The sequence below is a fragment of the Hyalangium versicolor genome, assembly GCF_020103695.1.
Lineage (GTDB): Bacteria > Myxococcota > Myxococcia > Myxococcales > Myxococcaceae > Hyalangium > Hyalangium versicolor.
Genome location: NZ_JAHXBF010000032.1, coordinates 1 through 57,671, shown reverse-complemented (window position 1 = coordinate 57,671; position 57,671 = coordinate 1). Strand labels below are relative to the sequence as shown.

Sequence of the window (57,671 nt, the reverse complement as noted above, 5' to 3'; positions counted from 1 at the left end):
AAGCGTCCCGCCTCCAGCGCCGAGAGCAACCCCAGGAAACGCTCGAAGATGGCGGGATCTCTCAGGGACTCGAACGTAGCTCGCTGCAGATCGAACCGGGTTGCGGTCCAGGTCTGCTTCACGCCCGTCTTGGGATCCGTGAACTCCACCTTCCGCGGCTGGCGCTCCAGCTCATCCAGCAAGGCCCGCAGCCGAGCCCTCAGTCCCGGGCCCGCCTTGTCCTGGGTGCGAAGCAACGCATCCCAGCGGTCCAGCAAGGCCTCCGCCTGCGCGGGCCGCTTCCAGGTGTCATCCGGTCCTTCCACTCCCGCCAGGATGGCGTGGTCCACCCTGTCCGCGTGGCGCCTCAGGTACGCCAGTCCCAGGTGCGTCCCATAGCTGATGCCCCAGAGGTTCAGCCGAGGCACCCCCAACGCCTCGCGGAGGGACTCGAGATCCTCGGCGCTCTCCACCGTGGTGTAGCTGCCGAGATCCACACCCGCCGCCGCCCATTCCCTGGCAGCCTCGGTAACGGCCTCCTTCACCTTCGCGGACAACACCGCCTCATCCACCGGCTGGTCCAGCGGCAAGCTCCAGGAGTGGCTCAGTTTGGAGTGGGGGTTGGACAACCCCGTGCCTCGCTGGTCCAGGGCGATGACATCCGCCACCTCTCGAAGCGCCAGGAAGAGATCATACCGGACCCCTTTCGCCGCCTCGATGCCCGACCCGCCCGGCCCGCCCGCCAGGTACACGATGGGAGCCCCCGGCTTGGGGTTCGTGCTCTTGAATCGGACGAAACGCAGGGTCAACGACGGGCCCTCGGGCTGAGCGTGCCGCGCGGGGACTCGGAAGCTGCCCAGCTCGGCCTCCACGGTCCGGCCATCCTTGGCTCGAAAGGTGTGGGGCTCCAGCTGAAGTTCCGACGCATGCGCCAGGAACAAGGGCGTGATCAGAGTGAAGAACAACAAGGCTCGCATGAGGCTCCTCCCGTGAGTGCTCTTCCAAACTAGGAGCCGCCAGAGCCCCGCGCGGGCCGAGATCGCCCAACGTCTCCTGGCGTCGCTCAAATGCGAGGCGGGGATCGCCGGACTGCGTATGCTGGCGGGTGTCATGCCTCGCTGGATGCTCATCGGGTGCCTGGGGGTCTTCCTCTCGGCCCAGACACCGGTCCCCTCCATCGAGGAGGGCTTCCTCGAGCTCCACGCGGAGGATCTCTCCACCGAGCAGGCCCTGGCCCCTGGAGGAGATGGCTGGCACATCGTGCCCAGGAACCGGGTGGCCGAGGGCCCCGGGCCGTTCTGGCTCCGCACCCGCGTTCCCGTCCTGCCTCGAGAGCCAGGGGCTCCCACACCTGCCCTGGCCCTCTCCCTGCTGGGCTCGTGGGAGGCGTGGTGGGATGGCACGCCCCTGGGACGCAACGGCCGCGTGGGCCGGACGCCAGAGGAGGAACTCCCAGGCCATGTGGATGTCCTGCTCCCGCTCGCACCCGAGCAAGCCACCCCCGGGTTTCACCTGCTGGTGATCCGAGCCTCGGCACATCATCGAGGCTTCCAACCGTTCGGCGCGCTCCACCGCCTCCAGGTAGGCGAAGCCTCCCAGCTCGCCCGAGCCCGGCTGCTCTGGCTCGTACCAGCCCTGAGCATGCTGGGGGCATTGGTGCTGATGGGGCTGCACCACCTGGTGCGGTACTTCCTGGAGCGGCGCAGCCGCGTCACCCTGCTGCTGGGGCTGCTCTGCCTGGCCGCCTCGGCGCAACTGCTCTTCGAGGCGTGGCGAGGGCTCGCCAGCTATCCCTATCCCCTGCACATCGTCCGGCTCTGGCTGTTGTCCGGGTCCACGTTCGCGGTGGCCATCCTCCTTCCCATCACCCTGCACGCAGCCTTCCGTGAGCCGCGCCGAGCGCCCTGGTGGGGACTCCTGGCACTGTGTCTGCTCGGCATCGCGGCAGTCCCCAGCTTCGATGCCAGGAACGTGCTGGGCCTGGGCCTCTCCCTGGGCATCTCCCTCGTGCTCGTGCTGCGCGCGGGGCGGCGCAGAGAGCCTGGAGCCTGGGCGGCCCTGGGCGGTCTGGGCTTCGCGACGACGCTCTACCTCGTGAATCCTCCAGACTTTCCAGAGCGCGGCTTCTTCCTCGCCTTCGGAGGACTGCTGCTGTGCCTGGGGGGCGTGCACGCCTACCAGCTCCGCCGACAGCAGCAGCGATTGGAGGCAGCCACTCTCGCCTCGGAGCGCCTGCAGTTGGAGCTGCTCAAGCGCAGCATCCAGCCCCACTTCCTGATGAACACGCTGGGCGCCCTGAGCGAGTGGATCGAGACAGAGCCCGCCCAGGCCGTGCGCTTCATCGAGTCCCTCGGGGCGGTGTACCGGCATCTCCTGAGCGTGTCCGGAGAGAGAGTCATCCCGTTGGCTCGGGAGCTGGAGCTGTGCCGTGCCTACCTGGAGGTCATGGGCTACCGGTATGGCCTCGTCTTCACCCTGGAAGCTTCAGGTGTCGACGGTGGGGCGGCGGTGCCTCCGGCGGTGCTCCACACCCTGTTGGAGAATGCCTTCAGCCACAACCGCTACACGGCACCGGTCTCCTTTCATCTCCAGGAAGCACGCGAGGGAGACCGTCGACGCTATACCTTCCAGGCGCCGACGAGTTCGGGCGCAAAACCAGACCTGGGCGAGGGCACGGGCACCCGCTATCTCAAGGCGCGGCTGGAAGAGGCATTCCCTGGAGCCTGGCGCCTGGAGGATGGGCCCACGGAGGCAGGATGGACCACGATGCTGGAGGTTCCCGCATGAGGGTTCTCATCGTAGAGGATGAACCCGTGGCGGCGCGGCGGCTGGAGCGCCTCTGCCAGGAGTTGCTGGACCCGGGCTCGCCGCCGCCTCTCGTGCGCGCCAGTCTCGCGGAGGCACGCGAGGTCCTGGCCGAGCGCACCGTGGAGCTGGTGCTGCTGGACCTGAACCTCTCGGGGGAGGACGGCTTCCGGTTGCTGGAGGAAGCAGCGGCAGGCTCCTTCCACACCGTGGTGGTGTCAGCGAGCGCTGAGCAGGCCCTGCGTGCCTTCGAATTCGGAGTGCTGGACTTCGTGGCCAAGCCCTACACCCGGGAGCGCTTGGCCAAGGCCCTCACACGCGTGCAGGGCCGTGCCGCAGCGCCCTTGCGGATTCTGTCCGTACGCAAGCCCGGAGGCATCGTCCGAGTGCCCCTGGAGAGCGTGGCCTATATCCAGGGCGCAGGGGACTACGCGGAGCTGGTGCTCCGGGATGGGCGCACCGAGCTGAGTGAGAAGAGCCTCGAACGCCTGGAGGCACTGCTCCCCACAGACTTCGTGCGCATCCACCGCTCCTATCTGATCCCTCTCCAGGATGTGGTCCGCCTGGTGTCCCAGGAGGGCTCACGCACAGCGGTGGAGCTGAAGAATGGGTCTCAGCTCCCCGTGGGGCGAAGCCGCGTCAAGGCGCTCAAGGAGCTGCTCGATCGAGGCTGATCATCCGCTCACGCCTGCTTGAGCGACGCGATGTCGATCACGAAGCGGTAGCGCACATCGTTGCGCATCATGCGCTCGTAGGCCTCGTTGATCTTCTGGATGGGGATGATCTCGATGTCGGAGACGATCTTGTGCTTCGCGCAGAAGTCGAGCATCTCCTGCGTCTCGGCGATGCCTCCGATGTTCGAGCCCGCCAGGCGCTTGTTGCCGTTGATGAGCGCGAACGCCCCCACCGGCGTCGGCTCGGGCGGAGCACCGACCAACACCATCGTCCCCAGCGGACGTACCATCCCCAGGTACTTGTTGTAGTCGTGCTGCGCCGAGATGGTGTTGATGATCAGATCGAAGCGGTTGGCCAGCTTGCGGAACGTCGCGTCGTCCTTGGTGAGCGCGAAGCCCTGCGCTCCCAGGCGGCGCGCATCGGCTTCCTTCGAGGGGGACGTGCTCAGCATCGTCACCTCGGCCCCCATCGCCGCGGCGAACTTCACCGCCATGTGACCCAGGCCGCCCAGCCCCACCACGCCCACCCGGTCGCCCTTCTTGCAGTTGTACTGGCGCAGCGGCGAGTACGTGGTGATGCCCGCGCACAGCAGCGGCGCTGTACCGGCCGGATCGAGCCCCTCGGGGACCTTGAGCGCGAAATGCTCCGTCACCACGAGCTGGGTCGAGTAGCCGCCATAGGTCGGCGTCTTCCGGTCCATCTCCGTGCTGTTGTAGGTGAACGCTGCGCCCTTCTCGCAGAACATCTCCAGGTGCTGGCGGCACGTGCCACAGTCCCCGCACGAGTCCACCAGGCACCCGACGGCCGCCAGGTCGCCGACCTTGAACTTCGTCACCTGCGAGCCCACCTGCTTCACCCGTCCGACGATCTCGTGCCCCGGCACCATGGGGAAGCTCGCTCCACCCCACTCATCGCGGGCCTGGTGGATGTCCGAGTGGCAAACGCCGGCGTAAAGGACGTCGAAGAGCACGTCCTTCGGTCCCGGGTCGCGGCGATCGATCGTGAACGGGACCAGCGGCTTTCCGGCGGCGGGGGCGGCATAGGTCGAGGTCTTCAGCATCGTTTTCTCCTGTCAAAGGTTGGGTGGAGTGTGCGTCCCGCCCGCGTCTTGCGAAACAGATAGAATCTGGACGTGCTGTTTAGGAAATCTTCCCAATGGCCTTCACCCCCCTCAATGCCCTGAACCTGTTCCTCGTGGTGGCCCGCTGCCGCAGCTTCGCCGCCGCTGCCCAGGAGCTGGGAATCTCTTCCTCGGCCCTCAGCCAGTCCGTGCGGCAGCTCGAACAGCGGCTGGGCGTGGTGCTCCTCTCACGAACCACTCGGAGCGTGGCGCTCACGGAGGCAGGCAGGCGCCTGTTCGAACAGGCAGGACCCGGCGTCAACCAGGCACTCGAAGCACTGAAGGCCACATCCTCCAGGAAGGGGGAGGTCACGGGAAGGATCCGCCTGACCGTCCCCGAGATCGCCGCCCAGTACCTCGTCACGACCGTGGTCCCCGCTTTCGCCAGGCGCTTCCCCGAGGTGGAGGTGGAGGTCCAGGTCGAGAACCGGCTGATCGACATCGTTTCGGAAGGGTTCGATGCCGGTGTCCGCCTGGAGGAGTTCCTCGACCGGGACATGGTGCACATCCGACTGACCGAGGCGTTCCGGTTCATCGTGGTCGGTGCCCCCTCCTACCTGGAGCGGAAGGGCACACCGAAGAAGCCCAAGGATCTGCTCACGCATGACTGCATCTGCTACCGGTCCACCACGACCGGGACGCTGTACCCGTGGGAACTGGAGCAGGGGAAGAAGACCTGGCGCATCCCCACCCGAGGCGCGCTCACGAGCAACAACGACCGGGCGATCCTCGGCATGGCTGAATCCGGGCTCGGACTCGCGTACGTCTTCGAGCCCCTCGCGGCGCCGCAATTGAAACGTGGCAGCCTGCGCCTGGTCCTCGAGCCCTTCGCAGCGTCCGTGCCTGGGTTCTTCCTCTACTTCCCGAGCCGCACCCAGGTCTCCCCCGCCTTCCGGGCCTTCGTGGACACGGCCCGGGAGGTGATGCCCCAGAGGTCCCGTTAGCTGGCCTGGGGCACCTGGGCCGGCGTGGGTGGGCGCAGCGGCTCGGCCGGGATCTCCGGCGCCGCGACGTGCCGGATCAACGATTCGAGAGGCTTCGGATCCGCCACGCGCCGGGCCAGCTCCATCAGCACCATCTGGCTGCGCACCGGCGCCCCATCCTGGCCCACCGGCGCATAGGTGCCGTCCCGCTGCAGCCGCCGCGCCTTCACGTTGTCCTTGAGCGCCACCCCCAACACCTCGTCCAGCAAGCGCTGGCGCAGCGCCGGGTCCTCCACCGGGAACATCGTCTCGATGCGGCGCACGAAGTTGCGCGGCATCCAATCCGCGCTCGACATCCACACCTCGGCCTGAGGCCCCTCTCCGAAGGCGAACACCCGACTGTGCTCCAGGAAGCGATCCACCACGCTCGTCACCCGGATGTTCTCGCTCACCCCAGGCACTCCCGGCCGCAGGCAGCAGATGCCTCGCACCAGCAGGTCGATCTTCACCCCCGCCTGGCTCGCCGCGTACAGCGCCTTGATGACGCTGGGATCCACCAGCGAGTTCATCTTCGCAACGATGCGAGCCGCGTCTCCCTTCTTCGCCTTCTCCGTCTCGCGGAGGATCAGCCCCAGCACCTTCTCCTGCAGCCCCATGGGAGCCACCGCGAGCCGCTTCCACTGCGGCGCCGTGGAGTAGCCCGTCAGCATGTTGAAGAGCGCCGTCACGTCCTCGGCGAGCTCCTGCCGCACCGTGAACAGCGACAGGTCCGTGTACTGCCGCGCCGTCGTCGGGTTGTAGTTCCCCGTCCCCAGGTGCACGTAGCGGCGGATGCCGTTGCCCTCGCGGCGCACCACCAGCGCCACCTTGCAGTGCGTCTTCAGGCCGATGAGCCCGTAGACGACGTGCACCCCGCTCTCCTCCATCCTCCGCGCCCAGGCGATGTTGTTCGCCTCGTCCAGCCGCGCCTTGATCTCCACCAGCACCGCCACCTGCTTGCCGTTCTCCACCGCCCGCGTCAGCGCCCGGGCAATGGGACTGTCGCCGCTCGTGCGGTACAGCGTCTGCTTGATGGCCAGGACGTTCGGATCCTCCGCCGCCTCCTCCAGGAAGCGCACCACGGGATCGAACGACTCGTAGGGGTGATGCAGCAGGATGTCCCGCTTGGCGATCACGCTCATCACCGGCTCTTCTTCTCTCAGCACCGGAGGCACCGCCGGTACCAGCGGCTCCACCCGCAGCTCCGGCCGCGAGTCCAGGTCCGTCAGCATCATCAGATCCGACGGCTGCAACGGCCCCTGTAGGCGGTAGACGTCCGGCGAGCCCAGCTTCAGCGCCGCCGTCAGCGCCGTCTCCAACTCCGCGCTGGCCGCCGCGTCCAGCTCCAGCCGCACCGCGGCGCCTCGGTCCCTGCGCCGCAGCTCCTCCTGGATGGTGGAGAGCAGATCCGCGCTCTCCTCCTCGTCCACGTTCAAGTCCCAGTTGCGCGTGACGCGGAAGGACGCCGTCTGCTCCACCGCATAGCCTGGGAACAGCTCGCCAGCGCTCAGCGCGATGAGCTCCTCCAGCGGCAGCACCGCCAGCGTCGTCCCCTGGGGAGCAGGCAGCGGCACCAGGCGGCTCAGCACGCTGGGCACCTGCACCACCGCCAGGGACGTCTCGCGCACGTTGCGCTTGCGCTTGGGCCCCTCGCGCCGCAGCAGCACCGCCACGTTGAGCGACTTGTTGCGCAGGTGCGGGAACGGGTGTCCGGGGTCCACCGCCAGCGGCGTGAGCGCCGGGAACACGGACGAGGTGAAGTACGCCCTCGCCGCCGCCTTCTGCTCCGCCGTCAGCTTGTCCCGCGTCAGCACCGCCACCCCGTGCGAGGCCAGCTTCGGCAACAGCTCCTCGCGCCAGAGCCGGTACACCTCATCCACCATCGCGTGCACCCGCTCGCTGATGGCCGCCAGCTGGTCGGCTGGCAACATGCCGTCCGCCGCCGTCTCCGCCACGCCGCTGGCCAACTGCTGCTTCAGGCCCGCCACGCGAACCATGAAGAACTCATCCAGGTTCGAGGACGTGATGGCGAAGAACTTCAGCCGCTCGTAGATGGGGAGGCTCGCCTCTTTCACATCCGCGAGCACCCGCCAGTTGAATGCGATCCAGGACAACTCTCGGTTGATGAACAGCTGGGGGTCGTTGAGATCCACGGTCCGAGACTCTTGCACGTTACCCCCCACGTCACGTCACGGGGATGTCACAGTGCACCGACCCCCGGCATGTATTCCTTACCACCTACGTTGAATGCACAACCGCTACACTCCTGGCGCGCCTGAATATGTCCACTTCGACGACCCAGCCCGTTCTCGCCGCCATTGATGTGGGCACCAACGCCGTCCGGTTGGAACTCGCCCGGCCGGACCCCGACGGAGCACTCGAAACCCTTCACCAGGAGCGGGACCCCATCCGCCCCGGCGAGGGCGTCTTCGCCACCGGTGCCATGCCTCGGGAAACAGCGGACCGGCTCCTCTCCACGCTGCGCCGCTATGCCGCACTGTGTCGTCGCCACAAGGCCCGTGTGCGCGCCGTGGCCACCAGCGCGCTGCGCGAGGCGCGCAACAGCGCGGAGATCGTCCGCCGCGTGCAGGACGAGGCCGGGTTGGACCTGGAGGTGGTGAGCGGCAAGGAGGAGGCGCGCCTCATCTGCCTGGGCGTGCTGCACCGCAAGCCGCCCGGAGCCCGCTCGCTGCTGGTGGACATCGGCGGGGGCTCCACGGAGGTGGCCACCGCCACGGGCGAGAAGCCCGACAACCTGTGGAGCCTCGCTCTGGGCGCCGTGCGCCTCACCGAGGTGTTCAACGCCTCCAAGTCCGTGCCGCCCAAGCAATTGCGGCTCATGCGCAGCTTCGTGGCCGAGGTGCTGCGCAAGACGCTCCCCGCGAAGCTCTCGCGGATGCCTCGCTCGGCGCTGGGCTCATCGGGCACCATCAACACCGTGGTGTCCTTCGCCTCCGGCGACAGCGGAGGCAGCGCCTCCGTCCGCCAGCTCACCCACGCGGTGGAGCTCCTGGCGAGCATGCCCCCGGAGCGGCGGCGCAAGCGCTTCGATCCGCGCCGCGCGGACATCATCGTCTCCGGTGCCATCATCCTCGAAGGCGTGGCGAAGCACCTGGGCGTGGAGTCCGTCACCGCCGTCAACCGCGGCCTCCGGGACGGGCTGCTGGTGGACCTGCTCTACCGGCAGGACGAGTCTCGCGAGGACACCAGCCTGGCGGACGCGGCGCTCGCCATCGGCCGGCGCTTCTTCTTCGACGAGAAGCACTCGCTGCACGTCACCCGGCTGGCGCTCGAACTCTTCGATCAGCTCGCGGCGCTGCACCACCTGCCCCTGTCCACCCGGCCCTATCTGGAAGTGGCGTCACTGCTGCACGACATCGGCACCGCGGTGAACTACGAGCGCCACCACAAGCACACCTACTACCTCATCCACCATGCGGACCTCCCTGGCCTGGCGGACCGCGAGCGCGAGTTGGTGGCGCGCGTGGCCCGCTACCACCGTCGCAGCCCTCCGGACGTGAAGCACTCGGGGATGGTGGGCCTGCTCCCTTCCGAGGCACGCACGGTGCGCAAGCTCGCCACCCTGCTCCGAGTGGCCAATGCGCTGGACTGCAGCCACCAGCAGCTCATCAAGTCCCTCAAGGCCACACAGGGCCGGGACGGGGTGGCGCTACACCTGCAGGCCCGGCACCCACTGGACCTGGAGCTGTGGACGGTGGAGCGCGAGATGGGGCCCTTCCGGAGCGTCTTCGGCAAGCGGCTCTCCTTCCACACCAGCCGGTAGCGCCCGCCCACTCCCTCGCCCACCGGAGAGGGAGGCGGGTGGCTTTGCTCCACCTCTCGTGGATGGCCACGCTGCTAGGCGCGTGAACTCACCGTGCGGGTGGGTTCCGCACCACCACAGCGCCCCCCGGGGGAAGGAGTCGCGCGCGATGAAAGCCGTCGTTTTCCATGGAATCGGAGACATCCGGCTCGAGGACGTCGAGGAGCCGAGGATCGAGAAGCCCACGGACGCCATCGTGCGCCTGAGCGCCAGCGCCATCTGTGGCACGGACCTGCACATGGTGCGCGGGACGATGCCGGGAATGAGGCCAGGCACCATCCTCGGCCACGAGGGCGTGGGCTTCATCGAGGAGTTGGGCGAGGACGTCCGCAACTTCAACGTGGGCGATCGCGTCGTCATCTGCTCCACCATCGCCTGCGGCAGCTGCGTGTACTGCCGCGCGGGTTACTACTCTCAGTGCAACGAGGCCAACCCCAATGGCCCGACGGCCGGCACTGCCTTCTTCGGCGGCCCGGAGCTGACGGGGCCCTTCCATGGCATGCAGGCGGAGAAGGTGCGCGTGCCGTTCGCCCACGTGGGCATGGTGCGAGTCCCCGAGGGTGTCACGGATGAGCAGGCCATCCTGGTCTCGGACATCTTCCCCACCGGCTACTTCGGCGCGGAGCTGGCGGAGATCAAACCCGGGGACACCGTCGCCGTGTTCGGCGCGGGCCCGGTGGGCCAGTTCGCCATCGTGAGCGCCAAGCTGCTGGGCGCTGGCCGGGTGTTCGCCATCGACTGCCATGAGGACCGGCTGGACATGGCTCGGACCCAGGGCGCCGAGATCATCCACTTCGAGCAGGAGGATCCCATCGAGACGCTGCGCCGGCTGACGAATGGCATCGGTGTGGACCGGGCCATCGACGCGGTGGGTGTGGACGCCACGCACGCGCACCACGGGCCCGCGGCGAAGACGGCCAAGAAGGAGGCCGCCGAGTTCAAGCGCGAGCAGAAGGAGGTGGCGCCCAAGACGAACCCGGACGGCAACAACTGGGTGCCTGGAGACGGGCCATCGCAGGCGCTCCAGTGGGCGGTGCAGTCCCTGGCCAAGGCCGGCACGCTGTCCATCATCGGCGTCTACCCGCAGACGGCTCGCACCTTCCCCATCGGCGAGGCGATGAACAAGAACCTCACGCTGAAGATGGGCAACTGCGACCACCGCAAGTACGTCCCCAAGTTGCTGGAGCTGGTGCGCACCGGCGAGGTGGACCCCACGGCCATCCTCTCGCGCGTGGAGTCCATGACGAGCGCCATCGACGCCTACCGCAACTTCGACCTGCGCAAGCCGGGCTGGCTCAAGGTGGAGCTCGAGCCCCCCATGCTCACCTGAGCCCCTGAGCCTGGGCTCCAGGCCCCTGGCTCCAGAAATGGAGAGACCCGGCAATCCTGGGCGATTGCCGGGTCCTCATGCTGTTCGGGCGGCTGGGGGTGGGGCCCGCCCGAGCAACTTTTATCTATCGAGCGATTACCAGTTCGGGGCGTTCACCGTGTAGCCCGCCGCCGCGCCGTTATCGACCACGTTGGTGTCACCCTGGTCGTGCGGCACCGCGAACTTGCAGGTGGCCGTCTGGGCGGCGCCGGAGCTGTCAATCACCTTGAAGCGGATGCCGTACACGCGGCCGTTGCCCTTGCCCTCGCGCTCGGCGCGCAGCTTGAAGCTGCTGGGGCCGGTGATGACGATGTCGTCGTCCGTGTTGCCGTCGCCGTTGCCGTTCGAATCCTCCACCTCGTCGCTGTAGATGGAGAGGATCTTGCCCATGTCGTCGATGTCGCCGTCGTCACCGTGGCAGCCACCGCCCGTGCCGCAGTTGGTCGTCACCGCCGCGCAGTCGGACAGGGTGAAGGACTGGTAGTTGTGGTTCGGCGGCCAGATCTTCTGCACCGGCTTCACGGTCACCACGGTGTTGCAGGAGTCCTGCACCGTCACCGAGCGCGTCACCGAGGCGCTCAGGCCCGCGCCGTCCGCCACCGTGTAGCGCAGCGTGTAGGTGCCCACCACCGAGGTGTTCACGGAGCCCGTCTTCACGATGGCGCTGGTCAGCGTGCCGGAGCAGGAGTCCGTCGCCGTGGCGCCCGGATCCGTGAAGGTGCTGCCGCGGTTGACCGTCATCGTCGCCGCGCCCACCAGGGAGAGGGTCGGCGCCTTGGTGTCCGTGACGCTCACCGTGCGGGTGGCCGTGGCCGTGTTGCCCGAGGCGTCCGCCACGCTGTAGCTCTTCGTGTACGAGCCGCGAACCGCCGCGTTCACCGTGCCGCTGATGGCCACCTTGGAGCTCAGGTCACCCGTGCACACGTCGGTCGCCGTGGCGCCCGACTCCGTGTACGTGCCCACACCGCACTCCAGCGTCATCGAGGTGGTGCCCTTGAGGACGAGGCTCGGGGCCTTGGTGTCCGCCACCTGCACCGTGCGGGTGGCCGTGGCCGCGTTGCCCACCGCGTCCGCCACGCGGTAGGTGACGGGGTAGCTGCCCACCGCCGCCGTGTTCACCGTGCCGCTGGTGGCGATGGCCGCCGTCAGGGTGCCAGCGCACGCATCCACCGCCGTGGCGCCAGGGTTGACGAAGGTGTCCACGCCGCACTCCAGCTTCATCGTCGCCGTGCCGAGCAGCGCGAGGCTCGGGGCCAGGGTGTCGTTCACGTTCACCGTGCGCACCGTGGAGGCCGTGTTGCCCGAGGCGTCCGTCACGCTGTAGCTCTTCGTGTACGAGCCGCGAACCGCCGCGTTCACCGTGCCGCTGATGGCCACCTTCGAGCTCAGGTTGCCCGTGCACGCATCCGCCGCCGTGGCGCCCGACTCCGTGTACTGGCCCACGCCGCACTCCACCGCCACCGTGCTGGCACCGTTGAGGGCGATGCTCGGAGCCTTGGTGTCCGCCACCTGCACCGTGCGGGTGGCCGAAGCCGCGTTGCCCGCCGGATCCGCCACGCTGTAGCTCACCGGGTAGCTGCCCACCGCCGCCGTGTTCACCGTGCCGCTGGTGGCGATGGCGCTGGTCAGGTCACCCGCGCACAGGTCCGACGCCGTGGCGCCCGCGTTGGTGAAGCTGTCCACGCCGCACTCCAGCTTCACCGAGGCCGCGCCCACCAGGGAGAGGGTCGGCGCCTTCGTGTCGTTCACGTTCACCGTCCGGGTGGCCGAGACCGAGTGGCCCGCCCCGTCCGCCACGCTGTAGGTCAGCGCGTAGGCGCCGCGAGCCGCCGCATTCACCGTGCCGCTGGTGGCGATGGCGCTGGTCAGGTCGCCAGCGCACGCGTCGCTCGCCGTGGCGCCGGGGTTCGCGAAGCCACCCACACCGCACTCCAGGTTCATCGTCGCCTCACCCACCAGCGAGAGGCTGGGGGCCAGGGTGTCATTCACGCTCACCGTGCGGGTGGCCGAGACCGAGTGGCCCGCCCCGTCCGCCACGCTGTAGGTCAGCGCGTAGGCGCCGGGAGCCGCCGCGTTCACCGCGCCGCTGATGGCCACCCTCGAGCTCAGGTCACCGGCGCACACGTCGCTGGCCGTCGCACCCGCCTCCGTGTACTGGCCCACACCGCACTCCACCGCCAGCGCGCCCTCGCCCTTGAGCGCCAGGGCCGGAGCCAGGGTGTCCGCCACGCGCACCGTACGAGTCGCCGAGGCCACGTTGCCCGCGCCATCCGCCACGCTGTAGCTCACCGGGTAGAGGCCCACCGCGCCCACGTTCACCGCGCCGGAGATGGCCACGCGGCTGGTCAGGTCCCCCGCGCACTTGTCGCTCGCCAGGGCGCCCGCCTCGCTGTAGGCGCTCGCGCCGCACTCCAGCAGCTGGCTGGTCTCGCCCTTGAGCGAGAGGCTCGGAGCCAGCGTGTCCACCATCTTCACGGAGGTGGTGCACGAGGCCGAGTTCTCACCGTCGTGCGCGTACCACGTCACGTGCCGCTCGCTGCCCACCGAGAAGCCCTCGCTCTCCATGCTGTAGGACAGCTTGGGGGTGGTGCAGTTGTCCTCCGCCCGCGCCGGGGTCAGCTCCGCGCTGCCGACGCCGCACTCGAAGCTGCTCGCCGCCGGGCAGGTGATGCTCGGAGCCATGTCATCCACCACCCGCACCGAGCCGGTGCAGGAACCCGTCAGCCCCTGCGCGTCCGTGCACGTGAGCGACACCGTGGTGAGGCCCTGCTCAAAGGACGTCACGCTCTGCACGCAACCCACCATGTCCCCATCCGGATCGCTCGAGCCGTTGTCGATGGAGGCGCTCACGCCACCGCACGTCGGGCCCGCGCTCACCGTCATGTGCTTGCAGATGGCCAGCGGCGGGCGGTGCGACGGAGGAGGCGGCGGCAGGACGCGGCAGGACCTGGGGCAGGCGCCCGGGGCGGAGCCGTTGTTGGCGCCCTGGTCGCACGTCTCGCCCAGGTCCGCGTCCACCACGCCGTCACCGCACCAGTGGAACCGGCACGTCGACGAGCACTGCATGCCCGGCAGGCCGTTGCTCTCGTTGCCCCAGTCACACTCCTCGTTCATGTCCTGGTCATAGTTGCCGCAACCCTGCATCACCGTGCCGCGCGCCAGGATGTAGGGAGCGCCCATCGTGCCGTCACCAAACTCCTGCACGTTCTGGGACGAGGGGCTCGTGCCCGGCTCGTACGCCGCGATGGACCACGGGGCGAAGTCCCCCTGCGGGAAGCTGTCGAACTGCGTGCCCACCGAGCAGGGCCAGTTGGACATCGCCGCGTCGGTGAGGGTGGAGAGCGCCGGATCATCCGAGACGATGTGCGCGGTGTCGTGGCACCCGCCGCTCTGCACGGCGAAGTAGCCGAACGGCTCCAGCAACTCCACGTGCGTGTTCGGCGCGGCGTTCTTGTAGTAGCAGCTCAGCGAGGCATACAGGCCCGTCATGCCCGACAGGCTGGAGGCGAACCGGATGGCCTTCTGCGTCACCTCCGTCGCGCCGTTGTCCACCGGGGCCGTGCCCGCGATGAAGATGTTGCCGGTGATGGTCGGGCCCCAGATGTGGCGGTTGGCGACCGCGGCCGACACCACATCCAGGTTGGCGCACGACGCATCGCCCAGGATGATGACGCGATAGGAGGCGAAGTCCGCGGGCGTCATCGCCGCCCACTGCGCGTCGGTGGCCACCGTCACCGCCATGCCGTACTCGCGCACGGCCGCCGCCTCCACGCTGTCCTCACCGCCCGTCACCGTGCGGCCCAGGATGAGGGCCTTGTTCTGCGCCAGCGCGTCCTGCCGAGAGCCCACCGTGCTCTCCTGCTGGATCGGCGGGGCGTTTTCCTGCCCACACGCGATCAGGGTCATTGCAACCACCAGCAGCGACGATTTCCACAGACTTGCGCAGTTCATGCGACACCCCGGGCTGAGGAAGTTGGCAAGATGGGATTCCAGCCAACCGGGAAATTTCCTCTATTTATGGATGAAACAGGAATTCCCGTCAAGCGTCGCTGAACTTTTACAGCCCGGCAGTCATGAATAACCCGGTCTTTCGGCCGCCTGCCTGCTCATGCTCCTTTCTTTTCAATGGGTTGGCGTTACAAACACAAAATCATGGGTTTTCCCTGTGTGGAATCCGGGTTCACGGGGAGAGAATGAGCGAGGAATCCCCGAATTCATGGCCGAGGTATCCGAGTTTTTCCGCCATTTGGACGGCCTCGCGGAGCAGTGGGAGCGGCGCGAAGGCCTGGAGGAGCATGTAGTGGCTTGTGGTTGGATCATGAACGCCGGTGAGCAGGCCATCCACCACTCGCGGAACGAAACCCGGTCCCATGAGCAACTCGGTTACACCCTCGCCTGGGGTGAGAGTTCCGCCAGCCTGGAGCGCGCGTCCTTCGAGCGCCCGCACCACGGTGGTGCCCACGGCGACGATGCGGCCTCCCGCGGCGCGCGTGGCGAGGATGGCCTCCACCGTGGAGGCGGGGATGTCGAAGCGCTCCGGGCGTGGGAGCGCGGCATCCAGCGCGGCGTCGCCGGTGGAGGACAACCCGGCGGCATGGGTGAGCGAGGCGAAGCGCACGCCCCGGCGCCGCAAGTCGAGCAGCACCTTCCATGTCAGGGGCAATCCGGCGGAGGGGGCTTCGGCGGCCCAGGGGCGTGCCGCGTACGCGGTCTGGATGTGCCAGAGCGCGAGCGGCCCCGCGAGGTACGAGTACTGGACGGGACGGCCGGAGCGGTACAGCCCGGTCCAGAGCGCGGCGCCCTCGGCATCGAAGGCCACGCGGAGCAGACGCGCGGAGAGGGGCAGCACCTCCACCACTCGCGCCGTCAGCGAGCCCAGCACGAGCCGCGAGCCCGGGAGCAGCGAGGGCGGAGCAGGACGATCCTCGGTGCGCATGCGCCAGTCTCCAGCGCCGAAGAGGACCGCGGTCCAGGTGCCCTGCTCCTCCCGGGCGAGCAGTCTCAACTCGATGGGAGTGCCCTCCTCGGTGCGGCCCGGCAGCGAGGCAGGGAGCGTGGCCGCGTCATTCACGACGAGCAGATCCCCCTCGCGCAGCAGCTCGGGGAGGTGCTCCACCCGCCGGTCCGAGATGCGGCCCGTGCTGGGAGCGATGTGCAGGAGCCGCCCCGTCTCGGGATGCTCGCGAGGCCAACGCGCGGCGTTCATGCGGCCTCCAATCGCGAGGCCTCCAGGCGGCTGCCCGAGGGCACTGTCTCCGCGCGCTCCAGCAGCGCGGCGAGGCGGGTGGCCACGAGCTCCGGGCGCAGGAGCGTAGCGGGGTCCGCTTCGGGGATGGCGTCGCGGTGCATCTGCGTGTCCATGTCACCAGGGTCCACGTTGAAGAAGCGCACGCCGGTGCCCTGCAGCTCCGCGGCCCAAATGCGGCCCAGGTGCTCCAGCGCGACCTTGGACACGCTGTAGGCGCCCCAGCGGGGATAGGCGGACACAGCCGCGTCCGAGGTGAGGTGCACCACCACGCCGCCCCCGCGCATCGCCATGGCTCCGGCCACGGCCTTGGTGAGGCGGAAGGGGCCCACCAGGTTCACCTCCAGCACCTTCGAGAGATCCTCGCACGCGGTGTCGAGCAGCAGGGGCAGCGGCGTGGGCCCCAGCGTGCTGGCGTTGTGCACAAGCACATCCAGGGGGCCTACCAGCGCGGATGCCGCGCCGACCAGAGGGTAGATGGCTTCCTTGTCTCCCACGTCATAGGCGAGCGCATGCGCCACATGTCCCTGGGCGCGGAGGGCTGCCGCCACGGCCTCCATCTCCTGAGCGTGGCGCGCGACGCCCACCACCCGAGCGCCCTTGCGCACCAGCTCCTTCATGAGCGCCTCGCCCAATCCGCGGCTCGCGCCCGTGACCAGCACTGCCTTGCCTTCGAGCTTCATCGTGTCTCCTCCTGTGCTTCAAGAAGTACACGCCCCTGGCCGATCCATTGGCGTGGGTGCCAATGCATTGGCGGAATGTTCCTTCATGAGCGTGAGGACGGGCTGGCAGGCGAGCAAGGCTCCCGTCTTGAACCAGCCCCCTGACTGGGAAGCGCCCTCTGGCTGCTAAGCTCCACCCTGACGTGCCACTCGCCCGCCTGCTCGCGCTGTTCGTCGCTCTCCTGGCCTCTCAGGCCTTCGCGGAGCGCGCCCCCCTGTTCGACGTGACGGACATGGAGGGCCGCCGCTACACGTCCGGCGGCCTGTCCGGGAAGATCATCGTCCTGAACTTCTGGTTCAAGGACTGCCCGCCGTGCCGGGCCGAGCGTCCGGCGCTCAACCGCGTCGTCGCCCGGTATCAGGCGAACCCGGATGTGGTGTTCCTGGCGCCCGCGCTCGACGAGAAGGAGGAGTTGGAGAAGCACCTCCGCAAGAACCCGCTCCGCTACGCCGTCATCCCGGATTCCGAGGACCTGGCGGACGAGTACAGCGTCTCCGCCTTCCCCACGCATGTCATCATTGGCCGTGATGGGAAGATCCTCAAACGGTGGTCGGGCGCCATCGATGCGTTCCCCCGCCTCACGGAGGTGCTCGATGCGGAGACGCGTCCCCCCGAGGCCACCCGCCCCGGCAAGCCTGTGGTCGCCCACTCCATCGACATCGGCGCACTTTGGGAGCCTCCGCTCCTGGTCCGTCCCGAGCAGCCCACGCGCGGCTCGACGGTGAAGGTCTATTACTCGCCCCGCTCCCTGCAGGAGCCCGCCGAGGCTCGGATCGCCTGGGACGTGCATGGGGACTCCTCCTTCACCCAGGGCGTCGCGCCCATGCGGACGCAAGGCGTGCTGCTCTCCTATGAGCTGAAGCTCCCCGCGGATGCGACGCTCGTCCACCTGCGCGTCCTGTCTCGCGAGGACCAGCGGATCCTCGAGTACACGCTGCCCGTCTTCGACGAGGAGGGACAGCCCGTGCGCAATGCCTTCATCCAGTTGGGCGCGTGCGACATCCCGCTCTCCGACGAGCGAGAGCTCGAACATCACCCGGACAATCCCTTTGCCCTCCTGGCGTGGCAGGAAGCCCAGGCGGAGCTGCCTGGAACCTCTCCGGAGGTGGCTCGCGAGCAGATCCTCGAGTTGCTGAAGACCGCCCGAGGCAATGGGCTGGAGCTGCTCGCTGTCACCGTGGATGCCCTGCTGCTGGCACGGGACTTCAAGACCGTGCCCCAGGTGCTCGACACCCTGGTGCTCATCGATCGAGATGCGTTCCTCACGCGCCGGACGCTGTCCCGCCTGCTGACACAGGCTCCCAATGAGGGTTGGAGGCAGTGGTCCCCAACGCTCCTGCCGTGGGCCTGGAAGGTGCTCGCCGAGCGGGATGACATCTGGAGCCGCCTCGCCGCGAGCCGGAGTACCGACGGGCGCATGGACGCCGTGGCCGCGGAGAGGATCTGCACCTCCTGGCGGAACGCCGAGCCGGACAATCCGTTCGCCCATGACTGCCTTGCCCGGGTCCTGGAGAAGCAAGGCCTCTCACGCGAGGCCCTGGCCGAGAGCCGGGCGGCGATCGACGCAGCGAGTGATGGGAAACTGCTCCTGTACCGGCCCGGAGGCTGGAGCCATGCGGCCAGGGACGAGGAGGAGCTCTGGGCGCGGCATGCCCGGTTGTCACTCGAGGTGCGCGACACTGCCGAGGTCGCTGGCGCGGCGCAGCCCTGAAGCTCCCGGAGTGGCTCCGCGGCAGCTTCGCCTACCAGGTCACGAGGCTGCTCAACGGTGTGTCGGGCGTGCAGAGCTCGGTGCCGATCCGCCGGAGTGCCATCCTCAGCACGGCCTCGCAGGTCTCCTCATCGCCACAGCCAGCCAGGGTAGCCCGCAGGCGCTGGAAGATCTCCCGGTGGTACTCCTCCGAGTGGGGAGAGGCATGGTCCTTCAGGTAGATCAGGTTGGCGCGATCCCTCAGGCTCATTCCCGCGCGGTCGAACAGCTCCTCGAATCGAGGCGTCCACGGCCCGCCCTCATCCGTCTCGCTCTGGCGCGCCATCGAGGCGATGCGGTGTGGGGTCCCCCCCTCCTCCTCGCTCGCGACGCAGAGGCTGGTGGGTTCCGGCTGGTGGTCCTCCTCCTGTGGGAACACGGCAGCTCTCGGCGGCTCGTGCCAGGAGCCCCCTTCGCAGGCCAGGAGACGATTAAGCACCTGGAGGTCGGGGGTCTTCCCCTCGCCGCGGACGCGGGTCTCGATGCCGAGGTTGAGCAGCTCCATCCAGAGGCGGATGACGAACGCCCTCTGCTCGTCCGTCTTCACGATCTTCTCCAACTGGTGCTCGTTCTGGAGCAGGGACAGACTCAATTCGAGCCCCAACCGATGGGACAGCGCCTCGACGACGTAGCGCTGCTCCGGTCGCGCGCGGGCCAGCAGTTCGAGCATGGGGTGGTCATAGATCGCGCTCTCGTCCTCCTCGCTCGCCTTGCGCTGCAGCCAGACCTCCGAGGTCGATACGGGAAAGTCGGTGGTCTCCCCATCCACCTTCGCGAAGGCGTGGGCCTCAGCGAAGCTGACGCGCCCATCATGGTCGTAGTCCGCTGATTGCACGGGCTGCCCCACCCGGCTGCGTCCGCTCAGACCGGCGAAGAAGCTGGAGCTGTAGTCGCGGTAGTCCGCCTCATCCACCTCCGGAGTACAGCCCACGGAGGGGCGCTCCTTCACCGTCGCGAAGAAGCCGCAGCGGGCCTGCGCGGCCACGGGCTGCTGGGGATCTCCGCCTTGATAGATGAAGTTGGCGAACGAGCCGGCGAAGCACTGGGACATCACCGCCACCACGGGCGCATCGGGCGAGAGCCGATCCAGGGCTCGGGCCAGGGTGCGCACGCTCAAGGAGCGCTCGTCCCACAGCATCAGGTAGTTGTTGTTCGAGTTGTCGAAGTTCAGGCCGCCGTGCCCGGTGAAATAGAGGAACACGGGCCGCTGGGGCTTCTCCCCGAGCGTGCGGCCCAGCCACTCCTGGAAGCTCGCGCGCGTCGAGGGGCCCTTGAGGTGAGGGATGTCCGGCGCCTTGAAGCGCACCTGCTTGTCCGCATCCAGGTAGCGAACGGTCTGCTCCCCGTCATTGCCGTTGGCGAAGTAGAGGGACGCGGCCGCCGGATCCATGCCGAACGCCTCCAGCGTGCGCTGGAAGTAGAGCGCGTTCTTCTCCAGGGCGATCTCGTTGTGCTCGGGCTCGCCGCCGCCGCCCAGCACCAGGATGTTGTAGGTCGGCTCGGCCGCAGCGCCGCCGAGAACCCAGGCTCCCAGAACACCTGCCACCAGATTGCTGACCATGAGGCCTCTCGCCGCTGGCCAGGAGCATGCTCCATCCGCCCCCGCTTTCCCAGCGGGGGGGCCGGGCCGAAGGCTCATGAATTGGCGCGGGTGTCAGGCCATTGGCAGAGTGGGTGGCATGAGCGGTGACGAAGAGCTGGCAGGCCGGCTGGCGCGCAACATCAAGGGGCTGCGAGAGGCTCGGGGAGCGACCCAGGCCCAGCTCTCGAAGCTGGCGGGGATTCCTCGGGCGACGTGGGCCCACCTGGAGTCCGGGGCGAGCAACCCGACGCTGGCGGTGCTCCACCGCGTGGCCAGTGCGCTCCAGGTGTCGTTGGAGGAGCTGGTGGCCCGGCCTCGGGCCAGTGCCCGGCACTACCCTCGCGAGAGCCTGCCGGTGCGCCAGCGTGGGGCGGGGATGCTGCGCAAGCTGCTGCCGGATCCGCTGCCAGGGATGGAGTTCGACCGGATGGAGTTGCCGCCACGGGTGCGAATCACGGGCGTGCCACACACCGCGGGTACCCGGGAGTACCTCGCGTGCGAGGCGGGGCAGCTCGTGCTGGTGGCCAGCGGTGAGCGCTTCGAGCTGCAGACCGGGGACGTGGTCGTGTTCCGAGGGGACCAGAAGCACTCGTACGAGAACCCCGGGGACAGGACGGCGGTGGGGTACTCGGTGGTGCTGCTGGCGCCTCCGCTGACGTGAGCGGAACTACGCGCCCGAGCTGCCCGTCACGGCGCGCAGCAGTGACATGGGGCCTACGGCGCGAACGCGCTCGAGCTGCTCGCGGTTCTTCACCAGCAACGAGCCAGCGAAGGCGAGCGAGTTGAGCGAGATGGACTCGAAGGTCTCCTGGGTGCGCGGCACCACGAGGGTCCACTCGCGCGTGGCCAGGAGGTTGTAGGGCGTTCCCGGCTCCTCGCAGCCCACCTGGCGCAGGAGGTCTCGATAGAGGGCGTGCGCCTGAGCTGGATCCTTCAGGGGTGGCCCCAGTGCATGCCGGAAGGGCAACCGGCCTCGGGCGATCGCCTCGTCCATCGGGGTGCGTAGCCCACCGGGATCCAGCGGGACGGGGACGAGTTGAAGGTGTTTGTGGGGCTGACTCGCACCCGCGAGGCGCCCACCATTATAGAAGGCGAGCGAATCGAACTCGGCCATGCAGGTGAGCAGGGCGTCGAAGTCGGCGGGGGTGAGCAGGGAGTCCTGGTCTTCGTAGGCCTGGGTGACGAGCAACAAGTGGTAGTCGAAGACGTTGAACTTGTTGAGCAGGCACGCGTGCGCGGGCTGCACGAGCGAGACGAACAAGTCCTCCTCATAAGGAGGGAGGAAGGGATTCTTCGGCGGCTTCCCATCGGGAGGGGGAGCGGCCTTGGCCTTGCGCTCCAGGTTGGAGACGACTCGTACGAGGAAGGGGACGCCCTCGTGCTCGACGTGCTCCACTTCCGTGCGGATGGGCACGAGTGCGCCACTGGCAAGAGCATGGGCGGTGCGCTCGACAATGGCGCGCCAGAGGGTTCCTCGCTCGAAGGTGGGAGACGGCTCGACCATGAGTCTCATCGTAATCCCGCTCCATTCCAGAGGGGCGTTGGGAGCGTCAAGCCGCGTCCCTTCCATAGTACCAGGCCGTGAGCGCGAGCCGTGGCGCGTACGCCGGGAGGACCTCGTGCTCCAGCCGCTCGCTGAGAAAGATGACCACCCGGTCCAACGTGGGCGCCACCTCGAGCGTCCCATCGTCCAGGAAGAGCCGGAGCTGCCCTCCGTGCTCCGGCCGCCAGTCTGGGTTGGCGTAGTAGATGGCCGTCACGCGCCGGTTGGACTGTCCGGGGAAGGCGTCCCGGTGGCGCACGTAGCGCGCTCCGCCCCCCGGGTAATGGGCGAGCTGGAGATCGAAGCGCCCGAGCCCCAGGTAGGCGCTCGCGGAGAGTGCGTCGCCCAGCTCGACGAAGGCATCCCACAGTGAGCCCAGGGCCGTCCCGGGTGCCGGAGTCACCCAATCGATGAAGTCGCCGCGGACGGCGGTGTCCTCGGTGCGGTTGGCTCCGCGCCGGATGCCCGCGGGCTTCAGGCTGCCAGCCTCGGCGCGCTGCCGGGCCTCGACATGGACGGCGCGTGCCCGCTCGGGCCCCAGGAAGGCGTCCCGGATGAAGAAGCCCTTCGTTCCCAGCGCAGCAATCTCGTCGTCCTGGAGCTCCATGTGTTCACCCCGCACCGTGCCTCAGAGCGGGGGCGCTGTCAGCCAGAGTAGACTGGAAGCCATGGGGAACGTCCTGCGCATCCTGGGCTTCATTGGTGCCGTGGCGCTCGGTGCGCTCGGCACGTTCTTCTTCCTGCGCGCGGAGGAGCGGAAGTTGCCCGACCCGCCGGCGCTGGTGCTGCAGATGCGCGAAGTCACCCGCCTGGAGACGCTGGATGTCTCTTTGTACAAGAAGGTGACCTTCAGCCCCGAGCCTGCGGCCACGGATGCGCTGTGGAAGGACGTCATCAACTGGGCTGCGTACTCGCTCCACACGCCCCGAGGCCGCGCGATCGTCTTCGCCGACGTGCACCTGGGCTATGACTTCCAGCGCGTCGATACCTCGTCCCTGCGGGTGACAGGGTCGCGAGTGGAGGTGGTGCTGCCACCGGTGGAGGTGAAGGTGGAGCTGCGACCCGGGGAGACGGAGATCATCGACTCCAACCTGAACAGCGAGCAGACCGCGCAGTTGCTGGAGCGGGCGCGCATGGCTTTCGAGCGCGAGGCCAGCAACGACGCGCGGCTGAAGGAGCGTGCGCGTCAGTCCGCCGAGCGCTCCTTGCGAGGCCTGTTCCTGTCGCTGGGCTTCACCGAGGTGCGCTTCGTGGACCAGCTGACGAAGGCCTCCGCGGGCTGAGAAACCTGCGCCCAGTCCCCTTCACTGAGCCAGGGGGTCCAGGACGTCCGAGAGGCGAGTGGCCTTCAGGGCCAGGTCGAACCATCGATCGAGTGTAGCCAGGTCCGCACAGGAGAGGATGCGTCGCTGGGACTCTTCGTCGACCTCCACGCCCCGCGCCGCGAGAATCCGGAGCACGCCCTCCGCCTGGACCTCTGCTCGGCCCAGCGCTCGCCCCTCCTCTCGCCCCTCAAGCCTGCCCTGCTCACGTAGATGTGCATCAACCATCTTCGAAAGAATATCCATGACTTCCTCCGACCGCTGAGCACCTACGACCGATTTTAACATACCCACCGTGGCTGCCCGTGCGGACTCATGCCCGACCAGGAACAGATAGCCGAAAACGGCTTTCAGTTCCTCTACACCCTGGCGCGCGACACGCACCTGAATGAACAGGTCTCTCCAGCTCGACAGTTGCTCAGCGAGTTCCTTGGAACGCCCATAACGCAGCGCCAGGAGCGCAAGCCGGACTAGCGGAGATCCCGGGCGCGACATGAGCGCCTCCGCTCGCTCGACCGTCAAGTCATCCACCCGATACTCAAAATGGGGCGCGAACGATCTCCAGAGCCCCTGCTGCGACTCTTCCCCCGGCACGTCGAAGAGTTCCTCCACCCGGCGAGGAGCGCTCCAGGAACCGTCGGGCCCATGGTACAGAACCAGGGGAATGACCACGGGCAGCAGCACACTGCCCGGGTGTGACTTGCGCCAGTTCTCCAAGTGGCGCACCACGTATCGGAGCATCCGCAGAGCCATCCACCGGTCCACCGAGGACTGGTGCTCCAGCAACAGGTAGACCAGCAGCGGCTGTCCCCCGGCGAGGCGCGCGGAGAAAAGCAGATCGGTCTCGGTTTCCCGCAGTTCCGGATCAATGACGGAGCCGGACTCCCTCCGCAGGCTCGACCAGTCCACCTGGGCGACGATATTGGGAGGCAAGGCAGCGCGAAGCTCGGCCTCGGCCCGCTCGGGGTTCTCGAAGGTGAAGCGGACAAAGAGGTCATGCGGACCAGACATGGCGCACAGCCCTGAGCACAAAGCGGGCCAACACATCCTTCACAGCGGGGCTCCGTCCAGCACCGTCCACCGCGCGCGACTCCCGTCTCACCCGGGAGACGGTTCCCCTCAATGAATGACGAGCAGCCCTCGCAGGCTCACCTATGCTCCGCGACCATGTTCGACTTCAGTGCCTGGACCCGGCTGCTCGCGTTCCTCCTCGTGGCGCTCATGGGCTGCGCCGCGAAGCCCTCAGCCCCGCCCAAGTCCACAGCGGCCACGACGGTCTTCATCGTGCGCCATGCCGAAAAGGATCCCACGCCCGGACTGGCCGATCCCCCCCTGACGCCAGTGGGCCAGAAGCGAGCCGAAGCCCTGCTCGACGTGCTGCGGACCCAGCCCATCTCCGCCCTGTACACCACCGACACGACCCGCACCCGCGACACCCTCGCGCCTCTGGCCCAACTCCTGAAGATCAAGCCGCAGGTCTACGAGCCCAAAAACCCTGCCCCGCTGGCCAAACGCCTGCGTGAGCAGCACCGTGGTCAGACCGTCGTCATCGTGGGGCACTCCAACTCACTGCTCTCCTTGTTCGACGCGCTGGGCGCTCCCCGGCCCCTGTCCGAGATGACCGACGCGGACTACGACTACCTGTTCGAGGTAACGATCCCTCCCGAGGGCACACCTTCTGTTCGAGTCAGCCACTACGGCGCTCCCGCGCACAAACCTGTGACTCCGTGAAGATGCGGCTCACGGAGCGCGACGCCGGCCGAAGGCCTCCTCCAGTGCCTGGACGAAGTGCCGAACCTTGGCCGGCACATACGGAGCGGGCGCGTAGATGGCGTACACATGGCGCTCGACCGGAACGAAAGGTTCGAGCACGGACTCCAGCCGCCCGGCCCGCAGGTCCTCCTCCACCAGGTAGTACGGAAGGTCCGCAATCCCCAGCCCCCCGAGCGCCGCCTGCCGCAAGGCCAGGGTGTTGTTGAGGTGCACTCGTCCCGCGATGCGCACGGGCGTGGCATGTGACGCGCCCTGCGTGGCTCGGAGCCGCCACGTGTCCACGGGCCGACCCGTGACGAAGATGAGGCAGTCATGGTCCGCGAGCTCCGTGGGCCGCCGAGGCTGGCCTCGCCGTTTCAGATACTCGGGAGACGCGCAGAACACCCTGCGATCCTCATCGAGCCGCCGCGCCACGAAGGTGGCCGGAGGCTGGGCGGTGATGCGGACCCCGAGGTCCACTCCCTCCTGGAGCAGATCCACCTGCCGATCCGAGAACTCGGCATGCACCGCGACCTCGGGAAACCGGCGCTGGAAGGTGAGAATGACAGGCATCACCCTCACCTGCCCCAGCACCGTGGGTGCGGTGATGCGCAGCGTGCCGCGAGGCATGTCCTCCCGGGCCTCGAACTCGCGCTCGATGGACTCGATGACCTCCAGGGCCACGCGGGCTCGCTCGCAATAGCGCGCGCCCGCCTCGGTGAGCTGCACGCGGCGAGTGGTGCGGTGCAGCAGCCGGGTCCCCAGCCGAGCCTCCAGGCGCGTCACCTGCTTGCTCACCGCGGAGGAGGTCAACCCCAACTGCTTCGCTGCCGCCGTGAGAGAGCCTGCGTGCGCGATGGCCACCAAGACGGACATCCCATCGACGGCTTCCCGGTGTTCGACCATTCGTGAATTCTATTCAAGAGTCTTCGTCCCCGGTCGGTCTTTTTCATCCGCAAGGAAAGACGCAGATTGGTGTTCACGAAGGTGATGGCCTTCGAGCCACTTGGAGAACCTCACATGCTCAACACCCAGACCCGGACCGCTGCCTCGACCGCTGCTCCCCAGCTCGCCACGATGGAGGCCCTCATCGTCAGCTCCACCGACACCAAGCGCTTCGAGTCCGTGCGGCGCGATGTCCCCACCCCGGGGCCGAGGGACCTGCTGGTCGAAGTAAAGGCCGTCTCCGTCAACCCGGTCGATACGAAGGTGCGCGACCGGCGGCCCGGCCGGATCCTCGGCTGGGATGCCTCGGGAATCGTCCAGGCCGTGGGCTCGCAGGTGACCCGGTTCCGCGTCGGGGACGAGGTCTACTACGCCGGAGACATCACCCGCGAGGGCACCAACTCGTCGCTCCACGTCGTGGATGAGCGGATCGTCGGCCGCAAGCCGCGCTCGCTCGACCACCTGAACGCCGCCGCCATTCCGCTCACGGCGCTTACCGCCTGGGAGGGCCTGTACGAGCAGCTCGACGTCAAGGAGGGCGGCACGCTGCTCGTCATCGGCGCGGCGGGTGGCGTGGGCTCGCTCGCCGTGCAGCTGGCGAAGCGGTACTCGAAGATGAAGGTCATCGGCACGGCGTCACGCGGCGCCTCGACCGAGTGGGTGAAGAAGATGGGCGCGGATCATGTGGTGAACCACCGCGAGAACCTGCCCGCGCAGCTCAAGGCGCTCGGCTTGGACAACGTGCAGTACATCTTCTGCTGCAACGGCACGGACATGCACTTCGAGGCGATGGCCAACCTCATCGCTCCGCGGGGCCGCATCGTCTCTATCGTCGAGCCGGCGCAGCCGCTGCCGATGGGCTCGCTCTTCTCGAAGAGGGCGAGCTTCTCGTGGGAGTTCATGTTCTCCAAGTCCATGTACCAGACGCCGGATATCGAGTCGCAGCACGACATCCTCAACCGCGTCGGGGAGCTGTTCGACAGCGGCGTGCTGGAGACGACGCTGACGGTGAATGCCGGCAAGCTGACGCCGGCCTCGCTCGCCGAGGCCCACCAGACCGTCGCTTCCGGAACGATGCTCGGCAAGCTCGCGCTGAGCCTGTAGTCCTCGCGCTACAGGCGGGAGAGTCCTTCAGAGGTGAGCCGGAACAGCCCCGGAATCCCATCCGGGGCATGACCGAGCCGAGCCAGCGCCTCGCACTCCGCCGCGTCCGACTCGCGGCACACGAGCGCGAACTCGCGCCAGCCCAGGTTCACCCGCAGCGGCCCCTCTCCCACCTGGAGGGCCAGGCGTTTCCGCTGTTCGGCGGTGAGCAGCCGGGCTCCGTCATGCCCATCTCCCTCCGCCACCGCCCAGAGTCCGCTGAACGTCTCCGCCAGCCGCACCACGCCGCGGTCCACCACCACCGGCCGCACCGGTGCCGACTGCGCTTCCAGGTTGCGCCAGGCGGCTCCATCCACCGCCTCCACAGTCAGCCCGTTGGCTCCCAGCACCGACTCCGGCAGGTAGCGCACGTACTGCGCGTCCTCCAGCACGTAGAACACCTCGAGCCCCGCGGGGCCCGCGCGATGCAGCGCACCTACTGCCTGCGACTCGAAGCCCACGGGCCGCAGCACCGGGCGCAGCTTGTGCTCCAGCGCCACCGCATCGTCGCCCAGGCCCGCGCTCATCCCGCCGAGCTCCGCGGCCAGCTTCTCCACGTGCGCCGCCAGCCCGCTCTTCCCGCCTCGGTAGGCCCCGTAGAGCGAGCCCACGTTCACCCGGGCCACCTCGCCCCCGGCCAGCTTCACCAGCACGTCCCGCCCTTGCAGGCGGAACTTCACCCCCGCACGCCGCAGCGCCGCCGCCAGCGCCGCGTTGAACTCGGGGCGCAGCACCTGCTCCTCCGCGGGCGCATGCGCGGGCATCTCCACCGCCTCCAGCTCCTCCCGCAGGAGCCGAGCCTCCGCATCGAACGGATCCCGCTCCAGCACATCTTTCACGTACTGCTCGGCCCGCCCCTTCTCGCCCCGGCGCAGCGCCAGCACCGCCAGCACCTTCACCGCCTCAGGATCTCCCGGGTTGAGGACCAGCGCCTCACGCAAAACCTCCTCCGCGTCCCCGTGCCGCTCCAACCCAAGCAGGGCTCGCGCCAGCCCCAACCGGACCTGCAAGTCCTTCGGGAAGTCCCGTCGCAACCGTTCCAACAGTGGCAGCGCCTCTCGCTCCGCCTCCGCGTTGACGAGCGCATGCGCCACCGCCAACCACAGCGTGGGCCCCGCACTGCCCGATGCGGCCTCGCGCAGGGCCGTCAGCTCCGCGTCACTCAGGGCCTCGCCCGCCTCCACCTTGCGGCGAAGGCTCTCCAGGTTGGCGCTCACGAGACGACTCTAATCTCCTGAACCGCTCAATGGGTCAACCCATCGGGCCCAACCCCCTCCGGGCCCGCAGGGGGAGTCGAAGGCACCGCCTCAGCCGAGTGCGTATCCGACTGGCTGAGGAAATCATCCAGCGCCCCCACGTCGATCGGCTTGCGGAACACGGCATCCACCAGCGCGAGGTTGGCGCGGTTCTGCCCACGCACGTCCATACCGGTGACGATGGCCAACAGCGCCTCGGGCGTGCGCTTGCGCAGCTCGCGAGCCAGCTCCCATCCCGAGATGTCCGGCATCAGCGCATCCAGCAGCGCCGCGTCATAGCGGCGGCGCTCCCACAACTGCAGCGCCACCTCCGCGCTCTGGGCCACCTGGACGTCATACCCCTCGTCACCCAACACCTCCGCGAGCATCCGCGCGTTGTCCATGTCATCGTCCACCACCAGCACGCGGCGCGTCTGCTGGAAGCGGCGCGGGCCCGTCAGCTGCGCCTCGGCGTGAGCCTCCTCCTCATGGGCCGCGCGTGCCCTCGGCAGCCGCACCACGAAGACCCCGCCCTTGCCTCCCTGTGCGTTCTCCACCGTCAGCTCGCCGCCCCAGCGCTGCACCTGGGCTCGAAGCACCGCGAGCTGCAACGCGGCCTGGGGGGCCCCCGCCTCCCGGTTGAGCGGATCGAACATCCGCGACAACTCCTCCACCGTGTACGGCCGGCCCTGATCCTGGATGCGCAGCACGAGCCGCTCCGTCCCATCGGCCTGGGTCGTCAGCTCCAACCGTCCGCCCTGCTCCATCCGGTCCCGAGCCGCCAGCAGCAAGCTCACGACCAGCTCGCGCAGGAACCCCGCATCCGCCCGGATGGCTCCGGGGTCTCCCAGGTGCAGCTCCAGCGTCACAGGGTGCTCACCCCGCTCCAGCTCGCCGCGCGCCAGCTCCATGGACTCGCGCACCGCATTGTCCAGCGACACGTCCGAGAGCACCTCCTCGGTGCGCTGCACATTGAACTCCTGCAGCCTGGCCACCAGCTCGCCGATCTGCCCCACCGTCCGATCCAGAGCGTCCAGGTGCTCGGGCTTGAACTCGCGCCGCAGCAGCGTGATGCGCAGCCTCAGCACGTTGAGGAAGTTGTTGAGCGCATGAGCCGCTCCGCTGGCCAACTGCCCCAGCGCCTGGGCTCGGGTGCGCTGCAACAACCGCCCCTGCAGCCGGCGCAGCTCATCGTGGGCGTTCATCAACTCCTTGGCCTTCGTCGCCGCCTCGGTCCGATCCGTGAGCGTCTGGATGACGCCGGCCAGCTCGCCACCCTCCTCCCAGATGGGCGTGGCGCTCATCTCCAGCCAGGCCTCGCCACCACCGGGACGCTCCACCACCATCATCACCCCGCGCACCGGCCCGCGTTCCTTGATGGCGCGCATGAAGGGCATGTCCGTCACACGGAACGACTCGCCCGAAGGGTGGTGCGCCTTCACCTGCGCCAGCACCGGCACCAGCGAGTTCACCGCCCGGGCCCCCACCACCGAGCGCATGGGCACGCCGATGAGGCGGCTCACGGGCGGCGTGGCGAACGAGACGCTCCCATCCTCCTCGGCCAGCAGGATGCCCACGTCCATGTGGTACAGGATGGACTCCATCACCGCGGCCTCGCGGAAGCGCACCTCCTCCGTCCTCAGCACGCGCGCATACGAGGCCTGGGCCGACGCGTTCGCCTCCCCCACCAGCTCGGTGATGAACTCCGCCACCTCCGGCTCCAGCTCGCCCCCGTGCCGGCGGGTGTAGACGCGCAGCAGCACCTCCTCGAGCGCCTTGAACTCGCGCACGAGATCCTCGGGCTCGAAGCGCTGGTCGTACCGGAAGGCTCCGTGCGGACGCACCACCTCCGGCCAGAGACTCAGCACGTCGTCGGGCCGATCGGTGAGCAGGCGAGCCAGCTCGTCCAGCATCCGACGCAGCGGGGCGCGCAAGTCCCTGCCAGGCAGATCCAGCTCGTACAGTTCTTCCCGGAGGCGCTTGGCCCACAGGCGCGCCAGCCGCTCGCGCTCCTCATGGACCAGGGTGGCCAGGGCTTCGATGGTCTCGTTGGGCTTCACGTCAAGGCTGCAAGGTGGGCACGGCAGGCAACCATGGCCAGCCCGTGCAGGCAGGCAGGCGAGCCGCTCGGGCTCCGTCCCCTACGCAGGACCCACCGTGCCCCTTAACGTTGAGCGTCAGGGATGCGAGTCAACGAACGCGAAAAGAACGGGCTCGAGACGCTCACGCTCTCCGACTCGGCCATGGCGCAGCTCTACCGGGGCGAGCTGGGGCGCTCGGACAAGTGGCGCACGCGCCTGGACACCACCACCAACTGGGCGCTGACCACCACGGCCGCCGTCATCTCCTTCGGCTTCGCCAGCCCCACCAGCCCCCACGTGACGTTCCTGGTGGGCATCTGGATGGTGATCTCCTTCCTGCTCATCGAGGCCCGGCGCTACCGGTACTACGACTTGTGGAACCGGCGCGTCCGCCTCCTGGAGGACGGGTACTGGGCTCCCATCCTCCGCCACGAGCCGGTGGACCCCGACGCCCTGCGCGAGCTGGCCGCGGAGATGTCCCGCCCACAGATCCATCTGTCGCTGTTCTCGGCCATCTCCACGCGCCTCAACCGCGCCTATGGCCCCATCCTCATCGTCCTGCTGCTGAGCTGGTTCGTGAAGGTGTACAGCCACCCGGTGCCTCCCACGTCCTTCCGCGCCTTCGTGGAGCGCGCCCACGTGGGCCCCGTGTCCGGCGGTGTCGTGATGGGCATCATCGGGATGATCTCCCTGCTGGCTGCCTACCTGTTCGTCTCCTCGTACTTCGTCCGCGCGCCGCTGGGCGAGCTCCGTCCCCGGAGGCGCACCCGCCGCTCCGCCCTGCTGGAGTCGTTCTACCGCCCCTATGCCGTGCGCCGGCCTCGCCGCAGCCGCCCCCCGCAGGCCACTCGCCCGCCTGCCGGGACGCCTCCGCTCACGCCCCCGCCGAACTGAGGGCGGAGCCTGGATCCGCCTCCCCGTCCAGGTAGCGAAAGACCCTCTCCCCACAGCCAGGGACGAGGGCTCCTTGTGGCTCCCATCAGTCCCACCGCGAGGGAAGGCGTTTCCTCCTTCCGGGACCCGGTCTTTTGTGGCTTGAATCCGGCCCCATGGCGAATCGCACTGTCACGGTCATCAATGGCGACGGAATCGGCCCCGAGGTGATGGCGGCCACCGTCCGGGTCCTCGAGGCGCTCAAGCTGCCGCTCGAGTTCGAGTACAAGGACGCTGGAGCGGAAGTCATCGCCAAGTACGGCACCAACCTCCCGCACGAGACGGTCGAGGCGGTGCTGCGCAGCGGCGTGGCGCTCAAGGGCCCTACCGGCACCGTGGTGGGCGGCGGCATGCCGTCGGCCAACGTGGGCCTGCGCAAGCGCTTGGATCTGTACTCCTCGCTGCGCCCCGTGAAGAGCGTGCCCAACGTGAAGACGCGCTACGAGAACGTGGACCTCATCGTCGTGCGCGAGAACACCGAGAGCCTCTACGCCGGCCTGGAGCACATCATCGTCCCCGGCGTCGTCGAGTCGCTGAAGATCATCACCGAGAAGGCCTCCACCCGCATCGCCCGCTTCGCCTTCGAGTACGCCAAGAAGAACGGCCGCAAGAAGGTGACGTCCGTCCACAAGGCCAACATCATGAAGTTGTCGGACGGCCTCTTCCTGGACTGCACTCGCAAGGTGGGTCGCGAGTACCCGGAGATCCAGTACGAGGAGGTCATCATCGACAACTTCTGCATGCAGCTCGTCAAGGATCCGACGCGCTACGACGTGCTGGTGATGGAGAACCTCTACGGCGACATCGTCAGTGACTTGTGCGCGGGCCTGGTGGGCGGCCTGGGCGTGGTGCCGGGCGCCAACATCGGCGAGCGCACCGCGGTCTTCGAGGCGGTGCACGGCACGGCCCCCGACATCGCGGGCAAGGGCATCGCCAACCCCACGGCGCTGCTGATGTCCGCGGTGATGATGCTGGACTGGCTGGGCATGGGCGACGAGTCCAAGCGCATGCAGAACGCCATCCAGAAGGTCTACACCGAGGGCAAGGCGCGCACCGGAGACCTGGGTGGCGCCGCCAGCACCCGCGAGTTCACCGACGCCATCATCGCGGCACTGTAGCCCGCGCTGAAACACCTTTCCGGCTCGGACGTCTGTGGGGACATGCGAAAACTCACCCTGCTGTTCACTCTCGCGGCGGCCACCCTGGGGACCGCTGCTCTCGCGGAGCCCGTCATGTCCTTCTTCGAATTGAAGACGAACCGCCTCAACGGCCAACCGGCCAACCTCTCGGACTACAAGGGGAAGGTGCTCCTGGTGGTGAATACCGCCTCCGAGTGCGGCTACACGCCCCAGTACGCCGGGCTGGAGAAGCTCTGGGGCGCATACAAGGACAAGAACGTGGTGGTGCTGGGCTTCCCCTCCAATGACTTTGGCGGACAGGAGCCGGGCTCGTCGCAGGAGATCGCGAAGTTCTGCGAGCTGCGCTTCAAGGTCTCCTTCCCCATGTTCGAGAAGGTGAAGACGAAGGGTGACGGCCAGTCCCCCGTCTACGAGTTCCTCGCGCGCAAGCACGGCGCGCCCAAGTGGAACTTCCACAAGTACGTGGTGGGCAAGGATGGCCAGGTGAAGGCCGCCTTCCCCAGCTCCGTCGAGCCTGACAGCGCCGAGCTGAAGAAGGCCCTCGACAGCGCCCTGGCGGAGTGATGGCAGGGCAGCGCGAGCTCCTCGGGAAGGCGAGGGACGCGTGGCATCGGGCCCGCCAGCGGTGGTGGATCCGCTGGGGCGTAGACCTGGCGGTGGCGGCCCTCTTGTTCCTCGCGGTGACGGCCTGGCAGACGCGCAATCTGCCCGGCGACGGGACGCTCGCGCCCGACTTCCAGCTGCGCACCCTCTCCGGAGAACAGGTCCGTCTGTCGGACCTGCGCGGCAAGCCCGTGGTGCTCGCCTTCTGGGCGCCCTGGTGCGGGGTGTGCAAGGCCGAGTCCTCCAACCTCTCGGCGGTGCGGCGCATGGTGGGAGACCGGGCCCATGTGCTCACCGTGGCCGTGGCCTACGAGGACGAGGCCGACGTGCGGCGCTTCGTCCAGGAGCAGGAGGCGGACTACCCGGTGCTGCTCGGAGAGTCCGCGCTCCCGCGCTCGCTCCGCGTCGACCGCTACCCCACCACCTTCATCCTCTCTCCCGAAGGCCGCATCGAACAGGCAACCGTCGGCTACACCACGCGGCTCGGCTTGCTGTGGCGGCTGTGGCGCGCCTCCTGAGCAGCCGGGCTTTTGTCTCGTGCGTTGGGGATCGCGATCGTGCTTTTCTGCCCGGAGCAGTCGAACTCCCGAGGTGACGGACGATGCGCGCGGTGGTCTTCGAGCACGATGAGGATACAGGCGTAGGGCTGCTCGGACCGGTGCTGCAGCAGGCGGGCTTCACCCTCGTGAAGCGCTTCCGGACGACGCGCCGCGAGGACGTGGACGCCGAGCTGGTGGTGGTGATGGGCGGCCACATGGGCGTGTACGAGGCGGATCAGCACCCCTTCCTGCGCGAGGAGATTGCCCTGCTCTCCGAGCGGCTCGCCAACGAGCGCCCCTGCCTGGGCATCTGCCTGGGCGCCCAGATGCTGGCGGCCGCCGCCGGCTCGGAGGTGTTCCTGGGCAAGAACGGGCTCGAAGTCGGAGCCCTCCCCGTGCGGTGGACCCAGGACGGACAGAAGGATCCGGTGATTGCCGGAGTGCGCCCCAAGACGGTGATGCCCCACTGGCACCAGGACACCTTCAAACCCGTGGAGGGAGCCACGCTGCTGGCCTCCACCGATCGGTACACGCAGCAGGCGTTCCGGCTCGGCAAGAGCTACGGCTTCCAGTTCCACATGGAGCTGGCCGCCGTGGACCTGGAGCGCTGGCTCAACAACTCCAGCGATGCGCTCACCCAGCGCGGCAAGGATGTGACGGAGCTGCGGACCCAGCTCCCCAAGCTGAAGGCCGCCGAGGCGGAGATCCTCGAGCTGCAGCACCGCGTCGCCCACCACTTCGCCAGATTGGTCCGCTGAGAGGAGCCGGACATGGCCACGGGCTGGCTGGGGACGCTGGGACTGGGGCTCACCTTGATGACCGCGGCCGCTCCGCCGCGAGTCGAGCTGCCGAAGGGGGTGTGCAGCCCACATGGGGCCTGCATCACCTTGCGCGAGCAGGAGCGCACCTCGGACGGAGCCATGGTCCTTCGCATGGAGGAGAAGCTGCCTCGCCGGTTGGAGGGAGCCTTCGGACAGTGGCTCGCCTGGCCCATGGAGCCCGAGCGCCAACGGCAGTTCGTCCTTCGCGCGGCGGACCTCCATGAAGTGCTGACCACCCCCGCGGGCCACTTCGAGCTCTTCATCCCCGCGCTGACCCTTGTGCGCCGCACGCCTGCCGAGGCTCCCGCGCCGCTGGTCCATGTCTCCTTCGATCCGGCCGAGAAGGGCCCCTTGAAGGCGGTCGTGAACGAGGTGGTCGCTGCCGCCGAGACACGCGGCCTGCTCACCCCAGAGCAACAGCAGGTCCTCACGGCACGACAAAAGGCGCTCGAAGGACGGCTGCCCGAGCTGGTGCGCACGATGGAGTCCTTCCGCGCGCGCCCAGCGGACCCCAAGATGCGAGAGACCTTCCTCGCGACCCTGCTCGCCTTTCCGGGCGAGGAGCTGGACCTGGGCTCGCGAGCCATCGCTCCCGAGACCTTCCTCACCGCGGCCCAGCGCACCGCGCTGCGAAAGGCGGGCTATGAGGTGGAGGGCCGACGCTGGCTGGAATACTCCGTTCCCACGGGGCTCGCATACCGGCTCCACGTCCAGGCCTGCTCGCTGGAGCAACTCGTGCGCGAGTGGAACGCCGGGCTGCGCGGGCCGGGCACGGGCATCGAGGACCTTCCCCGCCCCGGGCTCGAGTTCGACCGCGCCCATCGCCACGATGACGTCAGCTTCACCCTCGAGGTGCACAACGACACGGGCGTCACACGGATGGAGCAGGTCCTCCAGAAGCTGCTCTCGTTCCCTGGCGTGCGTCGGGCTCCAGGACCTCCCCTGCCGCCTCCGCGCTGAAGGCGCCACGGGCTTTCGGCTCCTGCCCCGAGGCCGCGCGCAGCCGCATGACGAGTCCTCGCAGGACGGGATCCGCGAGGGACTCCGGCTCCTCCTCCTGCTCCGCGAAGCGGGCCTGAGCGGCCTCATGGCCGCCCCGCACGGCCTCCACCGCGTCACAGGCGGCCAGCAGATTCTCCTGTTCGAGCACGAGCCGGCGCAGCGCCTCCGCGCCTCCAGCTCCACGCACCTGCCCGCGCAGGCGTCCCGCGAGCGCGACGTGCCACTCCGCATGCCTCGCCACCAGCGCAGCTTCGCCGCCCAGGGCCTGAAGCCGCTCGGCGGCGTACTGGCGAATGCTCTCGTACATCATCAGGCGCCCTTCGCCGCCGGGCCCGTCCACCTCCTGATCTCGCACGAGCGAACGGGCTCGCAGTGACTGGAGCACCTCCCTCACGCTCGCGGATCCGGGAGGCAACTCGAGCACCGCCTCGGCCGCCTCCAGCGTGAAGCCCCCGCGGAACACCGAGCACTGAGCCAGCACGGCCCGCTCGGCCGCATCGAGCAGGTTCCAGGACCAGTCGATCGCGCCCCTCAACGTGGCCTGCCGCCCAGAGGCATCCCGCCGTCCGCTCCTCAAGAGCTCGAACCGGCGCGACAGCCGCTCTCGGAGCTGGCCCACACCCAGGACTCCCGTGCGCGCCGCCGCCAGCTCGATGGCCAGGGCAATACCGTCCAGCCGGCGGACGATCTCCACCACGTGTGGAGCCTCCTCCACCGTCAGCTCGAAGTGCCCCCGCACCTCCCGCGCCCGCTGAACGAAGAGGCGCACCGCCTCCGAGCGGGCAATCACCTCCAGCCGCGTCTCCCCCGCCGCTGGCAGCGGCAGCGGCCCGAGATCCATCACACGCTCCGCGGTCAGCCCCAGCTTCTCCCGCGTTGTCACCAGGAACCGCGCGCGAGGCGCGAGCACCCGCCAACGCTCCAGAGCCCCCATTGCAGCGCGGGTGGCCTGCTCCAGGTTGTCGAGGATGATGAGCACCTCGCCAAAGTCATTCAGGGCCAGGCCCAGCGACTCCACCCGATCTCCCGCCTCCTCCTCGCGTGCCAAAGAGAGGCCCAGTGCCTGGGTGACAGCGAGGCAGAGCGCGGCCGTGTCCCGCACCTGCTCCAGCTCGCACAGCCACACCCCACCTTCCCAGGCACACGACTCCTGCTCCAATCCCCCCAGGTAGGTCGCCAGCCGCGTCTTCCCCATGCCTCCCGGACCCAGCAGGGTGACGAGCCGACTCCCTTCACGGAACCACCGCCGCAGTGTCTCCAGCTCGGAGCTCCGGCCGATCAGATCCGACTGCACCGCGGGCACGTTGCCCTGCCGCTCGCGAGGCGCCAGCGGCATGCTGAACCGGCGCTCGGACAGCGCCGTGGGCAGCACCTCCACCAGCGAGACAGGACTGCCGAGGCCTCGGAGCCGGAACGCTCCCAGCGGGCGAACCGCGTGCGGGCCCAGCTCCTCCTCGGAGCTCCGCGACCAGGCCTCACCGCTCACCAGCACCTGGCCGCCATGCCCCGCCGCCACCACGCGCGCCGCCGTATTCACCGCGCTGCCCAGATAGTCCACCCGGCCACCGCGCCCCTCCACGCGCAGCTCCGGCTCGCCCACGTGCACGCCCATGCGGACCCGGAGGCCGCGGTGCAGCAGGCCTCGAGGCCCCAATTCCTCCGCCGCCTCGGGCTGCGCGAGCAGTTCCTCCGGCCACGGGGCCTCCAGCAACGCCTTCTGCGCCTCCAGGCACCAGCGCACCGCGCGCCCGGCGGACGCGAACGCGACCATGAAGGAGCCGCCCTGGGTCTTCACCTCATATCCACCGTGCCGTTCCAGCAGCCCGCGAAGCACCTCTTCCTGGAGCTCCAACGCCTTCCGCATGGCCACGGCACAGCGCTCCCAGAGCCGGGAGGCACTCGGCACGTCCGTGAAGACCAGTGCCACCGTCCCGGCCGGAGGCTCGACGCAGCGCGAGGGGCGCACCGAGTCCACAACTCCCTCCTCTGATGATGAAGACACCTCACCCATCGCCCGCCCCCACCTCTCGTCCTGCCGCAACAGAGGTATTGCCTGGGAGCACCCCGCGCACCTGCCCTGCCACATCAACCGTTGAAAGTGATCACACTCCGCCACACACCGTGTGTGGGACTCCCCAATTTCCCTGCGGTGCGCTCAACACTCCCCAACCCCTGGGACGAGGAGGAGTGTCAGCCAGGCGAAAGCCGCGGCAGCTCGAACCCGTACGACGACTGCCTGCTGGACCGCGGCGCCTGCCCGTGAACTCCGGCTCGGGCAGGTAACCGGCAAACCACTGAAAACACATGGCGGGAGAGTGGGATCCGTGTGTCCTGGTACTGGGTCAGCTCACACCCTCCGTGTACCTGAAATCCAACGTTCGACCCCTCTGAGCTCCCGTTTACCGAGAGCTGGGTCACCAGAGCTTCAACTGGTTCACGGATTACCCATGTACCCCTAGCTTTCTCGGTTTTTGGTAATTACCTTATTTATAGGCTTTCGCTGCGATTACCGCGATTGCCTGACTCAGGAGCTTTTCCGACTGCACCTCACTTCGACTCACCCAGCGCAGGAGAGGGACACATGCAGACGACACAGGCCAGCCAGGAACTCCACCTCCAGAACGGAACCTGCGAGCAGTCGCATCCCCCCCTGAAGTCGCATGTGGTTCCCCCCTTGCTGATGCTGGTGGTGTCGCTGGCCACCGGCTGCGGCCTGGCGGAGGAGCCCGGCTCCAACTGGGAGCCCGAGAACCAGCTCCAAGAGGTGGAGGCGGACAACGGCCTGTCCGTCAACGGCCTGTCCGTCAACGGCCTGTCCGTCAACGGCCTGTCCGTCAACGGCCTGTCCGTCAACGGCCTGTCCTCCACCAGCTTCCAGTCGTGGTTCCAGGGCAACACGGCGCAGACCGATACCGTGATGCGCTACCTGGTGCTCTGCGCGGCGCCCGAGGGCCAGACACTCGTGTACACGGATCCCAACACCGGGAAGACGTACACCTGGGGCGGTGAGCTGGGCCTGGCTCCGGGCTGGGCCAGCGGCCTGCCGGCCACGGTCGCCGAGCAGCAGGTCGTCTCCGCGTGCCTGGCCGCGCACGTCAACAAGTACGGCGCGCACATCTCCATCTCCGTGCTGGGAGCGACGGGCGAAGGGAAGACCATTCCCTATAACTCGCTGGAGCTGAGCACCCACTCGCGCCGGGAGGCCTGCCTCTTCGGCAACCTCTTCTCGGGCCAGGGCATCTATGTGGGCAACGATGGGGGCGCGCTCACCGACAGCCAGAGCTCCACGCGCGCGTGCACCCTCGGGGGCCTGGGCACCTCCCGCGGCACCGACTGCGGCCCGCTGGTGCAGGTCGGCACCTGCGACACCTACTGCACCCTGGATTCGTCGGGCACCTACTACACCTCGTGCACCTACAACGGCGTCACGTACCAGCCGCTCACCACCCGGCTCAGCCCCCAGGACATCTACGAGTGTGGCGACGGCATCTGCCAGCTCACCGAGAGCTGCGGGACGTCGAACAAGTACAACAGTTGCCAGGCGGACTGCGGCTCCTGCAACTGAGCCCTCTGCCTCCTGTTCGCTCCGCCCGGAGCGCTGGGCCGCTTCTCCCTCGTGTGCGTTCGCGGTACGGTCCTCCGCCTCAGGGGAGCGAACATGAGCAGGGCCGACGACTTCCAGAGACAGGGCTACCTCGTGCTGCCGGGCTTCGCTTCGGCGGAGGCGTGCGACGCCCTGAAGGCTCGGGCCGAAGAGCTGGTGGCCGGCTTCCAGCCGGAGAAGATCTCCATCTTCACCACCCACGAGCAGACGCGGACTTCAGACGAGTACTTCCTCTCCTCGGGAGATCAGATCCGGTTCTTCTTCGAGGAGGGCGCCTTCAAGCCGGACGGCACGCTGCGCCAGGACAAGGCGCTGTCGATCAACAAGATCGGCCACGCGCTGCATGACCTGGAGCCACGCTTCGACCGGTTCTCCCGCGCGCCGGAGCTGGCGGAGCTGGCGCGAGAGCTGGGCGTGAAGCAGCCGCTGCTGCTCCAGTCCATGTACATCTTCAAGCAGCCGCACATCGGCGGCGAGGTGAACAGCCACCAGGACTCGACGTTCCTCTACACGGACCCACCCACGTGCCTGGGCTTCTGGTTCGCGCTGGAGGACGCCACGCTGGAGAACGGCTGCCTGTGGGCACTGCCCGGCGGCCACGCGCTGGGCCTGAAGAAGCGCTTCGTGCGCGCCCCCGGAGGCGGCACCGCCTTCCGGGTGTTGGACTCCACGCCGGTGCCCGACAAGGGCTTCGTCCCGCTGGAGGTGAAGAAGGGCACGCTGGTGGTGCTCCATGGGCTGCTGCCCCACAAGAGCGGAGCCAACACCTCCCCGAAGAGCCGCCACGCGTACTCGGTGCACCTCGTCGACGGCACGGCCAGCTATCCCGAGGACAACTGGCTGCACCGCTCACCGTCCATGCCCGCGCGCGGCTTCTGACCCCCGTGGCTGGCTCAGGCCGGGGCCCGCGGCGCCGTGTGCACGTTGGCCCGCTGGGGGAAGGGCACGAAGAAGCTCTTGAGCCCGTAGGCGGCGAAGGCCGCCAGCAGGTCCGGTCTCAGGAACGCCTCCATGCCGCGGCGCATGTGCATCACCTCGTAGAACTGCCGGCACGCCAGCGTGTTCACCGAGGTGAAGTCGATCAGCGTCCCGAAGCCCCAGTGCAGCAGCCCCAGGCCTGGGTAGCGCTGGCCCTCGGCCTGCGGGTACTTCAGGTCCATGGTGGTGCCCATGCGCCAGGGGATGGACAGCAGCCGCGCCAGCTTGTTCTGGAAGTCTCGCGCCAGCCCCTTGAGCGAGCCCGGCGACACCTCCGCCTGCCGGCCCACGGTGTCCCCGAGCAGCTTCGCGCTCAGGCTGCACACCGTCATCCCCTGTCCGTACACGGGGTTGAGGGCGCACACCGCGTCCCCGAGGACGACGAAGCTCTCCGGGAAGCGCTCCATCCGCTCGAAGTGCAACAGCCGGCTCGAGGGAATCTTGTGCATCACGGCCTCGGTGAGCGGCCGGGCCTCGCGAATGGCCTCGTAGATGTCGGGCTTGGGCAGCTGACGCGCGAACTCCAGGAAGCCCTCGTCCGTGGTGGGAGGGTGGTCTCCGAAGTAGCCGTGGAGCGTGACGAGCCAGCGCCCGCCCTCCACGCGCGCGATGAAGCCGCCGCGCTGCTCCTCCGGCGCGCGGGGGAACACGGCCATCATCTTCCAGTCCCCCCGGTACTGGGCGGGAGGCTCGAAGAACCGGCTGGTGTAGGCCAGCTGCAGGCCGATCTTCTCCTCCTCGGGCCTGCCGTAGCCCAGCGCCTCCAGCCAGTTGGCCGCGCGCGAGCCTCGGCCCGCGGCGTCCACCACGAGGTCCGCCGCGAGCAATTCCTCGCCCTCGGCCGAGCGCACCTTCACCCCGGTGACGCGGGTGCCCGCCTCATCCAGGAGCAGCCCTTCCACCGAGCAGCCCGAGCGCAGCTTCACCTGACGCAGCGCGGAGACGCGGCCGCGCACCTTCCACTCGAGCCAGGTGCGCGTGCAGAGAATGAGCTCGATGCCGCTGTGGTAGCGCGGCTTCCACGAGCCCGACGTGTACCAGGCCGCGTCGCGGCCCATGTCCATCCTTTCTCCACCCTCGGCGTACATCTCCCGGACGAGCCCCGGGAAGAGGGTGTCGAGCACCTGGAGCCCCGCATCCAGCAGCCCGTGCGCATGGCGTCCCTGCGGCACCCCTTTGCGCGCCTCGGGTCCCCCCGTTTCCGGATCCCTCTCGAGGACGATCACCTCCTCGAAAAAATCCGATAACACCCGTGCGCCCAAGAGGCCCGCCATGCTGCCACCAATGATTACGGCCCTGCCAAATCGCATCGTGTTTCGCATGAACTCCCCCCTGGAGTGTGAGACACCCGCAAGGCTACGACATCCCGCTGCACGAGGAAGGGCTCTATACGTCCGACCTCCTGCGTCGTATTCCCCTCGGGGCGAAGTGTGGGCCCCTCCCCTACCGGCAGCACCCTCAGGAAGCGGCCCGACATCCCGGCAACACTGATAAACCCGTGTTTTGATTTTCTCTCTGAAATGACTCTCGCCCCGGCTTCTCGCTCACCAGGCACGCTCCGTGTAGTCCTTGCGTATTGCATTTGTTTCATCACCTGGGGGTCCACGTGGGCAGTGGCCAAGGTGGCGCTGGAGGATCTGCCCCCGCTGCGTCTGGTGGGAGTGCGGATGCTGGTGGCGGGGCTGGTGCTGCTGCCGTTCTCCCACGCGCAGGGCGGAGCGCTGGGAGCGCGCACCCTGACGCGCCTCGTCGGCCTGGGGGCGCTTCAGATCAGCCTCCCCTTCGGCCTGATGTTCGTCGGACAACAGTGGATCCCTTCGAGCTGGTCCGCGCTCATCTTCTCCACGTACCCGGTGTGGGTGCTGCTGGTGGGGCGCGCGCTGCTGCCGGACCAGTTCCTCACGCCGCGCAAGCTGCTGGCCGCGGCGCTCGGGGTGGCCGGGGTGGTGGCGCTGCAGTACGCGCAGCTCGGCTCCGCGGCGGTCTCTGGCCCGGGCATGGTGGGCGGCCTGTTGATCCTGCTGTCCGCGGTGTTCTGCGCGGTGGCCAACGTGCTGCTCAAGAAGCACATGGGGCATGTCCAGCCCCACCTGCTGGTGTGCGTGCAGACGCTGACGGGCGCCCTGCCCCTGCTGGCGGCCTCCCTCCTGCTGGAGGCTCAGGCGCCAGCACATTGGACGCCGCGCGCCGTCTTCTCCCTGCTGTGGCTGGCGTTGGGCGGCACGGTGATGACGTACCAATTGCTGTACTGGCTGCTGCCGCGCATCTCCCTGTCAGCGCTGGGAGCCATGGCCATGCTGGACACGCTGGTCGCGGTGGTGCTGGGGGTGGTGTTGCTCCATGAGCCGCTGACGGCGTCCGTGCTGACCGGTGGAGCACTCATCCTGTCAGCCGCAGCCCTGGCCAACCTCGCTCCGCCCGAGGAGCCTCCGGCGGAGCAGCCCAAACCCTCTCAGCCGCTCTCAGGGTGAGTGAAACCCATTCAAGGAGTCAGAGTCTGCCTTGACTCATGCGGTGTTCAGGCATTGTCCACTTGTGGATGTAATTCACAGCATGGTCACATTGCTGCTCCAACCATGGCGGTCGAGGCGAGTCGCCACCGGCTCCCAGGCCCATCCACACCTGCATGCTCACCATTCCTGGCTACACCCTTCGAGGCGCCATCAAGGCCACGGGGACGAACCTGCTGTTCCACGCCGTGCGCGATGCCGACGGCCTGGCGCTCATCCTGAAAACACCCATGGTCGCCTCCCCGGGACCGCGCGAGCGCGAGCGCTACCGCCGCGAGTTCGGCATCCTGCAGCGGCTCCGAGACGTACGCGGAGTAACGCGCGTCCATGCCTGCGAGCAGATCCAGGACCGGCCGGTGCTGCTGTTGGAGGAAGTCGAAGGCAACCCGCTGTCTGAGATTACCGGCCAGCCGCTCGAGCCCATCCGGGCCGTGGAGCTGGGAATCTCCCTGGCATCGACGCTCGCGGAGTTGCACCGCCGCGGCATCGTCCACAAGGACGTCAAGCCCTCCAACGTCATCCTCACCCCGACGGGAGAGCCGCGGCTCATCGACTTCGGAAGTGCCAGCCTCCAGCTCGTCGAGCACGTGGACGCGCTGCATGGGCCGCTCATCGAAGGGACGCTGGCGTACATGTCCCCGGAGCAGACCGGGCGCATGAACCGCTCGGTGGACTACCGCACGGACCTGTACTCGCTGGGCGTCACCCTCTATGAGCTGTTCACGGGCAGCCGGCCCTTCCACGGACGCGATGCGCTGGAATGGTTCCATGCCCACATGGCGCTGGCGCCTCCTCCACCCCTGGATCGGGTGCCGAACCTGCCGCCGGTGCTGGCAGCCATCGTGCTCAAGCTGCTGGCCAAGGTGGCCGAGGAGCGCTACCAGAGCGCCGAGGGGTTGAGGGCCGACCTCGTGCGGTGCCGGGAGAATCTGCTCCGGGGCGTGCAGGAGGACTTCCTGCCTGGGCTGTATGACGTGCCCACGCGCTTCCAACTGCCACAGCGGCTCTATGGGCGCGACACGCATGCCGCGGCCCTGCTCCAGGGCTTCGAGCGTGTGGCCCGCGAAGGCCGGCCGGAGCTCATCCTGGTCCGCGGCTACTCCGGCAGCGGCAAGTCCTCGGTGGTGCACGAGCTGCACAAGCCGGTGGTGCGCCAGCACGGCTTCTTCCTCAGCGGCAAGTTCGATCAGTTCCAGCAGGACATTCCTTATTCCACGCTGTCCCAGGCCATTCGACAGCTGACGCAGCAGTTGCTGTCGGGGACGGACGAGGAGCTGGCGCGTTGGCGCGAGCACCTGCTCGAGGCGTGGGAGGGGCAGGGCCAGGTGCTCGTGGAGGTGGTACCCCAGCTGGAGCTCGTCGCCGGCAAGCAGCCCCGCGTGCAGGAGGTGTCGCCCGTCGAGGCGCAGCACCGCTTCAACCGGATCTTCCGCAAGTTCCTCGGCGTGTTCGCCAGCCCCGAGCGTCCGCTGGTGCTGTTCCTCGACGACTTGCAGTGGGCGGACCTGGCCAGCCTTCAGCTCCTTCAGCACCTGCTCACCCACCCGGACACGCCGCCGGTGCTGTGGATTGGCGCCTACCGCGACAACGAAGTGAACCGCTTGCACCCGCTGGTGCTGACGCTGGATGAGCTGCGCAAGTCCGGCGCGAGGATGAGCGAACTCCAGTTGGAGCCGCTGAGCGCCGAGGAGGTGCAACGGCTCGTGAGCGACACGCTCCCCGGTGCGACCGCTGCTGTCATCGAGCCTCTGGCGGCGCTCGCTCGGGAGAAGACGGGCGGCAACCCCTTCTTCCTGCTGCAGTTCCTCCAGCGGCTCAACCAGGACGGCCTGCTCACCCGGACTCCCGAGGGCTCATGGCGCTGGGATGCCGAGGGCGTGCGGGCCAAGGACTACTCGGACAACGTCGTCGACTTCATGGTGGGCAAGCTGCGCCAGCTCCCGCTGGGTACGCAACACCTGCTGCGGCTGGCGGCGTGCGTGGGGAACACGTTCCCGCTCCAGCTCCTGCACGTCATCTCCGACATGTTGGATGCTCCCGAGGTGGAACAGGGCCTGGAGGCCGCGCTCCAGGAAGGGCTTGTGACGAGCGCGGGTCCGGAGCAGTACCGCTTCCTTCACGACCGCATCCAGCAGGCGGCCCACGCCCTCATCCCCACGGAGGAGCGCCAGGGGCTCCACCTGCGGATCGGCCGCTTGCTGCTGCAGACGCTGTCATCGGAGCAGGCGCGGGAGAACCTCTTCGATGTGGTGAGCCAGCTCAACGCTGGCATGGAGCTGATCACCGACCCCGAGGAGCGCCTCCGGGTCGCGAAGCTGAACGCGGAGGCGGGGTGGAAGGCGCAGGCGTCCACTGCGTTCCGCTCCGCGGTCTCGTACCTGGCCACGGCCTTCCAGCTCCTGCCGGGAGACCCCTGGGAGACGGCGCACGAGCTGGCCTTCCGGCTGCGACTGGATCAGGCCACGTGCGAGGCCATGAGCGGCCATGCCGAGGAGGCGCGCCGGCTGGTGGAGGAGCTGCAGCCCCGGGCGCGAACGAAGGCGGAGACGGCAGCCCTCTACCGCAAGAAGAACGATCTCCATATGGCCGCGGGGGACATCCCGGCGGCCCTGGCCAGCCTCCTGGAGGGGCTGACGCTGGTGGGCATGCCGATGCCCGAGCACCCCACCTGGGAAGAGGTGGCGGCCGCCAATGACGAGGTGTGGAAGCTCATGGAGGGCCGCTCCATCGAGAGCCTCGTGGAGCTGCCGTGGATGAGCGATCCGGACATGGAGGCGGTGATGAGCATGCTGTCCGCGCTGTACGCGCCAGCATTCATCACGGACATCAACCTGCTCGTCCTGCACCTGTGCCGGCTGGTGTCCCTCAGCCTGCGCCACGGCAACACGGCCGCCTCCATCCCTGGCTATGCCTCGTATGGGCAGGTGCTGGGGCCCTCCTTCAAGCGCTATCGCGAGGGCCTCGCCTTTGGCCAGCTCGCGTGCGCGCTCGTGGAGCGCAAGGAGCTGGCCTCACTGCGAGGCGCGGCGTTCTACAGCCTGGAGGTCATCAGCTACTTCACCCGGCCCCTCTCCGAGGCCTTGGAGCACATCCGGCGCGCCTTCCACCACGCGCTTCAGGCGAGCGATTTGCAGATTGCCTGCTACTGCTGCAACCACATCGTCACGGACCGGCTGGCGCTGGGACACGACCTGGAGGAGGTCTACCAGGAGTCGGTGGCGCGGCTGGACTTCGCGCGCAAGGCCAACTTCGTGGACGTGAGGGACATCGTCCACTTCACCCAGCGCTACGTGCAGCAGCTGCGCGGCCTGGCGCCGGGCTTCGGCTCGCTGAGCGGTGACGACTTCACCGAGGAGGAGTTCGAGGCCACGCTGACCCCGGCGCGCATGAGCACCATGCAGTGCTGGTACTGGACGCTGAAGATGCAGGCGCGCTACCTGCAAGGGGCGTACGCGGAGGCGCGCGAGGCCGGGGCGAAGGCCGAAGCGCTGAGCTGGTCCTCCCTGGGCCACATCCAGCTGTTGGACTACCACCTCTTCCGTGCGCTGACGCTGGCCGCCAGCCTGGAGGAGTTGCCCGAGAAGGAGCGAGGCCCGGCCATCGCGGCCATCCGGGCTCACCACCAGCAACTGCTGGAGTGGGTGGGCACCTGCGCGGAGACGTTCCGCGCGCCCGAGCGGTTGGTCTTCGCGGAGCTGTCTCGCGTCACGGGCCAGGAGTTCGACGCCTTCCGGGCCTACGAGGAAGCGCTCTTCTCCGCCCGGGAGAACGACTTCATCCAGCACGTGGCGCTCGCCACCGAGCTCGCGGCGCGCTTCTGGTACGCGCTGCGGATGCCCACGGTCGCGGACACCTACGCGCGCAAGTCCCGGGAGGCCTGGCTGCGCTGGGGCGCTCGCGGGAAGGTGAGGCACCTGGACGAGCAGTGGCCGCACCTGGCGGCCACGGTGCCTTCTGAAGAGACCTTCACGGACACGGACTCCTCGCAGATCGACGCGCTCACGGTGGTGAAGGCGCAGCAGGCCATCTCCGGGGAGATCGTCCTGGAGCGGCTGGCGGACACGCTGCTGCGGGTGGCCATCGAGAATGCGGGGGCGCAGCGGGGCGCCTTGCTGCTACCGCGCGGCGAGAAGCTCACGACGATGGCCATCTCGGACACCGCGGCCACTGGCGCCGCGGTGAGCCTGGACGGGACCGCCCTGCCCTGGACACTCATCACCTATGTCCGGCGCACGCGCGAGCACGTGCTCATCAACGACGCCTCCATTCCCCATCCGTTCTCGGCCGACAACTGGCTGAGTGGCGGAGGAGCCCGCTCCGTGCTGTGCCTGCCGCTGCTGCGCCAGGAGGAGTTCCGCGGAGTGCTCTATCTGGAGAACAGCCTGGCCACGGACGCCTTCACCCCGGCGCGCCTGTCGCTGCTCGGGCACCTGGCCACGCAGGCCGCCATCTCCCTGGAGAACGCGCGGCTGTATGCGGACGTGCAGCGCACCGAGGGCGCGCTGCGCCGGGCGAATGACGAGCTCGAGAAGCGGGTGGAGGAGCGCACGCGAGAGCTCAAGCAAGCGCAGGCGCAGTTGATGGAGACGGCGCGCTCGGCGGGCATGGCCGAGGTGGCCACGAACGTGCTCCACAACGTGGGCAATGTACTGACGAGCGCGGTGATCAACGTGCAGATCATGAGCCAGGCGGTGGAGGCTTCGCGCCTGGGACGGTTGAAGCAGGTGTCCTCGATGCTGGAGGAGAACCGGAATGGGCTGGCCCACTTCTTCACGCACGACAAGCGCGGGGCGCGGCTGCCGGACTATGTCTCGGCGCTGACGGACGAGCTGCACCGTGAGCAGTCGACGCTGAGGGAAGGGCTGGAGGCGATGCGGATGCACATCGAGCACATCCGGGCCATCGTCCAGGTCCAGCAGACCTATGCGCGCAACACGCTGGTGACGGAGGAGTGCGAGCTTCCGCAGTTGGTCCAGGACGCGTTGAGCATCCAGATGCCCGCGCTCAAGCGCCACGGCATCCACGTGGAGCAGAACATTGTCCCGATGGAATCGCGGATCCGGGTGGACAAGCACAAGGTGCTGCAAATCCTCATCAACCTGATCAGCAACGCCAAGAACGCCATGGCGCACCTGCCGGAGGGCCAGCGCAACCTGCACGTACGGCTGGAGGCGCAGGAAGGCGTGGCACGCATCCACGTGGCGGACAACGGGATGGGCATCGCGCCGGAGATCCGGGAGCGGCTCTTCTCGCAGGGCTTCACGACGCGCGAGGGTGGGCACGGGCTGGGCCTGCACTCGAGTTCGCTGGCGGCGCGGATGCTGGGGGGGAACCTCTCGTTGGAGAGCGAGGGCCCGGGCAAGGGGGCCACGGCCACGCTGGAGCTGCCGCTCGTCTAGAAAAACAGCCTGAGTGGAGTGCTACGCTCCGGCACCCATGAGCCGACTTCCTCCTGTTGGAACTGATGAAGCATCGGAGCATTCACCGGAGTGAGCGTGTTCCGCCCTACTGGAAACGACTGCCGCAACCAGTGCCTCCGGGATACAAGAGCCCATGAGGCTCTACCTGGTGGGGGACGTCCCGGATCCGCAGTACTCGGGCTATTACACCACTGATCGCAAGTGGGGCCTGCCCGGTGTTGCCTGCCCGGTATGCCATGCCGTCTGGTCCACGATCGCGGACGCGTACCCCTCAGTGGATCTGTCCCATCTGCCGCCTCAGGAACAAGAGAAGTACCTGGCACGGTGCGAGAATGACTACGCGGAGTTCGAGCGGTTGCGCGAGCAGGTGCGGCCTCTGGTACCTCCAGGAGTCCATCTCTGGCCAGGGACCGGCTTCGGCCCGTTGGACGGCCCAGCCCAGGGAAGCTTCGGCCCCCTCAGCCTCGTTCAGCCCTGGACGCTGCTGATGCAGCGAGAACCTCTGGAGCGCCTGCACGCGGAGGGGCTCAGAGGCCTCAAGGGCTGCCGCACCCAACTGCGCTTTCGCAAGAAGAACCCTCCCGAACTGCTCGAGCTGGAAGTGCTCCCCTGCGGCAGCATTCACCCCGACTGCCTGCCCCCCGAGCGTCCTGCCCCTTGCCCGAAGTGCGGGCGTCTCGGCTGGACGCGCCCTGATGAATCAGAGCTCATCCTGGATGCCTCCACGCTGCCTCAGGACCTGGACCTCTTCCGCCTGGAAGACTTCCTCACCACCCTCATCGCCTCCGAGCGCTTCGTCCAGGCTGTCCGCACGCTGGGCTACGAGCAGGACATCTCCTTCCGAGAACTGCCCGTGCGCGCCTCATAGCATCATCGACTCTTCAACGTCCCGGATCCAAAGCCTCCTCGAACGGGTTCTCAATCCCCAGGCGCAGCATCTATCAGCCAACTGCTACGCTCGGGCGCGCATGAGCCGATTTCCTGGTCGCTGGATGTGGCTGCTGCTGCTGGCTGTGCTGGCAGCATGCGCGGCAGTTCCTTCTGAACAGAGCGAGGGCGCTGGCTGCGAGGTGGCGGCAGCGCCTGTTTCGTTCGCTCAAGCGTGCCAGGAAGAGAGCAGCCTGCTCGCTCTGTGCGACGGGCGGCAGTGCGGGATGTACCCCTGCCGTGAGGTCATGCAACACCTCGCAGCGGGACAGATGGTGCGCACGTGGGGTACGGCCACCCCGCTAACTGGAGTCGGTGGCAGTGCCCAGCGGTACTGGGGCAGTGCGCAGGAACAGCCCTGGGACTCACGCCCAGTGCTCATCATCCCATGGGTTCCCAAGCCCCTGCTTCCCAGTCAGTTGAAGGAACTGGAGGAGACAGCCAAGGAACGGAACAGGCCTCACGAGCAGCACCACGTCTTCCCTCAGGCGTTCAGATCGTGGTTCGCGAGGAAGATGATCAACATCGACAAGTACACGATATGGGACAGCTTCATCCAGCAGAACGCTGGAGCAACTCAGGAAGAGATCTTCCGCTACGCGGGACAGCTTATCTATGAGTTCGAACTGTTCGGTCCGGTAGTGCCGTATTGGAGGAAGGTCCCATCGCCGCCCCCGGGGTATTGAGGAGCCATGCGTTTCTACATGCTAGGGCGAGTCCCGGTCCCTCATGATTCGCCCTACCACACCGATGAGCGCCAATGGGGACTGCCCGGCGTGCGCTGCCCGGTGTGCCATGCCATCTGGTCGATCGCAGGCGATGACTATCCTTCCGTGGATCTGACCCACCTGCCGCCCGTGGAACAGGAGAAGTATTCAGCTCGGTGTGAGGAGGACTACGCGGAGTTCGAGCGATTGCGCGAGCAGGTACGCTCGCTAGTTCCCCCTGGAGTCCATCTCTGGCCAGGAACCGGCTTCGGTCCCATGACCGGATCTGCACGGGGAACATTCGGCCCGCTGGTCCTGGCTCACTCCTGGACGCTGCTGATGCAGCGCGAGCCTCTGGAGCGCCTCCAAGCGAAGGGGCTCCGAGGCCTCAAGGGCTGCCGCGCCCAACTGCGCTTCCGCAAGAAGAACCCTCCCGAACTGCTCGAATTGGAAGTGCTCCCCCGCGGACGCGTTCACCCCGACTGCCTGCCCCCCGAGCGTCCCGTCCCCTGCCCGAAGTGCGAACGCATCGCATGGACGCGCCCTGCTGAGTCAGAACTCATCCTGGATGCCTCCACCCTTCCTCAAAACCTCGACCTCTTCCGCCTGGAAGACTTCCTGACCACCCTCATCGCCTCCGAGCGTTTCGTCCAGGCTGTCCGCACGCTGGGCTACGAGCAGGACATCTCCTTCCGAGAACTTCCCGTGCGTACCTCGTAGTCCCAGTTGCTCGTCAGCTTCCCGGCGCCAAAGCTGCCTCGGACGGGTTCTCAAGGACGACGGCTCATCCCCAGGCGCAGCGCCCATCAATCAACTGCTACGCTCGGGCGCGCATGAGCCGATTTCCTGGTCGTTGGATATGGCTGCTGCTGCCGGCGGTGCTGGCAGCATGCGCAACGGTTCCTTCTGCACAGAGCGAGGGCCCAGGCAGCGAGGTGGCGACAGAGCCTGTTTCGTTCGAGCAGGCCTGCCAGCAGGAAAGCAGCCTGCTGGTGATGTGCGGCGGGCAGCAGTGCGGGCTGTATCCCTGCCGCGAAGTCATGCAGCACCTCGCAACGGGACACGTGGTGCGCACATGGGGCCAGGCTACCCCGCTGGCCGAAGTGGGCGCAGGCGCTCAGCGCTACTGGGGCAGCGCTCAGGAACTGCCCGGGGACTCACGCCCGGTCTTCATCATCCCGTGGGTTCCCAAGCCCTTGCTTCCCAGCCAGTTGAAGGAACTGGAGGAGGCAGCCAAGGAACGCAACAAGCCACACCAGAAACACCACATCTTCTCACAGGAGTTCAGGTCATGGTTCGAGCTCAAGAAGATCAACATCGATGAGTACACGATCCCGCTGGAGCTGACGAAGCACCTGAGCATCCATCGAGGTGCCCAAGGAGGGCCGTGGAATGCAGCGTGGCGGCAGTGGATCCCCAGGCACACCAACGCAACGAAGGAAGAGATCTTCCGGTATGCCGGACAACTCATCTACGAGTTCGAACTGTTCGGGCCTGTAGTGCCCTATTGGAAACGGCTGCCGCAACCAGTGCCTCCGGGATACAAGACCCCATGAGGTTCTACCTGGTGGAGGACGTCCCAGACCGGCGTTACTCGGGGCACCATAGTTATGGAAGCAAGTGGGCGCTGCCCGGTGTGCACTGCCCGGTGTGCCACGCCGATTGGTCTTCCACTGGAGGCTCCTACCCCTCCGTCGACCTGTCTCACCTGCCCCCTCAGGAACAGAAGAAGTATGGGGGATTCCAGGAGGACTACTCGGAGTTCGAGCGGCTGCGCGAGCAGGTGCGCCCGCTGGTGCCCCCTGGAGTCCATCTCTGGCCGGGAACTTCGTTGGGCCCCATGAATGGCACAGCCCAGGGTGAGTTCGGTCCCCTGGTGCTGCACCATTCCTGGACGCTGCTGATGCAGCGCGAGCCTCTGGAGCGCCTCCAAGCGAAGGGGCTCCGAGGCCTCAAGGGCTGCCGCACCCAACTGCGCTTCCGCAAGAAGAACCCTCCCGAACTGCTCGAGCTGGAAGTGCTCCCCCGCGGACGCGTTCACCCCGACTGCCTGCCCCCCGAGCGTCCCGTCCCCTGCCCGAAGTGCGAACGCATCGCATGGACGCGCCCTGCTGAGTCAGAACTCATCCTGGATGCCTCCACCCTTCCTCAAAACCTCGACCTCTTCCGCCTGGAAGACTTCCTGACCACCCTCATCGCCTCCGAGCGTTTCGTCCAGGCTGTCCGCACGCTGGGCTACGAGCAGGACATCTCCTTCCGAGAACTTCCCGTGCGCGCCTCCTAACCCCCCAGGAGCGTGTCTCAATACGAGCGTGTATGCTGTGTTTCACACCCTTCCGGGGAGATGCACCCTGCACGACCCAGCCCTGACTCAGGAAGCGCTCGCCGAGCTCCCGCCAGACATCGCTCAGAGCCCGCTCTTCAACGGTGACCTCGCGCCCATTCCCAAGGCTCGGCGCAACTGGACTACGTACAACTTCGCCGCGCTCTGGATCTCCATGGCGCACTGCATTCCGACCTACATGCTCGCTGGCAGTCTCATCGCCGTCGGCATGAACTGGTGGCAGGCGCTGCTCACCATCGGTCTGGGCAACATCATCGTCCTCGGGCCCATCCTGCTCAACGCGCACCCGGGCACCAAGTACGGCATCCCCTTCCCCGTCTTCGCCCGCGCCAGCTTCGGCACCACCGGCGCCAACATCGCCGCCGTGCTGCGCGCGATCGTCGCCTGTGGCTGGTTCGGCATCCAGACCTTCATCGGCGGCGAAGCGGGCAAGACGCTGATCGAGGCACTCTGGCCCGCCTACGCCCACATCGCCGAAGGCACGACGATCCTCGGCCTCTCCATCCCCAGCGCCATCACCTTCCTCATCTTCTGGGGCCTCAACATCTTCCTCATCTACCGGGGCATGAACGCCGTGCGCGTCTTCGAGAACTGGGCCGCGCCGCTCGTCCTCGTCATGGCCGCGGTGCTGCTCGTCTGGGCCGTCAACGCCGCCGGTGGCCTGGGCCCCATGCTCGAACAGCCCTCCAAGTTCGCCACCGTGGGCGAGTTCTGGAAGGTCTTCATCCCCTCGCTGACCGGCATGATCGGGTTCTGGGCCACGCTCTCGCTCAACATCCCCGACTTCACCCGCTTCGGTCGCGGCCAGAAGGAGCAGATGCTCGGCCAGACCCTGGGCCTGCCCACGACCATGATCGTGTTCTCGGCCATGGGCGTCATCATCACCAGCGCCACCCAGGCCATCCTCCACGGCGTGGACGTAGGCAAGCTGTGGGATCCCATGTTCCTGCTCGGGCAGCTCACCAGCTCGGCGAACGCCATCGGCCGGGATGCGCCGCTCATCGCCTCGGCGGGCACCCGGGCCATCGTGGCCATCATCTCGCTGTTCGGCGTGGCCGTGGCCACCGTGTCCGTCAACATCGCCGCCAACGTGGTCAGCCCGGCCAATGACTTCGCCAACCTCTCGCCGCGCCACATCAGCTTCAAGACCGGCGGCCTCATCACCGGTGTGCTCGGCATCATGATGATGCCGTGGAAACTGCTCGCGAGCGCCGAGTCCTACATCTTCAACTGGCTCGTCGGGTACTCGGCGCTGCTTGGCCCCATCGCCGGCATCATGATCGCCGACTACTGGTTCCTGCGCCGGCGCGAGCTGGATGTGGCCGACCTCTACCGGCCCAACGGGCGCTATGCCGGCACCAACTGGGTCGCCGTCGGAGCACTCATGCTGGGCGTGCTGCCCAACCTCCCGGGCTTCCTCAAGAGTGTGAAGGTGCTCAGCGGCGAGCCCGGCTTCTTCGACGAGCTCTACGTCTACGCGTGGTTCACGGGCTTCATCATCGCCGGAGGCGTCTACCTGGCCGGCATGAGGCTGGCTCCCCGCGCCGAGCCGCAGCCTCCGCCTAGCGCCACGGTGTCATAGCCCATTGTTCTCTGGCTCCCCGCGCCTCCCGGCCTCAGGGGAACCGCCCCAGGCGACTTGCCAGTCGCGCAAGCGCCTTGGGGACTGTCGTTGTCCCCAGATTGAGTGCGGAGGACCACCGTAGGTCAGTTGCGCTGGAGGGCATTCTTCGGGACGACGATGACCACGTCCTTGCAATCGCTATGGATGATGGAGTTCATGTCCCGGTAGTTGTGCGTCGTCTTGCCGTAGTTGCTCCTGCCTCGCCTCGTAGTCGGGGAGCAGTCGTCCAAGCGCCGCCCAGCACTCACTCTTGGGGAGTGGCGGGTAGCGCTTCAGGAGAAGGGGGCGCTGGACGAGGCGGAGGGGCCGCTGGTGCAGTAGTAGGGGCGGCGGGTGGTTCCAGTGCGGGCCTGCCGACGTCCGCTGCAGCAGGCGCGACATCGCGCGGAGGCGCGGGAGAAGGACTGGGTCGGGCACGCGGCGCGGGCACACCGGCTTCCGCTTCTGGAGGCGGCGCGGCCTGCGGCGGAGCCTGCTCGGGCGCTGGAGCGGGCATGGGAGTAGAGGCTGAGGGTGGTTCACCCGCCATCAAGGGAGCTTCCGCCACCACTTCGCCCTGAGGAGTCACCGCGTACGCGTACCACCCATCCAGCACACGCACACGTGGGCCGCCACACCGGTCAAAGCGTTGATGCACGACGACATAATACAATCCTGTCTTCGGATACTTGAAAACAGCGACATTCAATCCCTGCTCGGGGCTGGAACAGCCCGCGAACAGGTCCGGATACGGGTTCCGTTTTATCATCTCGCGGATGGCGGCCGCCGCAGCGAGCGCGGTTCCTGCTTCCACGGATGGGGCAACGAGCTGTGCCTCGCCCTCGGCTGGCCACTCGACTTCTCCCTTCCACGCAGTGGCGAGCGCGGCACATCCGCCAAGTACCGTCGCGAGCAATGAAAGCGTACACACCTTGAGCATTTCTCTTTCCCGGATTCGCCCTCGGCTACGGCCTGCCCGGCAGGGTGACTACTGGCTCAACAACTGCAATGGCTCATGGTCGCACTGCGGTGTGAGACCGAAGCTGTTTTCACATCAGCCATGTACCGGGAGCGAGCCCCCTTCGCAGCTGCCTCCGCGACTGCGGGCCCGTCCCGGGTACGTGGTGTGCTCTGTGCCCAAGCAAGCGCCTGTCGGCACACCGGGTGTGGTTCTCATCCTGAGCAGGGAAGCCACGGACTTGAGGCCCTGGCGGCGACGCGTGGCACAAACCTGTCCGACAGTCGGACAGGTTCGGCTCGGTCGCTTCCGGCGGGTCCCCTCGCAAGCTCAGGTACCGATCGCGACGATGTCCAAGAACTTGTAAGACAGTCCACTGGCGATCAGTTACGGCGATACTACCCCTGAAAAGACTTAGCCCCGATGACTTAGCCGCTGGAGGATGGATGATCCGCCTGCCCCTGCTGACGCTTCGCCCTTGGGCCATGAGCGACATCGACGCGCTCGCGCGCCACGCCAACGACCGCCGCATCTGGCTCAACCTTCGGGACCGCTTCCCGCATCCCTACACACGCGCCGATGCCGAGGGCTGGATCAGGTTCTGTGAGGGGATGTCCGGTCCGCCGACCATCTTCGCCATCGACGTCGGAGGAGAAGCCGTCGGCAGCATCGGGCTGGAGCTGCACGGAGACGTCCACCGGACCACGGCGGAGATCGGCTACTGGCTCGGCGCGAGCCACTGGGGGCGAGGGCTCGCGACCATGGCTGTCGGGGCCCTCACCCGCTACGCTTTCGAGGAGCTGGGCCTCGAGCGTGTCCATGCCTTCCTGTTCGAATGGAACCCCGCTTCCCGCCGAGTCCTGGAGAAAGCCGGCTATACGTTCGAGGGAAGGATGCGGCGCTACGTCATCAAGGACGGCCGAGTGGGTGACGTCCTGCTCTACGCGCGGATCCGCGACGACGCCCCCGTGCCCCACTGATCCTGCTGGAATCGATAGAGGGGCGCGGAGTCAGGGAGCCGTTGAACCCGGTGCTGGGGGAAAGACGATGCCCTCCACCGTGACACTGCGCGCGCCACCCGCCTCCCAGAGCTTGAGGGTGTAGCTGCCTTGAGCTTCCTCTGTGGAGGCCTCGGCTTCCACCACCACGCTCTGGAATTTCCCCAATGCGATAGGTGCGGCCTGCCAGAGCGGGAGCACCGGCACCTCGCGTCCGCGCGCATCCACCAGCGTGGCACCCTCCGCCACCCAGAGCTGCTCTCCGGAGAGGAGTTGCAACCTCAATTCCACCGCAACCCGCGTACTGGAGCGGTAGCTCCACACCCGCTTCGCGTCCAGCGCGTTGCCGTTGCGCTTGGTATAGCGCGGCTTGGGATGGGAGAGGTTTTCGGAGGCGATACCGCCCAGGTCCCCACCCATGAGCCTCGCGCTCACCAGCCCCCGCAACCCCTCGGGTTTGCCCTGGGAGGCGCGCAGTTGAGCGTTCTCCCTCTGGCACTGCCGCACCTGCTCCTTTTGTTCGGCCACCTCGCGCTGGTAGGACTCCACCGTGCGCGGCTTGCGTTGCACCTCCACCTGCCGGGTCGCTCGGGCCGGATGCACATAGAGCAGCACCGTGGCCAGGGCTGGCGCCGCCCCATCCCCGAAGCGCACCGTCAACTTGCGCCACTCTCCGGGCAGCAGGCGTGCCGAAGGCACCAGTGTCACCACTCCGGGCCCTTGTGCCAGCCGGACTTCCTGCTCCGAGGCCTGCACCTCCACCGCTCCGGGCGCCAACGACGTATCGAAGAGCAGGGTGGTGGCAGTGTCCGGGCTCACGCAGAGCACGAGCGGTGCGCTCGACTCCGCGGAGAGCACCAGGGGCTGGGGCGCGGCCTCACAGTCGGGTGGACTGGGAGGAGCCACCACGCCAAGCGTGGCGGCGAGCACGGCGGACAACAGCGGCAGAGCGGCGAGCACGACGAGGTGACCTCCTAGGGTGGCAGGCAGCAACGTGTCCTGGCACGTCGCCTCTACCACGCCTCAGCGTCCCGCTGCGCTCGCCCTGCTCCCACAGCCTCACTTGAACTCGCGCACCGCTTTCACGCCGACGGTGGACTCGACTTCCCCCTCATCATTCCGTGGTTGGTTCGACTCCAGGCAGACCGGATACGTCTTGCCATCCTTGGTGGCCTGCACCCAGTGCCCATACGCCCGCTTCTCCGAGAGAAGGACCCGCCCCGAGAGCTGGTACGGCACCTCGAGCTGCCCGAGGTCGTCGCCCATGCGCAGCGTCGTCCACCCTTCCTTGATGGGCACGGGCTTCACATCTCCCTTGTGCCAGGAGAACTCGCCATCCGCCCGATTGCCGATGCGGATGCCCAGTTGCTCCATGGCTTGGAGCGAGCCCGGCGGGCACGCCTCGGCCGTCACCGGGGGCGGGCGCACTTCCGCGCCAGGCCCGGTGCAGGCGGGGGCTGTGCAGGTGATGAGCAGGGCCGCCGCCTTCTTCGCGGCCCCCAGGCGCTTGGGTTGCTTCTGCTGCTCAGTCTTCACGGAAGCCTCAGGCTCTTGAGCCGTGGCGCCAGCGGCCACGGGCGCGGTGGGAGTCCCCTCGGTCTCGAGAGGAACCGTGCGCTCAGCTTCCGGTGGTTTCAGAGGGGGCGCTACTTTCCCATCGCTCTCCCAGGTAGGCAGACTTCCACCCAACCTGAACTGGAACTCCGGGGTTGCAGACACCTCGGCTGTGGTGCTCTGGGCGGAGGGCTCCAGGGCCGCTCTGTGCCTCTGTGAATCGAGCCATGCGGCGAGCCCGCCCAGCATCAGGAGCAGGCCCACTGCCGCCACTCCCGCCGCACGATGCCGCCATGGCAAGGCCCAGCGAGCCGGAGGCTGAATGGAGGCCACGGGCACCTCCGGAGCGGAGGCTACCTCCGGTACGGGTGCGGCGATGGGAGCGGCGGGAACACCGTCCGGTGCTGGGAGTTGCTGCGGCACGGCCACGCTGCCCAGCTCTGGCGCCTCCGGACGAGCCGGGCGCTTGCCTCGCCGGGGCCTGGAAGGCACCCGGGCCCATTCCTCCTCCTCGTCCACGTCCCCCTCTCCCGCTGGGGGGAGGAGAGACTCGACGTGAGGCTCGCACAGCGGCTCTTCCCACTCCAAGCCCTGACGCGCGAGCAGTTCGTCCACTCCCCGCTCCAACCCCGCCGCGTCCGGCCTGGCTTCGGGCTGCTTGGCCAACAACTTCAGGCACAGCTCGCTCAGCTCTCGCGGCACCCGCGGGTTGCGCTCGTGCGGCGGCACCGGCGCTCGGTTGAGCACCCCATCCACATGCTCACGATTCTCCACCGGGAAGGGCACGTCGTCCGTCAACAGCCAGTAGAGCACCACCCCCACCGCGTACATGTCATCCGCTGGCCTGGGCCGGTAACGCGCTCCGTGCTTGAAGCCATGTTCCCGCATGAAGCGCCAGGCCTCGGGGCTGCGGTACTCCCAGGTGCCCGGCGGCATCGCCCCTCGCGTCACCGGAGCCGCCTGCTCGCAGCCACTCA

General features: G+C 67.9%; 45 protein-coding genes (1 of these 45 running past the window's edge). 27 read left to right on the top strand and 18 right to left on the bottom strand.

What is annotated here, in order from left to right; genetic code table 11:
* On the bottom strand, positions 1-956 hold the 5' portion of the coding sequence (locus KY501_RS44410) for an alpha/beta fold hydrolase (RefSeq protein ID WP_224370621.1). The gene continues 445 nt to the left of window position 1, outside the view; the window shows 956 of its 1,401 coding nt (coding positions 1-956); its start codon is at positions 954-956; its stop codon lies beyond the left edge, outside the window.
* 133 nt (positions 957-1,089) lie between these two features.
* Between KY501_RS44410 and KY501_RS44405 the strand changes: the two genes are divergently transcribed.
* Together KY501_RS44405 and KY501_RS44400 are read left to right on the top strand one after the other, a co-directional pair.
* Positions 1,090-2,766: a sensor histidine kinase gene (locus KY501_RS44405; protein ID WP_224370619.1), complete on the top strand. Its 1,677-nt coding sequence runs from the start codon at positions 1,090-1,092 to the stop codon at positions 2,764-2,766.
* Positions 2,763-3,458 carry a LytR/AlgR family response regulator transcription factor gene (locus KY501_RS44400; protein WP_224370617.1) on the top strand — a complete coding sequence of 232 codons (696 nt, stop codon included), beginning with the start codon at positions 2,763-2,765 and terminating at the stop codon, positions 3,456-3,458. Before KY501_RS44405 ends, KY501_RS44400 begins: the two co-directional genes overlap by 4 nt.
* 8 nt (positions 3,459-3,466) lie before the next feature.
* Here the strand turns inward: KY501_RS44400 and KY501_RS44395 are convergent, their stop codons facing one another.
* Positions 3,467-4,519, bottom strand: coding sequence for an NAD(P)-dependent alcohol dehydrogenase (locus tag KY501_RS44395; RefSeq protein ID WP_224370615.1), 1,053 nt, complete (start codon positions 4,517-4,519; stop codon positions 3,467-3,469).
* A gap of 95 nt (positions 4,520-4,614) precedes the next feature.
* Between KY501_RS44395 and KY501_RS44390 the strand changes: the two genes are divergently transcribed.
* The gene (locus KY501_RS44390) at positions 4,615-5,523 is read left to right on the top strand and encodes a LysR family transcriptional regulator (protein ID WP_224370613.1); all 909 of its coding nucleotides are present in this window, start codon (positions 4,615-4,617) and stop codon (positions 5,521-5,523) included.
* Here the strand turns inward: KY501_RS44390 and ppk1 are convergent.
* On the bottom strand, positions 5,520-7,694 hold the full coding sequence (ppk1, locus tag KY501_RS44385; protein WP_224370611.1) for a polyphosphate kinase 1: 2,175 nt from the start codon (positions 7,692-7,694) through the stop codon (positions 5,520-5,522). The two genes, KY501_RS44390 and ppk1, sit on opposite strands and share 4 nt — an antisense overlap.
* Positions 7,695-7,822: 128 nt before the next feature.
* On the opposite strand from ppk1, the gene KY501_RS44380 reads away from it, so the two are divergent.
* Entirely contained in the window at positions 7,823-9,325 is a 1,503-nt protein-coding gene (locus KY501_RS44380) for a Ppx/GppA phosphatase family protein (protein ID WP_224370609.1), read from the top strand.
* Positions 9,326-9,473: 148 nt separating this feature from the next.
* On the top strand, positions 9,474-10,694 hold the full coding sequence (locus tag KY501_RS44375) for a zinc-dependent alcohol dehydrogenase (RefSeq protein ID WP_224370607.1): 1,221 nt from the start codon (positions 9,474-9,476) through the stop codon (positions 10,692-10,694).
* A gap of 135 nt (positions 10,695-10,829) precedes the next feature.
* Here KY501_RS44375 and KY501_RS44370 read toward each other — a convergent pair whose 3' ends face one another.
* From KY501_RS44370 to KY501_RS44360, 3 genes are all read right to left on the bottom strand, one after another.
* A complete protein-coding gene (locus KY501_RS44370) occupies positions 10,830-14,639 on the bottom strand; it encodes a DUF5011 domain-containing protein (protein ID WP_224370605.1) in 3,810 nt (1,269 codons plus the stop codon).
* A 274-nt stretch (positions 14,640-14,913) separates the two neighbouring features.
* On the bottom strand, positions 14,914-15,939 hold the full coding sequence (locus KY501_RS44365; RefSeq protein WP_224370603.1) for an S-adenosylmethionine:tRNA ribosyltransferase-isomerase: 1,026 nt from the start codon (positions 15,937-15,939) through the stop codon (positions 14,914-14,916).
* Positions 15,936-16,661, bottom strand: coding sequence for an SDR family NAD(P)-dependent oxidoreductase (locus KY501_RS44360; protein WP_224370602.1), 726 nt, complete (start codon positions 16,659-16,661; stop codon positions 15,936-15,938). The genes KY501_RS44365 and KY501_RS44360 overlap by 4 nt, the downstream gene beginning before the upstream one ends.
* 182 nt (positions 16,662-16,843) lie before the next feature.
* Between KY501_RS44360 and KY501_RS44355 the strand changes: the two genes are divergently transcribed.
* A complete protein-coding gene (locus tag KY501_RS44355; protein ID WP_224370600.1) occupies positions 16,844-18,412 on the top strand; it encodes a TlpA family protein disulfide reductase in 1,569 nt (522 codons plus the stop codon).
* A 31-nt stretch (positions 18,413-18,443) separates the two neighbouring features.
* Here KY501_RS44355 and KY501_RS44350 read toward each other — a convergent pair whose 3' ends face one another.
* Positions 18,444-20,012, bottom strand: a complete 1,569-nt coding sequence (locus KY501_RS44350; protein WP_224370598.1) for an AHH domain-containing protein — start codon at positions 20,010-20,012, stop codon at positions 18,444-18,446.
* 118 nt (positions 20,013-20,130) lie between these two features.
* On the opposite strand from KY501_RS44350, the gene KY501_RS44345 reads away from it, so the two are divergent.
* The gene (locus KY501_RS44345) at positions 20,131-20,694 is read left to right on the top strand and encodes a helix-turn-helix domain-containing protein (RefSeq protein ID WP_224370596.1); all 564 of its coding nucleotides are present in this window, start codon (positions 20,131-20,133) and stop codon (positions 20,692-20,694) included.
* 6 nt (positions 20,695-20,700) lie between these two features.
* Here KY501_RS44345 and KY501_RS44340 read toward each other — a convergent pair whose 3' ends face one another.
* Together KY501_RS44340 and KY501_RS44335 are read right to left on the bottom strand one after the other, a co-directional pair.
* Positions 20,701-21,546: an ATP adenylyltransferase family protein gene (locus KY501_RS44340; protein ID WP_224370594.1), complete on the bottom strand. Its 846-nt coding sequence runs from the start codon at positions 21,544-21,546 to the stop codon at positions 20,701-20,703.
* A gap of 37 nt (positions 21,547-21,583) precedes the next feature.
* Positions 21,584-22,183, bottom strand: coding sequence for a 2OG-Fe(II) oxygenase (locus tag KY501_RS44335; RefSeq protein ID WP_224370592.1), 600 nt, complete (start codon positions 22,181-22,183; stop codon positions 21,584-21,586).
* A 61-nt stretch (positions 22,184-22,244) separates the two neighbouring features.
* On the opposite strand from KY501_RS44335, the gene KY501_RS44330 reads away from it, so the two are divergent.
* Positions 22,245-22,859 carry a DUF4230 domain-containing protein gene (locus KY501_RS44330; RefSeq protein WP_224370591.1) on the top strand — a complete coding sequence of 205 codons (615 nt, stop codon included), beginning with the start codon at positions 22,245-22,247 and terminating at the stop codon, positions 22,857-22,859.
* Between the two features lie 21 nt (positions 22,860-22,880).
* Here the strand turns inward: KY501_RS44330 and KY501_RS44325 are convergent, their stop codons facing one another.
* Positions 22,881-23,909, bottom strand: a complete 1,029-nt coding sequence (locus KY501_RS44325; protein ID WP_224370589.1) for an Rpn family recombination-promoting nuclease/putative transposase — start codon at positions 23,907-23,909, stop codon at positions 22,881-22,883.
* Between the two features lie 156 nt (positions 23,910-24,065).
* On the opposite strand from KY501_RS44325, the gene KY501_RS44320 reads away from it, so the two are divergent.
* The gene (locus KY501_RS44320; protein ID WP_224370587.1) at positions 24,066-24,629 is read left to right on the top strand and encodes a histidine phosphatase family protein; all 564 of its coding nucleotides are present in this window, start codon (positions 24,066-24,068) and stop codon (positions 24,627-24,629) included.
* Positions 24,630-24,638: 9 nt separating this feature from the next.
* Here the strand turns inward: KY501_RS44320 and KY501_RS44315 are convergent, their stop codons facing one another.
* Entirely contained in the window at positions 24,639-25,556 is a 918-nt protein-coding gene (locus KY501_RS44315; protein WP_224370585.1) for a LysR family transcriptional regulator, read from the bottom strand.
* Positions 25,557-25,670: 114 nt separating this feature from the next.
* On the opposite strand from KY501_RS44315, the gene KY501_RS44310 reads away from it, so the two are divergent.
* A complete protein-coding gene (locus KY501_RS44310; protein ID WP_224370583.1) occupies positions 25,671-26,699 on the top strand; it encodes a zinc-binding alcohol dehydrogenase family protein in 1,029 nt (342 codons plus the stop codon).
* Positions 26,700-26,707: 8 nt separating this feature from the next.
* Here KY501_RS44310 and KY501_RS44305 read toward each other — a convergent pair whose 3' ends face one another.
* Positions 26,708-27,955 (bottom strand): tetratricopeptide repeat protein, encoded by a 1,248-nt coding sequence (locus KY501_RS44305; RefSeq protein ID WP_224370581.1) that lies wholly within the window; start codon positions 27,953-27,955, stop codon positions 26,708-26,710.
* Positions 27,956-27,981: 26 nt separating this feature from the next.
* Positions 27,982-30,033, bottom strand: a complete 2,052-nt coding sequence (locus KY501_RS44300; RefSeq protein ID WP_224370579.1) for a response regulator — start codon at positions 30,031-30,033, stop codon at positions 27,982-27,984.
* Positions 30,034-30,156: 123 nt separating this feature from the next.
* Here KY501_RS44300 and KY501_RS44295 point away from each other — a divergent pair, with 123 nt between their 5' ends.
* From KY501_RS44295 to KY501_RS44270, 6 genes are all read left to right on the top strand, one after another.
* Complete coding sequence (locus KY501_RS44295) at positions 30,157-30,948, top strand: DUF2270 domain-containing protein (RefSeq protein WP_224370577.1); 792 nt, start codon at positions 30,157-30,159, stop codon at positions 30,946-30,948.
* Positions 30,949-31,103: 155 nt separating this feature from the next.
* The gene (locus tag KY501_RS44290) at positions 31,104-32,105 is read left to right on the top strand and encodes an isocitrate dehydrogenase (NAD(+)) (RefSeq protein ID WP_224370575.1); all 1,002 of its coding nucleotides are present in this window, start codon (positions 31,104-31,106) and stop codon (positions 32,103-32,105) included.
* A 42-nt stretch (positions 32,106-32,147) separates the two neighbouring features.
* Positions 32,148-32,690, top strand: coding sequence for a glutathione peroxidase (locus KY501_RS44285; RefSeq protein ID WP_224370573.1), 543 nt, complete (start codon positions 32,148-32,150; stop codon positions 32,688-32,690).
* Positions 32,690-33,247: a peroxiredoxin family protein gene (locus KY501_RS44280; protein WP_224370571.1), complete on the top strand. Its 558-nt coding sequence runs from the start codon at positions 32,690-32,692 to the stop codon at positions 33,245-33,247. Before KY501_RS44285 ends, KY501_RS44280 begins: the two co-directional genes overlap by 1 nt.
* Positions 33,248-33,330: 83 nt before the next feature.
* A complete protein-coding gene (locus tag KY501_RS44275; RefSeq protein ID WP_224370569.1) occupies positions 33,331-34,026 on the top strand; it encodes a glutamine amidotransferase-related protein in 696 nt (231 codons plus the stop codon).
* Between the two features lie 12 nt (positions 34,027-34,038).
* Complete coding sequence (locus KY501_RS44270; protein ID WP_224370567.1) at positions 34,039-35,049, top strand: hypothetical protein; 1,011 nt, start codon at positions 34,039-34,041, stop codon at positions 35,047-35,049.
* On the opposite strand, the gene KY501_RS44265 is transcribed toward KY501_RS44270, so the two are convergent.
* The gene (locus KY501_RS44265) at positions 34,961-37,102 is read right to left on the bottom strand and encodes an ATP-binding protein (RefSeq protein WP_373691716.1); all 2,142 of its coding nucleotides are present in this window, start codon (positions 37,100-37,102) and stop codon (positions 34,961-34,963) included. The two genes, KY501_RS44270 and KY501_RS44265, sit on opposite strands and share 89 nt — an antisense overlap.
* A 570-nt stretch (positions 37,103-37,672) precedes the next feature.
* On the opposite strand from KY501_RS44265, the gene KY501_RS44260 reads away from it, so the two are divergent.
* Together KY501_RS44260 and KY501_RS44255 are read left to right on the top strand one after the other, a co-directional pair.
* Positions 37,673-38,656, top strand: a complete 984-nt coding sequence (locus KY501_RS44260) for a hypothetical protein (RefSeq protein WP_224370565.1) — start codon at positions 37,673-37,675, stop codon at positions 38,654-38,656.
* A gap of 93 nt (positions 38,657-38,749) precedes the next feature.
* Positions 38,750-39,574: a phytanoyl-CoA dioxygenase family protein gene (locus tag KY501_RS44255; protein WP_224370563.1), complete on the top strand. Its 825-nt coding sequence runs from the start codon at positions 38,750-38,752 to the stop codon at positions 39,572-39,574.
* Positions 39,575-39,588: 14 nt separating this feature from the next.
* On the opposite strand, the gene KY501_RS44250 is transcribed toward KY501_RS44255, so the two are convergent.
* Complete coding sequence (locus KY501_RS44250; RefSeq protein ID WP_373691717.1) at positions 39,589-40,983, bottom strand: FAD-dependent monooxygenase; 1,395 nt, start codon at positions 40,981-40,983, stop codon at positions 39,589-39,591.
* A 210-nt stretch (positions 40,984-41,193) separates the two neighbouring features.
* Between KY501_RS44250 and KY501_RS44245 the strand changes: the two genes are divergently transcribed.
* The 8 genes from KY501_RS44245 (at position 41,194) to KY501_RS44210 (ending at position 53,163) form a co-directional block, all read left to right on the top strand.
* Entirely contained in the window at positions 41,194-42,144 is a 951-nt protein-coding gene (locus tag KY501_RS44245) for a DMT family transporter (RefSeq protein ID WP_224370559.1), read from the top strand.
* Between the two features lie 155 nt (positions 42,145-42,299).
* Positions 42,300-47,582, top strand: a complete 5,283-nt coding sequence (locus tag KY501_RS44240; RefSeq protein ID WP_224370557.1) for a trifunctional serine/threonine-protein kinase/ATP-binding protein/sensor histidine kinase — start codon at positions 42,300-42,302, stop codon at positions 47,580-47,582.
* A 154-nt stretch (positions 47,583-47,736) separates the two neighbouring features.
* Positions 47,737-48,471 (top strand): SitI6 family double-CXXCG motif immunity protein, encoded by a 735-nt coding sequence (gene sitI6 / locus KY501_RS44235; RefSeq protein ID WP_224370555.1) that lies wholly within the window; start codon positions 47,737-47,739, stop codon positions 48,469-48,471.
* Between the two features lie 100 nt (positions 48,472-48,571).
* Positions 48,572-49,216, top strand: a complete 645-nt coding sequence (locus KY501_RS44230; protein WP_309243046.1) for a DUF2380 domain-containing protein — start codon at positions 48,572-48,574, stop codon at positions 49,214-49,216.
* 6 nt (positions 49,217-49,222) lie between these two features.
* Positions 49,223-49,957, top strand: coding sequence for a SitI6 family double-CXXCG motif immunity protein (sitI6, locus tag KY501_RS44225; protein ID WP_224370553.1), 735 nt, complete (start codon positions 49,223-49,225; stop codon positions 49,955-49,957).
* Between the two features lie 113 nt (positions 49,958-50,070).
* Positions 50,071-50,793, top strand: a complete 723-nt coding sequence (sitA6, locus tag KY501_RS44220; protein ID WP_224370551.1) for a SitA6 family polymorphic toxin lipoprotein — start codon at positions 50,071-50,073, stop codon at positions 50,791-50,793.
* On the top strand, positions 50,790-51,521 hold the full coding sequence (gene sitI6 / locus KY501_RS44215; RefSeq protein ID WP_224370549.1) for a SitI6 family double-CXXCG motif immunity protein: 732 nt from the start codon (positions 50,790-50,792) through the stop codon (positions 51,519-51,521). The genes sitA6 and sitI6 (KY501_RS44215) overlap by 4 nt, the downstream gene beginning before the upstream one ends.
* A 37-nt stretch (positions 51,522-51,558) precedes the next feature.
* Positions 51,559-53,163: an NCS1 family nucleobase:cation symporter-1 gene (locus KY501_RS44210; protein ID WP_224370547.1), complete on the top strand. Its 1,605-nt coding sequence runs from the start codon at positions 51,559-51,561 to the stop codon at positions 53,161-53,163.
* Positions 53,164-53,288: 125 nt separating this feature from the next.
* Here the strand turns inward: KY501_RS44210 and KY501_RS44205 are convergent, their stop codons facing one another.
* Positions 53,289-53,435, bottom strand: coding sequence for a hypothetical protein (locus KY501_RS44205; RefSeq protein ID WP_224370545.1), 147 nt, complete (start codon positions 53,433-53,435; stop codon positions 53,289-53,291).
* Between the two features lie 1,153 nt (positions 53,436-54,588).
* Between KY501_RS44205 and KY501_RS44200 the strand changes: the two genes are divergently transcribed.
* On the top strand, positions 54,589-55,122 hold the full coding sequence (locus KY501_RS44200) for a GNAT family N-acetyltransferase (RefSeq protein ID WP_224370543.1): 534 nt from the start codon (positions 54,589-54,591) through the stop codon (positions 55,120-55,122).
* 30 nt (positions 55,123-55,152) lie between these two features.
* Here the strand turns inward: KY501_RS44200 and KY501_RS44195 are convergent, their stop codons facing one another.
* Together KY501_RS44195 and KY501_RS44190 are read right to left on the bottom strand one after the other, a co-directional pair.
* On the bottom strand, positions 55,153-56,100 hold the full coding sequence (locus KY501_RS44195) for a DUF2381 family protein (protein ID WP_224370541.1): 948 nt from the start codon (positions 56,098-56,100) through the stop codon (positions 55,153-55,155).
* Positions 56,101-56,199: 99 nt separating this feature from the next.
* The coding region (locus tag KY501_RS44190; RefSeq protein WP_224370539.1) for a serine/threonine protein kinase at positions 56,200-57,671 on the bottom strand (1,472 nt) is incomplete at its 5' end.

Excerpts from the sequence above, each read along its gene's own strand:
- KY501_RS44310 (WP_224370583.1), top strand. The coding sequence starts at position 25,671 with ATGCTCAACACCCAGACCCGGACCGCTGCCTCGACCGCTGCTCCCCAG.
- KY501_RS44380 (WP_224370609.1), top strand. The coding sequence starts at position 7,823 with ATGTCCACTTCGACGACCCAGCCCGTTCTCGCCGCCATTGATGTGGGC.
- KY501_RS44345 (WP_224370596.1), top strand. The coding sequence starts at position 20,131 with ATGAGCGGTGACGAAGAGCTGGCAGGCCGGCTGGCGCGCAACATCAAG.
- KY501_RS44270 (WP_224370567.1), top strand. The coding sequence starts at position 34,039 with ATGGCCACGGGCTGGCTGGGGACGCTGGGACTGGGGCTCACCTTGATG.
- KY501_RS44250 (WP_373691717.1), bottom strand. The coding sequence starts at position 40,983 with ATGCGATTTGGCAGGGCCGTAATCATTGGTGGCAGCATGGCGGGCCTC.
- sitI6 (WP_224370555.1), top strand. The coding sequence starts at position 47,737 with ATGAGGCTCTACCTGGTGGGGGACGTCCCGGATCCGCAGTACTCGGGC.
- sitA6 (WP_224370551.1), top strand. The coding sequence starts at position 50,071 with ATGAGCCGATTTCCTGGTCGTTGGATATGGCTGCTGCTGCCGGCGGTG.
- KY501_RS44375 (WP_224370607.1), top strand. The coding sequence starts at position 9,474 with ATGAAAGCCGTCGTTTTCCATGGAATCGGAGACATCCGGCTCGAGGAC.
- KY501_RS44230 (WP_309243046.1), top strand. The coding sequence starts at position 48,572 with ATGAGCCGATTTCCTGGTCGCTGGATGTGGCTGCTGCTGCTGGCTGTG.
- KY501_RS44335 (WP_224370592.1), bottom strand. The coding sequence starts at position 22,183 with ATGGAGCTCCAGGACGACGAGATTGCTGCGCTGGGAACGAAGGGCTTC.
- KY501_RS44395 (WP_224370615.1), bottom strand. The coding sequence starts at position 4,519 with ATGCTGAAGACCTCGACCTATGCCGCCCCCGCCGCCGGAAAGCCGCTG.
- KY501_RS44290 (WP_224370575.1), top strand. The coding sequence starts at position 31,104 with ATGGCGAATCGCACTGTCACGGTCATCAATGGCGACGGAATCGGCCCC.
- KY501_RS44320 (WP_224370587.1), top strand. The coding sequence starts at position 24,066 with ATGTTCGACTTCAGTGCCTGGACCCGGCTGCTCGCGTTCCTCCTCGTG.
- KY501_RS44265 (WP_373691716.1), bottom strand. The coding sequence starts at position 37,102 with ATGGGTGAGGTGTCTTCATCATCAGAGGAGGGAGTTGTGGACTCGGTG.
- KY501_RS44255 (WP_224370563.1), top strand. The coding sequence starts at position 38,750 with ATGAGCAGGGCCGACGACTTCCAGAGACAGGGCTACCTCGTGCTGCCG.
- KY501_RS44200 (WP_224370543.1), top strand. The coding sequence starts at position 54,589 with ATGATCCGCCTGCCCCTGCTGACGCTTCGCCCTTGGGCCATGAGCGAC.
- KY501_RS44330 (WP_224370591.1), top strand. The coding sequence starts at position 22,245 with ATGGGGAACGTCCTGCGCATCCTGGGCTTCATTGGTGCCGTGGCGCTC.
- KY501_RS44260 (WP_224370565.1), top strand. The coding sequence starts at position 37,673 with ATGCAGACGACACAGGCCAGCCAGGAACTCCACCTCCAGAACGGAACC.
- KY501_RS44365 (WP_224370603.1), bottom strand. The coding sequence starts at position 15,939 with ATGAACGCCGCGCGTTGGCCTCGCGAGCATCCCGAGACGGGGCGGCTC.
- KY501_RS44405 (WP_224370619.1), top strand. The coding sequence starts at position 1,090 with ATGCCTCGCTGGATGCTCATCGGGTGCCTGGGGGTCTTCCTCTCGGCC.
- KY501_RS44340 (WP_224370594.1), bottom strand. The coding sequence starts at position 21,546 with ATGAGACTCATGGTCGAGCCGTCTCCCACCTTCGAGCGAGGAACCCTC.
- KY501_RS44240 (WP_224370557.1), top strand. The coding sequence starts at position 42,300 with ATGCTCACCATTCCTGGCTACACCCTTCGAGGCGCCATCAAGGCCACG.
- KY501_RS44285 (WP_224370573.1), top strand. The coding sequence starts at position 32,148 with ATGCGAAAACTCACCCTGCTGTTCACTCTCGCGGCGGCCACCCTGGGG.
- KY501_RS44295 (WP_224370577.1), top strand. The coding sequence starts at position 30,157 with ATGCGAGTCAACGAACGCGAAAAGAACGGGCTCGAGACGCTCACGCTC.
- KY501_RS44390 (WP_224370613.1), top strand. The coding sequence starts at position 4,615 with ATGGCCTTCACCCCCCTCAATGCCCTGAACCTGTTCCTCGTGGTGGCC.
- sitI6 (WP_224370553.1), top strand. The coding sequence starts at position 49,223 with ATGCGTTTCTACATGCTAGGGCGAGTCCCGGTCCCTCATGATTCGCCC.
- KY501_RS44275 (WP_224370569.1), top strand. The coding sequence starts at position 33,331 with ATGCGCGCGGTGGTCTTCGAGCACGATGAGGATACAGGCGTAGGGCTG.
- KY501_RS44280 (WP_224370571.1), top strand. The coding sequence starts at position 32,690 with ATGGCAGGGCAGCGCGAGCTCCTCGGGAAGGCGAGGGACGCGTGGCAT.
- KY501_RS44245 (WP_224370559.1), top strand. The coding sequence starts at position 41,194 with ATGACTCTCGCCCCGGCTTCTCGCTCACCAGGCACGCTCCGTGTAGTC.
- sitI6 (WP_224370549.1), top strand. The coding sequence starts at position 50,790 with ATGAGGTTCTACCTGGTGGAGGACGTCCCAGACCGGCGTTACTCGGGG.
- KY501_RS44315 (WP_224370585.1), bottom strand. The coding sequence starts at position 25,556 with ATGGTCGAACACCGGGAAGCCGTCGATGGGATGTCCGTCTTGGTGGCC.
- KY501_RS44350 (WP_224370598.1), bottom strand. The coding sequence starts at position 20,012 with ATGGTCAGCAATCTGGTGGCAGGTGTTCTGGGAGCCTGGGTTCTCGGC.
- KY501_RS44325 (WP_224370589.1), bottom strand. The coding sequence starts at position 23,909 with ATGTCTGGTCCGCATGACCTCTTTGTCCGCTTCACCTTCGAGAACCCC.
- KY501_RS44360 (WP_224370602.1), bottom strand. The coding sequence starts at position 16,661 with ATGAAGCTCGAAGGCAAGGCAGTGCTGGTCACGGGCGCGAGCCGCGGA.
- KY501_RS44370 (WP_224370605.1), bottom strand. The coding sequence starts at position 14,639 with ATGACCCTGATCGCGTGTGGGCAGGAAAACGCCCCGCCGATCCAGCAG.
- KY501_RS44400 (WP_224370617.1), top strand. The coding sequence starts at position 2,763 with ATGAGGGTTCTCATCGTAGAGGATGAACCCGTGGCGGCGCGGCGGCTG.